We start from the raw sequence: 57671 nt of genomic DNA, 5'->3' as shown, positions 1-57671 counted from the left end.
CTCCCGGGTCGTCCACGCCGACCTGCCGATCGCCGTCGCGGACAGCTACGCCGAGCTGGCCAAGACGTACGCGTTCGAGGAGCGGATCGCCAACTCCACGGTGCTGCGTGAGCCGGTGGGCGTCGTCGGCGCCATCACGCCCTGGAACTACCCGCTGCACCAGATCGTCGCCAAGGTCGCCCCCGCGCTCGCCGCCGGCTGCACCGTGGTCGTCAAGCCCGCCGAGAACACCCCGCTGGTGGCCCGGCTCCTGGCCGAGGTGGTGGCCGCCGCGCGGCTGCCCGCCGGAGTCTTCAACCTGGTCACCGGCGTGGGCGCGGTCGCCGGGCAGGCGCTGGCCGAGCACCCGGGCGTGGACCTGGTCTCCTTCACCGGCTCCACCGCCGTCGGCCGGCGGATCGGCGCGAGCGCCGGCGCCGCCGTCAAGCGCGTCGCCCTCGAACTGGGCGGCAAATCGGCCAACGTCATCCTGCCCGGCGCCGATCTGACGCGCGCGGTGAAGGTCGGCGTGGGCAACGTGATCGCCAACGCGGGCCAGACCTGTAGCGCCTGGACGCGCATGCTGGTCCACACCGACCAGTACGAGGAGGCGGTGGCGCTGGCCGCTGCCGCCGCCGCGAGGTACGAACCGGCCGACCCGCGTCACCCGGACACCCGACTCGGGCCGGTGGTCAGCGCCCGGCAGCGGGACCGGGTGCGCGGCTACATCGACCAGGGCGTCGCCGAGGGCGCCCGCCTGGTGGCCGGCGGAACGGAGGCACCGGAGGGGCGGGAGCGGGGCTACTACGTGCGCCCCACCGTCTTCGCCGACGTCACGCCCGAGATGACGATCGCCCAGGAGGAGATCTTCGGCCCGGTGCTCACGATCCTGCGGTACGCCGACGTGGACGACGCCGTGCGGATCGCCAACGACTCGGCCTACGGGCTGGCCGGCGCCGTCTGGGCCGCCGACGAGGCCACGGCGGTCGCCGTCGCGCGCCGCCTGGACACCGGACAGGTGGACATCAACGGCGGCCGGTTCAACCCGCTCGCCCCCTTCGGCGGCTACAAGCACTCCGGCGTCGGCCGCGAACTCGGCGTCCACGGACTGACCGAGTACCTGCAGACGAAGTCGCTGCAACTCTGAGACGCGCCGACACCCCGACGCGCCGGCCCCCACACCTCGATCGCGGCCCCCCGGACACGGCCGCCCGCGCGCGCCGGCGCCCGACGCTGTGTTCGAGCGACCCGGCCCCCGCCCCCGCCGCACCGCACCGCGTCATCCCCCGGGCCCGGACCGGCCCGGGCCGACCGGCCCGCCCCGGCCGGGAGCCGCCCCGGACGCCGCGCGCCCGGGGGCCGGAAGCCGCCCGCCGGGTACGGCCGAGCGCACGCTGTGCTCGGCCGCCGCACCGCCGTACGATCCGCACCGTCGTGTTGCTCGAACCGGCGTACGTACCCGCGTACGCCGGGGCACTCCGCCCGTCCGCCCGCCCCGACGGCGCCGGCCACCGGCCCGGCGGCGACGAGGCCGGGCCAACCCCCCCCACCCCCACACCGTGTCTGTGCCCCTAGGAGAAGCCGTGGTTCGCGCCGCTGTACTGACCGCAGTCAACGCTCCGCTGGAGATCGCCGAGATCGACCTCCCCAAGCCCGGCCCCGGACAGGTCCGGGTCAAGCTCACCGCCGCCGGGGTGTGCCACTCCGACCTGTCGCTGTCCAACGGCACGCTGCGCCAGATCGCGCCGGCGGTACTCGGACACGAGGGGGCCGGTGTCGTCAGCGCCGTGGGCGAGGGCGTGACGGAGGTCGCCACCGGCGACCGCGTCGTGCTGAACTGGGCGCCCTCCTGCGGCAACTGCCACTTCTGCGCGCTGGACGAGCCCTGGCTGTGTGTGCACGCGGGCGCCGCCGCCGAGACCCCGTACGCCACTCTGGCGGCCGACTCCACCGCCCTGTACCCGGGCCTGGGCACCGCCGCCTTCGCCGAGGAGACCGTGGTGCCCGCGCACGCGGTGCTGCCGCTGCCGGACGGCGTGCCGCTCGCGGACGCCGCGCTGCTGGGCTGCGCCGTGCTGACCGGGTATGGCGCGATCTTCCACGCGGCCCGGGTCGTGGAGGGCGAGTCGGTCGTGGTCTACGGCGTCGGCGGGGTGGGCCTGGCGGTGCTCCAGTGCGCGCGGATCGCCGGCGCGGGGCCGCTGATCGCCGTGGATGTCTCGCCGGAGAAGGAGAAGCTGGCCAGAGCCGCCGGCGCCACCGACTTCCTGATAGCGGGCGAGGACACGGCCAAGCGGGTGCGCGCGCTCACCGAGGGGTACGGCGCCGACGTGGCCATCGAGTGCGTGGGCCGCGCGGACACCATCCGCGCCGCCTGGACGAGCACCCGGCGCGGCGGTCGCACCACCGTCGTGGGCATCGGCGGCACGGACCAGCAGGTGACGTTCTCCGCGCTGGAGTTGTTCTACTTCGGCCGCACCCTCTCCGGCTGCGTCTTCGGCAACAGCGACCCGGTGCGCGACCTGCCGGTCATCGCCGAACACGTACGCGCGGGGCGCCTCGACCTGTCGGCCCTGGTCACCGACCGGATCGGGCTGGAGGACATCCCCGCGGCCTTCGAGGCCATGATGGCGGGCCGGGGCGGCCGGGCGCTCATCGTCTTCTGATCCCACACCGTGCCGGGCCCGCGCACGGGTGCTGTCCCCCGCTCCAAGGTGGGGGACAGCACCAGTGAGCGGGCACCGACCCACGGCCTAGCGTGCTGGCATGTACGCGATCATGAAGCCGGTGGCGGCGACTCTGGCGCTCGCCGCCTGTCTGGCCACCGCGCCCCTGTCGGCCCCGTCGGCCGTGGCCCACGAGAGCCCGCCCGCCGCGCTGTCCGGCGCCCCCTCCCAGACGCTCGCCCGCTACTACGACCAGCACCCGCGGTGGAAGAGCTGCGTGCTCGGCCCGGACGACGAGGACGGCAGGGAGTTGGCCAAGGCCGGCGCCCGGTGCGCCGACCTCACCGTCCCGCTGGACTACGCGCGCCCCACCGGCCGCACCATCACCATCGCCATCTCCCGGATCAAGGCCACCGACACCGCCCACCGCGTCGGCCCCATCCTCCTCAACGACGGCGGCCCAGGCGGCCCCTCGCTGACCAGCCCGCTGTACGCCCGGACGTCGATGGCGGACAACGCCGCACGGTACGACCTCGTCGGCCTCGACCCCCGCTTCGTCGGCCGCAGCACCCCGCTGGACTGCGGCTGGCCCGTGGGCTCGGCGCTGGTCTCGGCCGGCATGACCCGGGCCTCCTTCGACCGGCAGGTCACCCACCAGAAGGACCTGGCCACGCGCTGTGTCACGCGCCACGGTGACGTCCTGGCACACGTCACCACCCGCGACACGGCCCGCGACATGGACGTCGTACGCGGCGCGCTGCGCGAGCGGAAGATCTCCTACCTGGGCTACTCGTACGGCACCTACCTGGGCACCGCCTACACCCAGATGTTCCCCGGCCGCTACGACCGGGTGGTGTTCGACGGAGCCATCAACCCGCCCGCGTACCAGCCCCGCATCCTCAAGGGGCAGGAGGAGACCGGCGACCGGGTCCTGCGGGCCTGGGCGGCGTGGACCGCGCGGCACCACGCCACCTACGGCCTGGGCACCAGCGAGCGGCAGGTGATGCGCACCGTCGAGGACACCGCGCGCGCCGCGGCCGTGCGCCCGCTGGTGGTCGGCTCGGGCGCCGACGCCTACCGGGTGGACGACGCGACGGTGCCGATGGTCGCCTTCGCCGGCGCCGTCGACGACCGCGACCCGGCCCGCCACGCGCTGGCCGGTCAGCTCTCGGTGCTCGCCCGCGCGGCGCGCGGCGAACGCGTCGAACCGACACCGGAGCTGGCCCACATGCTGGACTTCGCCCTGACCGGGAAGATGTCGCCGTACGGCAGTGCCCAGGTGGCCATCCTGTGCGGGGACGCGGCGGCGCCGCGCGACCCCGAGGTGTACTGGCGTGACGTGCTGCGCAGCCGCGACCGGTATCCGCTGATGGGGCCGATGGCCAACAACGTCAACCCCTGCGCGTTCTGGCCAGAGATACCGCGCGAGGCCCCGGTCCGGGTCGAGCGCGACGTGCCCGCCCTCATCGTCGCCGCCACCGGCGACTCCCGTACCCCGTACCCGGGTAGCCAGGCCCTGCGCGCCTCGCTGCCCAGCTCCCGGTTGCTGACCCTGGAAGGCGTCAACCACCACGGGGTGTTCGGCCAGTACGGCAACGCCTGCGTGGACGCCCAGGTCAACGCCTACCTCCGCACCGGCACCCTGCCCCGCGCGGACGTCACCTGTCAGAAGTAGTCCCGGCCCGAGGCGGGTCGGGCGGCCCCACGGCCGGCCCGCCAGCACGGTGCCACGGACGGGCACCCGCGCCCCGCCCCGCGTCCGCCGCGAGGCCACCGGGCGCAAAGGCTCAGCCCAGCCGTTGGAACCGCAGCTCCAGCCCGTCGAGCAGGGCGTCCAGGCCCGTCTCGAACGCGCCCCCGTCCACCTGCCGCTGCCGCTCGGCCAGCAGGTGCGCCTGGCCGAGGTGCGGATAGGCCGCCGGGTCGTACGCCTGGGGATCGTCCACGAAGCCACGGGCGAAGGAACCGAGCGCCGAGCCGGTGACGAAGTAGCGCATCAGCGCGCCCACCCGCGTCGCCTGGGCCGGCGGCCAGCCCGCGCGCACCATCGCGCCGAACACCGCGTCCGCCATCCGCAGTCCCGTCGGCCGCCGCCCGGGGCCCCTGGCCAGCAGCGGCACGATGTGCGGGTGCGCGGTCAGCGCCGCCCGGTAGGAGCGGGCCCAGGCGCCCAGCGCCGGCCGCCAGTGGTTGGGGCCCTCGCGGCCCGTGTCGAACATCGACAGGTCGACCCCGGCGACCACGCTGTCCGCGACCGCGTCCAGGATCGCGTCCTTGGTCGGGAAGTGGTGGTACAACGACGGCCCGCTGACCCCGAGTTCGGCGGCCAGCCGGCGGGTCGAGACGGCCTCCAGCCCCTCCGCGTCGACCAGCGCGAGAGCGGCCGTGACGATTCTCTCGCGGCTGAGCAGGGGTTCGCGGGGGCGGGCCATGCGCCCCATAGTAGGGTCGCCGGCAAAAAACTAGCGCTGCTCGTTTCGTGGGGAACTCCCGAGGTGGGGACGCGGATCCGGAGCTGACGGACGAGCGGCGCGCGGCCCGCCGACCGGCCACCCACGCGTCCGGGAACCGCTGGCGGACATCGCCGTGGCCGCGGCCCGGCCGCTGACCCGACGGGCGGCCGACCGCGTCGAGCACGGGCCGCCGTTCCCGACCGGGGCGTCGGTGGACCCGGCTCCACGCCGGCGAGGGCGGCCCCACGGTGCGCTGACGACGCGCTCCAGGTCTTCGGCGGCTACGGCTTCGTGGACGCGTGCCCGGTCGGCGGGCTGCCGCGAGACACGCGGGTGACGACCCCGCCCGAGGGCACCGGCCGGACCCAGCGGCTCCTGGTCGGCCGCGCCCTGCCGGGGGTCGTGCCGTTCTGAGCGCCCCCGTCTGCCACCCGTCGGGCGCCGTCTCCGCCCCGTCGGGCGGCGTCCGCCGCGCGGCCTCCGATGCGCCACCGCGACACCTAAGCGACCGCTCACCCGCGCGGTAGGGTGAGCCCTCCGACGCGGAGGGTCCGCGGCGAGCCGGCAGAGCGGGGCCTTCCATGAGCGCGCACGCGCAGCAGCCCACCCAGGAGTGGGCCGACATCGCCCCGGACGCCGCCCGACGGCTGGTCGTCGCCGCGGTGGAGGCGTTCGCCGAGCGCGGCTACCACGCCACCACCACCCGCGACATCGCCGGCCGCGCCGGCATGAGCCCGGCCGCGCTCTACATCCACTACAAGACCAAGGAAGAACTCCTCTACCAGATCAGCCTGGTCGGTCACCGACTCGCGCTCGACATCCTGGAGCGCCCCGCGCTGGCCGACGGCAGCCCGGCCGAGCGACTCGCCGACGCCGTACGCTCCTTCGTCCGCTGGCACGCCGAGCACCACACCACGGCGCGGGTGGTGCAGTACGAACTGGACGCGCTGGGCCCCGAACACCGGGCCGAGATCGTCGGCATGCGCCGGGCCATCGACGCCGCGGTGCGCGGCATCATCGAGGACGGCGTGCGCTCGGGCGACTTCGACGTGGCCGACGTGCCGGGCACCACCCTGGCCGTGCTGTCCCTGTGTATCGACGTGGCCCGCTGGTTCAGCACCGAGGGCCGGCGCGGCCCGGACGAGGTGGCCCGGTCGTACGCGGCCCTGGCCCTGCGCATGGTGGGGGCCGCGAACCCGACGGCGTGAGCGGGGTGACCCGCGCCGCACGGACCACGACGGGCCCGGCCTGCCCGTACCCGAGACGCCGGCGCGAGTGCTCAGGTCCTGGGGCGCGTGCGGCCCCTCGTCTCAGGAGTGACGCTGGTCGGCGAGCTGGTTGTTGCGGTCGATCTCCGGCATGTGCGTCTCGGCCCAGTCCCGCAGGGCGGCGAGCGGGCGCTCCAGGGACAGGCCGAGGTCGGTGAGCCGGTAGTGGACGGCGGGCGGCACGGTGGGTTCCACGCGGCGTGCGACCAGGCCATCGCGGGTCAGGGTCCGCAGGGTGACGGACAGCATCTTCTGCGAGACGCCCGGGACGCGGCGCCGGAGTTCCGCGAACCGGAGCTCGGCCGGAGCCTCCTCGGCCAGCACCTTGACCACCATCGACGTCCACTTGGTGCCGATCCGGTCGAGCAACTGGCGGGTCGGGCAGCACGGATCCAGCAGGTCGCCGCGCTCACCGGGGCGCCGCTCACGTCCGCCGGACCTCGACGTGGTCACCTGGGGCTCACCACCTGAAGGGAAAGTGCCGTCTTGGGCGGGACCAGCCTAGTTCCCTAGCGTGACCTGGTCACCAACCCTCACCCCACACCTGGAGCTCCCCCATGCCCGAGCTGCGACGCGTCCTCGCGGGCGGTGTCGAACTGAACGTCGCCCTCGACGGATCGGGCCCGGCCGTCCTGCTGCTCCACGGCTTCCCGCACACCTGGGAGCTGTGGACGGACGTCATGGCCGATCTGTCCGACCGCTACCACGTCATCGCGCCGGACCTGCGCGGGTTCGGCGCGAGCGGCCGGGCCGCCGCCGGGTACGACGCGGGCACCCTGGCCGAGGACGCCGCGGCGCTGCTCACCGCGCTCGGCGTGTCCTCGGCCGCGGTGGTGGGCATCGACGCGGGCGCCGCGCCGGCCTTCCTCCTCGCCCTGCGCCGCCCCCCGCTCGTCCGACGCCTGGTCGTCATGGAGTCCCTGCTGGGGAGGCTGCCCGGCGCCGGCGCGTTCCTCGCCGACGGGCCGCCGTGGTGGTTCGGCTTCCACGCGGCCGCGCCCGGCCTCGCCGAGACCGTGCTGGAGGGCCACGAGGCCGCCTACGTCGACTGGTTCCTGAACGCCGGGACGCTCGGCGAGGGGGTACGCCCCGCCCTCCGGGACGCCTTCGTCCGCGCGTACACCGGCCGCCAGGCGTTGCGCCGCGCGTTCTCGTACTACCGGGCCCTGCCCGAGAGCGCGCTCCAGATCGAGCGGGCGGTCGCCACCGCCCGCCTGACGGTGCCGACGATGGCGCTGGGCGCCCGCCCCGTGGGAGCCGCGCTGGAACGTCAACTCCGCCCGGTCACCGACGATCTCACCGGGCACGTCATCGAGGACTGCGGCCACATCATCCCGCTGCACCGGCCGCGTGCCCTCCTCGCGCTGCTGCGCCCGTTCCTGGCCGGCGAGGCGGCGAAGGCGGCGTGACCGGGGAGCGAGGCATGACCGGGGAGGGAACCGACAGCCGATGCGGGACCCGGCTCGATCCGCAACGCCTCGGCGTCACGCCGCCGCTCGCCGTACGCCACGCCACGGCGTCACGCGGTTCGTGCGGCGGACACCGCGAACCGGCGGCGGAAGGCGCCCCTCGTGCGGGCGGGTCGGGGGCCGCGCTAGTGGGAGAAGCGACTGACCGACTCGGCGACGCACACCGGCCGCTCACCGCCGCCCTCGCGTTCGATCGTGACGACCGTGGTGAGCTGGACGCCGCCGGTGACCTCGACGACCTCCGCGATCCGGGCGGTGGCGCGCAGGCGCGAGCCGACCGGCACCGGGGCGGGGAAGCGCACCTTGTTCACGCCGTAGTTGACGCCCATGCGGACGCCCTCGACACGTAGGAGTCGCGGCACGAAGGCGGGCAGCAGCGACAGCGTCAGATAGCCGTGCGCGATGGTCGTGCCGAACGGCCCGGACGCGGCCCGCTCCGGGTCCACGTGAATCCACTGGTGGTCGCCGGTCGCCTCGGCGAACAGGTCGATCCGCCGCTGGTCGACCTCCAGCCAGTCACTCGGCCCGATCTCGACGCCGATCGCGGACCGTAGTTCGTCCAGCGAGGTGAAGATCCGGGGCTGGGTCATCGCGGTGCCTCCCGTGCTGCCGTGCCGTGGTGGGGGCGCGCGTACCGGCACGGCGCACGCCCGCGACCCGTACGCCGTCGTCCGAGCGGCTGCTCAGCATGCTGCCCGGGGGAGGGGCTGTCAACGGGCGGCCCGGCGAGCGGCGGGACGCCGGCGCGCGCCGGCTCAGCCGTGCCTTTGGGGGCGCCGACGGGGGAGCGGTCAGCGTCGCCCGGTCGGTAGCGGCGGGCCGGCGGCGCCTGGTCGGGCCGCCGGCCAGTGCCGCGCCGTCGGGGGCGCGGCCCGGCCGGGGGCCGATCAGCGCGCGCACGCCAGCGCGGGCGCGCGGGGGGCGGTGGTCGGGCGCGGCACCACGATGCCGCAGCTCGCGCAGACGGGGCCCGGCTCCCAGGCACGGCCCGCGATGCCGTGCCAGAGCATGCGGTCCTGCCCGCACACGGGGCAGCCGGCGGCCGGCCCCTCCGATGTCTCCATGGCCGCGATGACCTGGCGCAGGACCTGCGGCAGCGGGGCGGCGGGGTGGGTCTCGGGGTCGGCGCAGCGGACGACCTCGCAGCCACCCCAGGTCAGTCGGTGCCAGTCGTCGACGGCGCCCGGTTGGCGCACGCCGTCGTGCTTCTCGCGTCGGCGCCGGGCGGCGAACTCCGCCTCGTAGGCGAGCCACACCTCCCGCGCCTCCTCCAGCTCCGTCAGCGCGGCCACCAGACGCGCGGGGTCGGGATCGCGGTCCGCGGGCCGCATCCCGGTGCGCACGCACAGATGGTGCCAGGTGGCACGGTGCCCGTACGGGGCGAAGCGCTCCAGGCACTTACGGAGCGAGGTGCGTCGCAGCGCGACACTGTTCCGTGGATCGCGAACTTCTCGTGCCAGTGCTCTGAAACCAGCCAAAGCATCCCACCTCCGACATGCGGACCAGACCCGATGCCCCATGGACGTGGCCCGCCACGATTTGGCTCCATCTTTTCCGCTCGGTCATCCACCGCGTGTCGCTCGTGGCCCCGCCCCGAACCCCGGAGCGCGGGTCGGTGGCCCTCGCCACGGACGTCACGTACACCGCCCGTGCGGCCGTGCCGTGCGCCGGAGTTCGGTGCGCGGCGCCCCGCTGGCGCGACGGCGACCCGGCCCGGCCGCTACGGCGACCTCGTCGGCGGCTACCCGCGCGCATCCCGGGCAAACCGCGCTGGTCCGGTGTGGGCGGTGGGAATCGGGCACCGGTTCGAGCCGCGACGGCGCGGGCGGTACGGGGCGGTGCCCTCGGCCGGGGCGGGCGCGGCGGCCCGTACGGCGACGCGGCGCGACGGGGTGGCGCGGGCGGGCCAGGGGTGAGCGGGGCGGCCCGAGGCGGGCGGGGGGTGAGGGTCGGCGGCGGCGGTGGGCGGGTGTGGCTCCGCCGTGCCGGCACGGTTTCGTGTGGCGGGCGGTGGGCGGCACTGGCGCGGGGTGGCGCGGGCCCGCGCGGTGCGGGCTGGTGGCGTGGCGCCGCCCGGGTGGTGGGGCCGCTTCGTCGGGTGGCGCGGTGACGCGCGTCCACGGCGGTGCGTGTCCTGTGGCGGGCGTGTCCTGTGGCGGTGCGGGCGCCACCACGTGGGTGACGCCCGCGCCGCCGGGTCCGAGCTCCGCTGGCCTGGCCGTGCGTCCCCCCGCGCGGCCGGAACGGTTCCTCCCTCGTGGACAACGCGCCCCGGGGGCCGACCGGTCGGGGCCGCCGCCCCGGCCGGTCGGATCAGCCGCGGGCCTTTACCGCCCGGCCGTACCGGCCGACCGGAGGCAGCCAGCACAAAATCACCGCGGCGAAACTCGCGACAATGGCGATAAAGCTGAGCGTGGTCACGGAATCGGGCTCGTAGTCACCGACGATCAGGAAATGCGGAATGACCGACACGAGGGCCGTGATGGTGATGAGTACGCGGGACCAGGTGGCGGCCTTTCGGGCCAGCAGTGTGACGAGCAGCGCGCAGGCGGCGAAGAACGCCACCATGCCGGCGCGGGCCACCAGCGTGTCCTGACGGTCGCTGATCAGCTCTTCCCACAGGGGGCCGGTCAGGCTCTTGAAGTCGGCCGACGAGAAGTCGGAGCCGAGCCCGAGCGTGTCCGGGTGCTCGTCGATGACGTCCTTGACGTTGGTCTCCGCCATGTCCTTGCCGCCGGTGAAGACCAGGACGGAGCCGAACAGCCCGCTCAGGGCCGCCAGCGCGGACGTCAGGAGCAGCGCGAGCAGCAGGGCCGGGCGCCGGGCCGAAACGGGGGGGCGTCGGGGATCACCGAGGGGAGGGGCGACCTGGGAATGACTCACGGACGTACGTCTCCTTGTGCTGTCGAATAACAAAAGGGAACCCTGCTGAATAGGGAAGTGGATTCCCGGCAGGGCATGGGGAGTGCGACAGCGCAAAAGCCTTCCACGGGCCGCACGGGGATAGCCACGATTCGCGGAACAAATCTGCGGAACATTACCGGTGTTCCGGTGGACAGTTTCCCGTGCGCGCTGTCGCGTCGTGGATATGTCGCCGTCGTGGGCAGGAGTCATGACGAGGCGTGAGCGATGTCCGCCGCGTCCGGTGGCGCTGTGACTCGCGCCTCCGCCGGATCGGTGCCGCGCCCTGGTCGCGGGATCGGCCGCACGCCGGGCACCGCCCGCGCTCCGCCCGAGGGCGGCCCGGCGGGTGCGAGCGACGGGCCGCGCGCGCCGCGCCCCCGCCGCGTGCGCGGGAGGTGCGCCCCGGCGAACCACCCTCCCCGTCGCGTGCGGTGGGACCCGACAGGGCCTGGCGGGCCGCGCCCTTTCGCACGACATACCGACCGGTTAGTCTGCGCTGGGCGTACGGCGGACGCGGCCGGCGGGCGAGGTACGGCACGTCGCGTACACGGCGGTCGGCTCGCGTCGGGGCCTGTGGGCGTGCCGGGCGTCCGCCATCGGTGACCGGACCGGGGAGGGGCACATCGTGGACACCATGCGGGGCGCGCGCGTGGTCGTGACCGGTGCGGGCGGCGGCATCGGCGCCGCGCTCGCCAGGGGCTTCGCCGCCCGGGGCGCCGAGGTCGCGGTCAACGACCTCGACGCGGGCAAGGCGCGGGCGGTGGCCGCCGAGGTGGGCGGGGTGGCGGTGCCCGGCGACGCCTCCGAGGTGCTGCCGGCGGCACGCGCGGCGCTCGGCGGCGACATCGACGTCTTCTGCGCCAACGCCGGCGTGGCGCCCACCGGAGGCCCGGAGGCGGACGAGGCGCTGTGGGCGGCGGCCTGGGACGTCAACGTGATGGCCCACGTCCGCGCGGCCCGCGAGCTGCTCCCCGCCTGGCTGGAGCGCGGCCACGGCCGCTTCGTCTCCACGGTCTCCGCCGCCGGCCTGCTCACCATGGTCGGCTCGGCGCCCTACAGCGTCTCCAAGCACGCCGCGTACGCCTTCGCCGAGTGGCTCTCGGCCACCTACCGGCACCGGGGCGTGCGGGTGCACGCGATCTGCCCGCAGGGCGTGCGCACCGACATGCTGGCCGGCACGGGGCCCGTCGGTGAACTCCTCCTCGCGCCCACGGCGATCGCACCGGACGCGGTCGCCGAGGCGCTCTTCGAGGGCATCGCCGAGGAGCGGTTCCTGATCCTGCCGCACCCGGAGGTCGCCGACTACTACGCCGCCCGCGCCACGACGCCCGACCGCTGGCTGGCGGGCGTCAACCACCTCCAGCGCAAGGTCGAGCGGCTGCCCGACGGGGCCGGGCGCTGACGGCACCCGCCGCCCAGTGGTGGGCGGCGGGAGACACCGCCGCGATGGTCGAAGGTGAGGAATGGGAGGATTCTCCGGCGAGGGTCGCGCGGCGGCGCAAACGAGGGCGGGTGGTGGCGATGGCCAGGGCGAACGAGGACGGCGCGCGGGCGGTACCGGTGCCGCGACGGCTCCTTGAGGCCGCCACCAGGCTGTTCGCCGAGCGCGGCTACGACCGCACCTCGGTCCAGGAGATCGTGGCGGCGGCCGGCGTCACCAAGGGCGCCCTCTACCACTACTTCGGCTCCAAGGACGACCTGCTGCACGAGGTCTACGCGCGGGTGCTGCGCCTGCAACAGGAGCGGCTGGACGCGTTCGCGGACGCCGACGCGCCCGTGGAGCGCCGGCTGCGGGACGCGGCTGCGGACGTCGTGGTGACCACCATCGAGAACCTCGACGACACGAAGATCTTCTTCCGGTCGATGCACCAACTCAGCGCCGAGAAACACCAGCAGGTACGTGCCGAGCGCCGCCGCTACCACGAGCGCTTCCGGGCGCTGGTCGAGGAGGGGCAGCGCATGGGCGTCTTCAGCGACGCCACCCCCGCCGACCTGGTGGTGGACTACCACTTCGGCTCCGTGCACCACCTGGGTACCTGGTACCGCCCCGACGGCCCCCTGACCCCGCGCCAGGTCGCCGACCACCTCGCGGACCTGCTGCTGCGCGCCCTGCGTCCCTGACCCCGTCCCGCGCCCCGGAGCCAGGGACCCGCGAGCGACCCGCCCGCGCCGGCGCGTCCGGCCCGGGCGGTGGTGTGTCGGGCCCGGATATTTCCCGTGCGGCCCGGTGGCCCCACGTGATACTCCTCCCGGCTATGGGCGAACTTGTGACAGCGCGGCTCGAACTGTGTCTGATGACCGTTGACGAGGCCGAGCGGGTGGTGGCGGGCGAACCGGGCGGCGACCCCCGATGGGCGCCCGACTACCCCACCGACGGAGACGTCTTCGCCGCCCGCCGCTTCCTGGGCGCCTGCGCGGGCGGCGGTGACCCCCGGCCGTTCGGCAACTTCGAGATCCGCCGCCGCGCGGACGGTCAGGCGATCGGCGGCGTGGGGTTCCACGGCCCTCCGGACGAGAGCGGCGGCGTCACGATCGGCTACGGCCTCGTCCCGTCGGTGCGGGGCAAGGGGTACGCCTCCGAAGCCCTGCGCGGGCTGCTGATCTTCGCGCGCGAACACGGCGCCACCCACGTCAAGGGCGACGCCGACCACGACAACGTCGCGTCTCAGCACGTCATGACGGCGGCCGGCATGCGACCTACCGGACAGGACGCGCGCGTCAGGTACTACGAGATCGCCTGGACCCGCCCCACGCCGACCACCGACCCCCGCCCCTAGGTCGCCGCGCGCGCGGCGCTTCAGCCCTCTGCCGCGTACCGCCGCAACTCCCGCCGCGCCAGCGAGCGTTGGTGTACCTCGTCGGGGCCGTCGGCCAGCCGGAGCGTGCGGGCGGCGGCCCACAGCTCGGCCAGCGGGAAGTCCTGGCCCACGCCACCCCCGCCGTGCACCTGCACCGCCCGGTCGATGATGTCGGCCACGGTGCGCGGCGTGGCGATCTTGATGGCCTGGATCTCGGTGTGCGCGCCCCGGTTGCCCACGGTGTCCATCAGCCAGGCGGTCTTGAGCACCAGCAGCCGAAGCTGCTCCACGCTCACCCGGGCGTCCGCGATCCACGCCCCCACCTGCCCCTGGGCGGCCAGCGGCTGGCCGAAGGCCGTACGGGACAGGGCACGGCGGCACATCAGCTCGATGGCGCGTTCGGCCATGCCGATCAGCCGCATGCAGTGGTGGATACGGCCGGGGCCGAGCCGGGCCTGGGCGATGGCGAAGCCGCCACCCTCCTCGCCGACCAGGTGGTCCACCGGCACCCGCACGTGGTCGAGGACGACCTCCGCGTGCCCGCCGTGGTGGTGGTCGGCGTAGCCGTAGACGTGCAGGGCCCGGCGGACCTCGACGCCGGGTGCCTCGCGCGGCACCAGCACCATGGACTGCTGGCGGCGTACGTCGCTCGCCGCGGGGTCGGTCTTGCCCATCACGACCAGAACCCGGCAGTCGGGGTGCAGGGCACCGGAGATGTACCACTTGCGGCCGGTGATGACGTACGTGTCGCCGTCGCGCTCGATCCGGGTCTCGATGTTGGTGGCGTCCGAGGACGCCACATCCGGTTCGGTCATCGCGAACGCCGATCGGATCTCGCCCGCCAGCAGCGGCTCCAGCCAGCGCGCCCGCTGCTTCGGGGTGCCGAACTCGGCGAGCAGCTCCATGTTCCCGGTGTCCGGCGCGGCGCAGTTCAGCGCGGTGGGGGCCAGGTGCGGGCTGCGGCCGGTGATCTCCGCGAGCGGCGCGTACTGCGCGTTGGTCAGCCCGGCGCCGTGCTCGGTGCCCGGCAGGAACAGGTTCCACAGGCCCCGTCGGCGGGCCTCGCGGCGGAGTTCGGACACCACCGGCGGCTGCGCCCACGGGTCGGCCTGCGCGGCGCGCTGCTCGCGCGCGAGCGCCTCGGCCGGGTAGACGTGCTCGTCCATGAAGGCCAGCAGCCTGTCGCGGAGTTCCTCGGTGCGGGCGTCGTACCCGAAGTCCATCTCAGCCCTCCTCAAGGGTGCGCAGGCCGCTGTCCAGGAGCAGCGGGACCAGCGCGCCGATCCGGTCGAAGCCGGCGCCCACGGTCTGCCCGAGCGTGTACCGGTAGTGGATGCCCTCCGCGATCACGGCGAGCTTGAAGAACGCGAACGCCGTGTACCAGGAGACGCGGCCCACGTCGCGGCCCGAACGCGCCGCGTACCGCTCGATCAGCTCGGCGCCCGACGGGTGCCCCGGCGCGCCGCGCGTGGTGCTCAGCGGGGAGTGCGCCACCTCGGGCTGCTCGGTGTACATCGCCAGCAGCCCCAGGTCCGTCAGCGGGTCGCCGAGGGTGGACATCTCCCAGTCCAGGACGGCGCTGATGGTGCGGTCGGCGCCGACCAGCACGTTGTCCAGCCGGTAGTCGCCGTGCAGCACGGTCGGCGCGGGCGAGGCGGGCAGCCAGCGGTTCAGCCGGCCCAGCAACTCCCCGACGCCGGCCACCTCACGGCTGGTGGACTGCTCCCACTGCCGCGACCAGCGCCGCAGTTGACGTTCCAGATAGCCGTCGGGCCGGCCGAAGTCGGCCAGGCCCACCGCCGCCGGGTCCACCGCGTGCAGCTCCACCAACGTGTCCACCAGATCGAACAGCAGGTCCCGGGTGGCGCGCGGGCCCAGCGCGGCGAGCTGGGCGGCATCGCGGTACGGCGTGCCCGCGACGTGCTCCATGACGTAGAAGGGCGCGCCCGTCACCGCCGCGTCCGAGCACAGCGCCAGCGGCTCGGGCACCGGTACCGCCGTCGGGTGCAGGGCGCTGATCACGCGGTACTCGCGGCCCATGTCGTGCGCGGTGGCCAGCACGTGCCCCAGCGGCGGGCGGCGCAGCACCCAACGCCCGACGCCGTCACCCACGACGTACGTCAGGTTGGACCGGCCGCCCTCGATCAGCTCCGCGTGCAGCGGCCCGCCCGCCAGGCCGGGTCGCGCGCGATCCAGGAAGGCCCGCACCCGCGCCAGGTCGAGGCCCAGGGGAGTGGCGGCCCCGGGGCCGGTGGCGGTCGAGCTGCCGGGGGGCGGGCTGCCTGCGCTCATCGAGGGGTCCTCCGACGGGTCGGGCTCCGTGGCGGGCGCCGACGGATCCGCTCATCATGCCGACCAGTCGGTATGGCGTCCAGGGCTTCCCCGCCCGACCCCCGCCGCGCGGGCGCGCGGACCGGGCGCGGGCGGGGCGGTGGCTCAGGCGTGACAGGCGACCGGGCGACCGCCGTTGAGCTCCGTCATCTCCGCGAAGATCGTGGGCACGTCCAGCGGGGCGCCCGGCGGCAGCCCGTCGAGCTCGGCGTAGGCCCGGTGCAGGTTGGCGACCAGGCGTTCGCTCTCGCGCAGCCGCGCGAACGCGCCCAGGTCGGCCGCGCGCGCGACCTCCAGGGGCGTACGACCCGCCGCGTGGCCGTCCTCGGCGAGCTCGGCCACCAGCCGCAGATAGCCCTCGACGGTGTCGTACACCTCGGGACCGGTGACCGTCCCGTGCCCGGGGACGACCGTCTCCGCGTCCAGCGCCCGCAGCCGCTCGACGGCGCGCAGCGAGCCGGCGAGCGAGCCCATCAGGACGAACGGGGTGCCGCCGTGGAAGACCAGGTCACCGGTGTAGACGACGCGCTGCTCCGGCAGCCATACGAGGGTGTCGCCCGTGGTGTGCGCGACGCCCGGATGACACAGCCGCACCTCGATCTCGCCGACGTGCAGCGACAGCGACTCGGTGTAGGTGAGCGTCGGCGGGGCGATCTCGACGGTCCCGAAGTCCACCTCGGGCCAGATCGCGTGCAACTGGTGCCCGCTGGCCACCGTCTCCCGCCGACACGCCTCGTGCCCCACCACGGTGGACTGCGGCAGGAAGACCCAGTTGCCGTACGTGTGGTCCCCGTGGTGGTGCGTGTTGACCAGCACCTGCGGCAGCGGCGCCCCGCTGGCGAGGATCGTCTCGCGCAGCGCGCGCGCCCGCCGCTCGGTGGCCGCCGTGTCGATCACCAGCGTCGTGCGCCCGTCGCTGACGTACCCCGCGTTGTTCAGGCACCAGCCGCCGTCCGGCTGGACGTACGCGTGGACTCCCGTGGCGAGTTGGACGGAGTACGGCTCGGTGGCCGCCGCCCAGGCGACGGCGTTGGCGCTGATGTGGGACACGGTGTTCCTTCCGGAATCCAGTGGGTGGGCGCGCACAGCGTCCCAGTCCCGCCCGCCCCCCGAAACCCCGCGTTCCGCCCGGCCGGGGGCGACCACGACGCGCCCCTGACCGACCGCGCGCCCGCCCCCACGCGGCGAACGCCGCGACCGCGTACGCCCCCGCCCCGGCCTCCGGGAGGCCGGCTACCGCAGTAGCACCGCGCCCAGCGCGGCCAGCAGCGCGGCACAGCAGGTCGCGGCCAGCGCCGCGCGGGGGGACAGGGTGGGCGGCTGGGGCGTGGCCAGGGCGCGGATGCGGCGCTGGCTCACGAGCAGCAGCGCCAGCCACACCAGCGCGGCCACCGCCACCGCGAGGGCCGCCAGCGCGGGCGGCCCCGCGATCAGCGCCTGCCGGCCGGCCAGTACGCCCACCACGGCACCCGCGAGGGTCGTACGCCGCCACGCCATCCGGGTCCGCTCCGGCTGGAGGCCGGGATCGCGCGCCGCGTCGAGCACTAGCCCGCCCACCCCAGGGCGACCACCAACACCATCACCACCGACATCACACCCACCGCGAGCGCGAGCACGGTGGGGAAGCGGGAGAGGGGCAGGTCCTCGCCACGGCGCATCGCCCGCTCGCAGCGCACCCAGTGGCTGACCGCCCGCAGCGCGCACAGCGCCCCGCCCACCAGCAGCGCGATGGCCAGCACGGTACGCAGCGGCCGGCCCTGGTCCGGCAGGAACTGGTCGACCGCGAAGCCGCCGCCGACCAGCGCGAGCGCCGTGCGCAGCCAGGCGAGGAACGTGCGCTCGTTGGCGAGCGAGAACCGGTAGTCGGGTGTGCGGCCCTCAGCCCGTACCCGGGCGGGCGCCCACCACAGCCGCACCTCGGCCCACCCGCCGCGCCAGCGCCCCCGCCGGCCGGTCGGCGCGCGCCGGGCCCCGCTACCGGAGCGGCGGGCGGCGTCGGCCGGCCCGTCGCCGTCGGGACACTCGGGCTCGTCGCCGCGCTCGGCCTCGCCGGGCCCCTCCGAGGGCGCGGCCTCGCCCGCCGGGGCGGCCCCGGGGCGGTGGCCGGCCCCGTCGGTGGCCCCGTCGGCGGGCGGACGCGCGTCACGCGAGGTCATGAGTGCCGTGGATAAACGTTCATGCCGTCGAGCCTAGTGCCGCCCGAGACGGTCGGCCCCGCGAGGCCACCGGCGTTCACGACGCCGGCCCGACCGCATCCCCACCCGGCCACCTCCCCGTCACCACCCGCGCACGAGACCGGCCCCGGCGCCCACGGCTCGCCCCCACCCGCCGACCGCGCCCGACACCCCGCCGCCACCCACCGCCCCGCGAAGCCCCTCGCCCCGCCGCACAGGCCCCCTGCCGCGCGGGCACCGGCCACGGGGCCGCCCGCCCCGGTCACCCGACGCGTGGGCCGTCCCGACGCGTGGGCCCGGGCTCAGGCTTCGCCGCCCCGCCAGGCGACCAACCGCTCGTACGCCTCGGCCCCGTCCGGCACCCACTCCCACTCGGTCAGCCTGGCCGCCAGCTCCTCCTCGGTGAGGAAGGCGTGCCAGGCGACCTCCTCGACCTGGGGCCGGACCGGCAGGTCGCAGCGCACCTGGTAGACGTGGCACCACCAGGACTGGCCGGGGCGCTCGAAGAGGAAGGCGAACAGCGGCTGTGGCGCGGGCAGTCCGCTGACGCCCAACTCCTCCTCGGCCTCGCGCAGCGCGGCCTCCGCGTAGGACTCGCCCGCCCCGACGACGCCGCCCACGAACATGTCGTACAACGAGGGGAAGACCAGTTTGCTCTCCGTACGCCGGTGGACGAAGACGCGTCCGGCGGCGTCCCTGGCCAGGATGAACACGCAGCGGTGCCGCAGCCCCCGCGCGTAGACCTCGCCCCGGGGCGCCTGGCCCACCACCCGGTCGTGCTCGTCCACGACGTCCAGTACCTCGTCCGCCGCCCGGGGCGTCTCCGCAGCCATGCCGCCATCCAACCAGCCCCGTGGCGGGACGAAGAGTCCCGCCCGCGCGGTTGACGCCCATACCCATGGGTAACGAGGATCGGGCGGGCGACGGGCGCCCGGCCCGGCGCGGGTCACCGGGCCAGGCACGGCAGTCGCGGCCCCGACGAGGACGGAAACCATGGCGTACGACGCGGATGTCATCGTGGTCGGGGCGGGGCTCGCGGGGCTCGCCGCCACCGCCGAACTGGTCGACGCGGGCCGCACGGTCATCCTGCTCGACCAGGAGCCCGAAGCCTCCGTCGGCGGTCAGGCGCACTGGTCCTTCGGCGGCCTCTTCCTCGTCGACTCGCCCGAGCAGCGCCGCCTGCGCATTCGCGACAGCCACGCGCTGGCCTGGCAGGACTGGCAGGGCACGGCCGGCTTCGACCGCCCCGAGGACCGCTGGCCGCGCCGCTGGGCCAAGGCGTACGTGGACTTCGCGGCCGGCGAGAAGCGGGCCTGGCTGCGCGCGCTGGGCGTGCGGTTCTTCCCCGTCGTGGGCTGGGCCGAGCGCGGTGGCTACGACGCCACCGGGCACGGCAACTCGGTGCCCCGCTTCCACATCACCTGGGGCACCGGCCCCGGCCTGGTCGCGCCCTTCGAGCGCCGGGTGCGCGCCGGCGTGGAGCGCGGCCTGGTCCGACTCCGCTTCCGGCACCGCGTCACCGGACTCACGCGCACCGCCGGGGCCGTGGACACCGTCAGCGGCGAGATCCTCGCCCCCTCCCACGCCGAGCGCGGCGCCCCCAGCAGCCGGGAGGTCACCGGCGCCTTCGAACTGCGCGCGCAGGCGGTCATCGTGACCTCGGGCGGCATCGGCGGCAACCACGAACTGGTCCGCCGCAACTGGCCGCGCCGCCTGGGCATGCCGCCCGGCCACCTGATCTCCGGAGTGCCCGCGTACGTGGACGGGGCCATGCTGGGCGTGGCCGAGCGCGCCGGCGCGCGCCTGATCAACCGCGACCGGATGTGGCACTACACCGAGGGCATCGCCAACTGGGACCCGATCTGGCCCCAGCACGGCATCCGCATCCTGTCCGGCCCCTCGCCGCTGTGGGTGGACGCCCTCGGCAAGCGGCTGCCGGTGCCGCTCTTCCCGGGCTTCGACACCCTCGGCACGCTCGAACACATCATGCGCACCGGCTACGACTACACGTGGTTCGTGCTCACCAGGAAGATCATCGAGAAGGAGTTCACGCTCTCGGGCTCCGAGCAGAACCCCGATCTGACGGGCAAGCACCTCCGTGGTGTGCTCGGCCGGGTCGGCGGCGGCGTGCCCGGCCCCGTACAGGCGTTCCTGGACCGTGGCGAGGACTTCGTCGTCGAGGCCCACCTGACCGACCTGGTACGCCGGATGAACGAGCTCACCGAGGCCGACCCACGACGCAGGTCCGGGCGGATCGACGAGGGCGAACTCCGCCACGAACTCGCCGCCCGCGACCGCGAACTGGGCAACAGGTTCACCAAGGACCTCCAGCTCACCGCCCTGCGCGGGGCCCGTGGCTACCTCGGCGACCGGCTCATCCGCACCGCCACCCCGCACCCCCTGCTCGACCCCAAGGCCGGCCCGCTGATCGCCGTGCGCCTGAACATCCTCACCCGCAAGACCCTCGGTGGCCTGGAGACCGACCTCTCCTCGCGGGTGCTGACCGACGACGGCACGCCGCTGCCGGGCCTGTACGCGGCGGGGGAGGCGGCCGGGTTCGGCGGCGGGGGCGTCCACGGCTACCGCTCGCTGGAGGGCACCTTCCTCGGCGGCTGTCTCTTCTCCGGCCGCACGGCGGGCCGCGCGGCGGCCCAGGCGGTCGACTAGCGGCCACGTGCGCCTCCTGGCCGACCCCTGGTTGTCCGTAACACGCCCCCCGAAACACCGCGCCACGCCACCCGTGATCGATAGGGCCCACCGCGTCGCACCGCGCCCACCGCCCGCCCGACATCCGCCCCATGGCGCCCGTCCGTGCGCCGCGCGCCACCCGGCGCCGCCGCCGGGCGCGGCCCCGCCGCCCGGTCCGCCCGCCCGTCTCCCGCCCCCTCGGCACGCCTCTCAGCAGCCAGGAAGTCGCCTGCGCACGGTCATGGTTGACGTACCGTCGGTGAAAGGCGGCGCTGGAGGGGGAACCCGTGGCCGGCCCGACTCGTTCGCCTTGCGAGCGCTTCGTGGTGGGCGGAGCACGGGGGCGCTCCGCAAGGCAAGGGTCGTCTTCCGGCCTTGACGCAGAGCAGTGACTACCGGTTTGCTGTCCGTGATCATTCGCCGTCGGCGGCACTGGCCCCCCAAGCCACCGATGGGCCGGGCGCGCCCCCGCGCGAGCTGACGCCGCCGCGGGGCTGGAGGTGACAGCGTTGTGGAGGAGTTTCCCGAATGACACCTCCCCCGCGTTCCTTCGGACGCCCCTGGCGCCGCGACCGGTTGGCCTTCGACCCCGCCCTGGACGACGCGCCGCTGGCCGCCGCCCGTAACGCGCTCGCCCAGGGGCGTTGGAGCGCCGCGCGGGCGCTGCTCGCCGAGACCGGTGACGACTGGGACCGTCGCGGCCACCGGCTGGTCGTGCTCGCCGAGGTCAGCGCGTGCACCTCCTGGGCGCGTGACTGGCAGCGCGCCGAGCCCGACAGCGCCACCGCCGCGACCCTGCTGGCCTGCGCGACCGCGCTGCGCGCCGTGCGCGGCAAGGCGACGTACACCACGGCCCGCGAACAGGCCCGCGCCGCCGCCCGGATGGCGCCCGCCGACCCCTCGCCCTGGCTCGCGCAGCTCATCCTGGCCCGCACGCTGGGCACCGGCGACGACTGCGCGCGCGCCTTCGACCAGGTGCGCGCCCGCCACCGGGACCACCACCACGCGCACCACCTGATGGCCACCCACCTCGCGGAGCGCGGCCAGGGCGGCGGCGACCCGCTGCACGAGGTGTACGACTTCGCCGACTGGGCCGCCGAACAGGCGCCGGCCGACTCGCCGCTGGCCGTTCTGCCCGTGGTGGCCCACACCGAGCGCTTCCGCGTGCTGGCCGCCTCCGGGACCCTCTCCGGCGACCCGCACGGCTCCGACCACTGGTCCACGCGCAAGGCCCGCCAGGTGATGAAGGCCGCCTTCGACTGGTGGCTGGAATGGGAGGGCGAGGGCCACCCCCGGCAGCAGATCGACCTCAACTACCTGGCCCACGCCAAGTACCACGAGGGCCGGTTGGCCGAGGCCGCCGCCCTCTTCCACCGCATCGGCGCACACGCCACGCGTTCCCCGTGGTCGTACGCCGAACGCGACCCCAAGCAGGAATTCCGGGCCGCCCGCGCCGCGGCGCTCGGCTCACCCTGACCCACCCCGGCGCTCCCCGTGGAAAGGAAAGCCCCGCCATGACGACGGGTAGCCCGCGCGGGCGGGAGATCAGCACGTTCAAGGGCCAGGACCGGGCGCTGCGCGCGGGCCGCGTCGGCACCACCGGGCTGTTGCTGTCGGTGGCCGCCGCCAGCGCGCCGATGATGGTCGTGGCCGGCGCCATGCCCACCGCCTACGCGGTGATGGGCATCGTCGGACAGCCGCTGCTGTTCGTGATCCTGGGGGCCGTGCTGATGCTGTTCAGCGTCGGCTACGCGGAGATGGGCCGGCACGTGCAGAACGCCGGCGCCTTCTACGCCTACATCGCCCGTGGCCTGGGCGGCACCGTCGGCACCGCCGCCTCCGTGGTCGCCCTGGTCGCGTACAGCACCCTCCAGGTCGGCCTCTACGGCATCTTCGGGTTCGAGGTCGCCGGGCTCCTGGACGAGCACCTGGGTGTGCGCCTGAACTGGTGGGTCCCCGCGCTGGCCGGTGTGCTGGTCGTCGGCGTCCTGGGTCGGCTGAAGATCGACCTCCATGTGACGGTGCTCGGCGTCCTGCTGCTGGTCGAGGTGGCGTTGGTGGCCGTCTTCGCGGTCGCCGGCGTCGGCGACCCGGGGCCCGAGGGGGTCTCCTGGCACGCCTTCGACCCCGAGACCCTCACCGGCGCCGGTCTCGGCACGGCGCTGTGCTTCTGTATCGCCGCCTTCACCGGCTTCGAGCAGTCCCCGGTGTACGCCGAGGAGACCGCGCGCCCCCAGGTCGTCGTCGCCCGGGTGATGTTCCTCGCGGTGGGCTGCGCCGCCCTCCTCTTCGCCCTCGGCTCCTGGGCGTTCGGCGTGGCCGCCGGCCCCTCGAACGTGGTGGCGATGGCCCAGGCGCAGGGCCCGCACCTGCTCTTCACCCTGACCGAGGACCGTTTGGGCGCCGCGTTCGCGAACCTCATGCACGTTTTCTACGTGACGGGTATGTTTGCCGCGATGCTGACCTTCCACAATGTTGTGGCCCGATATGCCTTTGCCATGGGTCGTGAGGGCCTGCTGCCCGCCGCGTTCGGCCGCACCACCGAGACCGGCGGCGCCCCCGGCCACGGCTCCGTGCTCCAGACCCTGGTGTCCGTGGCCGTCGTCACCACCTTCACACTCAGCGACGACCGGGGGCCCGGCGACGCGACGACACCGGTGCTCCACCTGTTCACCTGGACGGGCAACATGGGGGCGCTCGGCATCATGGCCCTGATGGCCACCGCCAGCGTCGCCGTGATCGCCTTCTTCGTACGCCGGGGCGCCGTGCGCACCCAACTGCCCCGCATCGCCTGCTCGGGGCTGGCGGCGGCAGCCCTGATCGTGATCATCTGCTGCGCGGTCAAGGACTTCGACGTCCTGCTCGCGACCGATCCCCACCCCGCCCTGCGATGGATCCTGCCCGGCGTCGTGGGCGCCACGATCGCCGTCGGCGTCGGCTACGGACTGCTGCTGCGCGCGTTCCGGCCACGGGTGCACGCCGGGATAGGCAAGGGCAACGAGGCGTTCCAACTGGAGAAGGTCGCGACCGCGCGCGACGGGGCGTCCACGCCCCCGACCGCCGCGTGACCCGGCCGTAGGCCACCGACCGAGAGCCCCCCGCCGCGCCGGCCACGACCCGCGCCCGCGGACTTCCCCCGACCGCCCCTGGCCGGCGCCGATCACCGGCCTCGCCGTGCGGCACGGCACGCCGATCACCGGCCGCGTCGTGCCGTGCGAGAGCGGCACCGCCACACGCTCGACACACCGTGAAGGAGCACCCGTATGACCTGCTGCGATTCCCCGGTCTCGGATGCGAAAGGACTGACGCACCCGCTCGATCCGCTGACCGCGGCGGAGATCGCCGCCGCCCGACGGGTCCTGGTCGAGGCGGGGAAGGTCACCGCCGACACCCGCTTCCCCCTGGTCCTGCCGCAGGAGCCGGACCGGCACGCCGCCGCCTCGCACCGCCCCGGCGACCCGGTCGTGCGGCGCGTGCGCGTCACCCTCCTCGACCGGGCCACCGGCGTCGCCGCCGAGGCCCTGGTGGACGTGAGCGCCGCCGCGCTGCTCTCCTACCGCCACCTGGACACCACGACGGAGGGCCAACCGCCCATCCTGTTCGAGGAGTTCGACCTGTGCGACGAGATCGTCAAGAGCGACCCGGGCTGGCGGCGCGCGATGGCCGACCGTGGCATCACCGACACCAGCCTGGCCATCGTCGCCCCGCTGGCCGCCGCCGACCTCGTCATCGACGAGGAGAGCGGACGCCGCCTGCTGCGCTCGCCCACCTATCTGCGCTGCTCGCACTCCGACAACCCGTGGGCCCACCCGGTCGCCGGCCTGCTCGCCGACGTGGACGTCATCCAGCGCCGCGTCGTGCGGCTGATCGACACCGGCGCCGTGCCCGTACCCACCGAATGCGCCCGCTACGAACCGGAGTTCACCGGACCGCCGCGTACCGACGTACGCCCGCTGCGCGTCGTCCAGCCCGAGGGCCCCTCGTTCACCCTCACCGGGCACCGCATCGACTGGATGGGGTGGAACCTGCGGATCGACTTCAACGGCCGCGAGGGCCTGGTCCTCCACCAGATCGCCTACCGCGACGGGGACCGCGAACGCCCCGTGCTGCGCCGGGCCTCGCTGGCCGAGATGGCCGTGGCCTACGGCGACGCCCAGGAGACCCGCAACTGGATCGCCTTCCTCGACGGCGGCGAGTACCTGCTCGGACGCAACGCCAACACGCTCCGGCTCGGGTGCGACTGCCTCGGCGAGATCCGCTACCTGGACGCCGTGGTCGCCGACGACCACGGCAACCCCCAGACGCTCACCAACGCCATCTGCGTCCACGAGGAGGACACCGGCCTGCTCTGGAAGCACACCGACATCTTCAACGACATGGCCGCCCACAGCCGTCGCGCCCGCCGCCTGGTCATCTCCTTCATCGCGACCGTCGGCAACTACGACTACGGCTTCTACTGGTACCTCCACCAGGACGGCTCCATCGCCTTCGAGGTCAAGTCCACCGGCATCGTGCAGACCGTCGCGGTCGAGCCCGGCACCGGCTCACCGCACGGCACGGAGATCGCCCCCGGCCTCGTCGCGCCCTACCACCAGCACCTGTTCTGCGCCCGGCTCGACGTCGCCGTGGACGGTCACCGCAACACCGTGCACGAGGTGGACGCGGTGCCCGTGCCGGCCGGAGAGGCCAACCCCAACGGCAACGCCTTCACCCTGCGCACCACGCCCCTGATCGAGAGCGCCGACGGCGCCCGGCTGGCCGACCCGTCCACGGGCCGGCACTGGCGGATCACCAACCCGTCCGTACGCAACCGGGTGGGCCAGCCCGTGGCGTACGCGCTGATCCCGCAGCCGAGCCCGGTGCTGCTGGCCCAGCCCGAGGCGTCGGCCGCCCACCGGATCGCCTACGCCACGAAGCACCTGTGGGTGACCCGGCACGCCGAGGACCGGCGCTACCCGGCCGGCGACTACCCCAACCAGCACCCCGGCGACGCGGGAGTGGCGAGTTGGACGCGGGACGGCCAGTCGCTGGAGGACACCGAGCTGACCGTGTGGCACACCTTCGGCCCCACCCACCTGCCGCGCTCGGAGGAGTGGCCCGTGATGCCCGCCGACCACAGCGGGTTCACGCTGCGCCCCACCGGCTTCTTCGACCGCAACCCGACGCTGAACCTGCCGCCCGAGCAGAAGGAGTAGCGCGCCGCGCCGGCCGCCGTGGGAGCGCTCCCTCGGTGACGGGGGAAGCGGCGGGGCGGTGGCGCCGCTGGGGACGGCGCGCGCGGCCCCGCTCCGTGCGGCGGGGCGGGCGCGACGGAGCGGAGTGGGGCGGGGCGATGGGTGGGCCCGCCGCACTCCGTCAGCCTTCCAGGGCCTCGCGCACCCGACGGGAGACCGTGAACGCGTAGAGGTCGAGTACGCCGGGCGGCTCGGCCAGGCCCGGGCCGCCCTCGCGTATCCAGGTGGCGATGTCGGCCAGCGCGTCGTCGTCGTTGACCAGGCCGAGCCACACCGGCCGCCCGCCCGCCGCCCGCCCCCTCGGCGACGGCTGGACGACCATCACGTTGGCCTGGTCGCACACGTCGAGGCAGTCCGAGGCCCGCACCGCCGCCGCGCCCCCCACCGCCTCCCGCAGCCGCGCGATCTGCCCGGCGTGGTCGACGCCCGGCACCTTGCGCGCGTCGCCGCAGCAGCACCCGCGACAGACGGTGACCTTGCAGGCCGTGGCCGTGTTCCGAGGGGCCGGGGAGGTGGCGCGGCGGGCCTGGGAGGCGCGGCGGCCGGCGTTGGAGATCATCCGACCGATGGTACGGGGCCCGGGCGGCCAGCGGGGTGAGACGGGCGCCACGTCCGCCCGTGCGGGGTGCGGCGTAGCCGGCTCGGGTGGCGCGCCGGAGGCGAACCGGGGCGGGCGGCGCGGACGGTGTCGGGGGAGGGACGGGGCGGATGGCACCTCGGCTCGGGTGGCTCGCTCGGTTCGGGTGGCCTGGGCGACGCGGCCGGCTCGGGTGGTGCGGCGCGTTCCGGTCGGGGCGTGCGGTTGGCGCGGGGTTGGGGCGTGCGCTGGGCGCACGGCAGTGGTTCGTGTACGGCCGTGCCTGGCCGACGGCCGTGCCTGGCGGGCGCGGCACGGGGCGGGCGGCGCGGGGCCGTGCGTCCGGGCGGGTGCCGTCGGTCGCGCGTCAGCCCTTTGGCGGGCAACCGGAGTGCCATCGGCCGCTTGCCGGGTAACTCTTGATGTTCCGTCATGCCGTGCGGAACCGGCCGCGCTTGGCGGCGTGGCCGCCCCCGTACGCGAACAAGGGAGTCCCAGGTGAGACAGGTAGCCCGACCCCGGTCACCGGTATGGCGTAGCGCGTCGGCGACCGGCGGGATCGCCGCGCTGGCCCTCGCGCTCGGCGGTTGCCTGCCGCTCGACGGATCGGCCGCGGCGCCCCCGCGCACCGCCCCGCCGCAGCCGGCCGCGGCCGCCGCCCCGTACCCCGCCCCGTCCGCCGCCGAACGACCCGCAGCCCCCGGACCCCGGGCCGCGCGGCGCGCGACCCCCGGCACGTCGGGCGACGAGGTCCCCGCCGGCCGGGCCCGGGGCCTGTGGCACGACCCGGGGAGCGCCGCGGCCCGGCAGGTGCGCACCTGGCGGGCCGAGGGCCGCACCGCCGAGGCGCGGCTGCTGCGGGGCCTGGCCTACCAGCCGACCGCCGAGTGGATCGGCGACCAGCCACGGCAACAGGCCCAGCGGATCACCGAGTCGGCCCGGGTGACCGGCCGCGTTCCGGTACTCGTCGGCTACCACATCCCCTACCGGGACTGCGGCCACCACTCTGCGGGCGGCGCGGGGGACGGCGCCGCCTACCGGCGGTGGGCCAACGAGTTGGCGGCCGGGATCGGCCACCGCGAGGCGCTGGTGGTCCTGGAGCCGGACGCGGTGGCGCAGGTGGTCGACGGCTGCGTACCGACCCAGCTGCGCGGCGAACGGCTCGACCTGCTGCGGCACGCGGTGGTCACCCTCTCCGGCCTGCCGCGCACCCGCGTCTACCTCGACGCGGGCAACGCCGGCTGGGTCAGCGACCCCGCCCGCCTGGTGCCCTCGCTGGAGCGGGCGGGCATCGCCTACGCGGACGGCTTCGCGCTCAACGTGGCCAACTTCCACACCACGCGGGCCAGCACCGAGTACGGGCGGCGCCTGTCCCGGCGGTTGCACGGCGCCCACTTCGTCATCGACACCTCCCGCAACGGCCGAGGCCCCACGGACCAGGACGGCTCCGAGGGCGCCTGGTGCAACCCGCCCGGCCGGGCCATCGGCCACCCACCCACCCTCGACACCGGAGCGCCGAACGTGGACGCCTACCTCTGGGTCAAACGCCCCGGCGAATCCGACGGCACCTGCCGCGGCGGCCCCCCGGCCGGCCAGTGGTGGCCCTCCTACGCCCTGGAACTGGCCCGCAACGGGTTGGACTGACCCCCACGCCGTCGGGCCCCGCCGCGCGCCCCCGCCCCGTCCGGGGGCGGGGGCGCCAGACGTGCCGGTGCCGGCGGCGGTGTCACGCGGGGCGGTGGTCTCCGCTCCGCCCCAAGGCCGGGTATGCCACGGCGCCCCGGGGGAGGTCCGGGGCGCCGGTGGGGGAGTGGGGTGGGGGCGTTACGGGAGGTGGACCCACTTGGCTACCGAGGGGGTGCCCTTGGCTGTGGTGACGAAGAGCATGTACCAGCCGGGTGGGGTCAGGGTGCGGTCATGGGGGACGGCGAGGGTGACCGAGTCGCGGTTGCGGGTGACGCCGAGTTCGATGGAGCGCTGTTCGACGTCGGTGGTGTGGGTGACGGCGCTGGGGCGCATGAGTTTGGCGTGGGCGATGCGCTGGGGGTGGCGGGTCGAGAAGGTGGCCTCGCCGCCGCGCCGGAGCTTCTTGGGGCCGTCGCCGAGCACGGGCCGGTCCTTGGCGTACAGGTAGGGCGGGCTGTAGATCTCCACCCGGCGTTCGAAGGTGCCGGGCTGGGTGTTGGCGTGGTCGGCGTAGAGCGGGTCGGAGCCGAAGGTGGCGACTCGGCCGTCGGGCAGCAGCAGCGCGGAGGAGTGGTAGTTGCGCCCCACCGTCGGGTCGGCCGCCTTGTGGAAGGCGTTGGTCCGCGGCGAGTAGACCTGGGCCTTGTGGAGGTCGCTGTCGCCCTTGCCCCGGTAGTCGCTGGAGCCGCCGGTGGTGAACACGGTGTCGTCGGGGAGGATCACGCTCGACAGGTAGCGGGTGCCCTGGGGCAGGTCGGGGCCCTTGACGTAGCGCTGCGGGCGTTTGTTGAGGTCCACCACGGCGGTGCGGGGCGTGGACTTGCTGGACTCGCCGACGCCGCCGCCACCCAGGATCATCACCTTCTGGTCCTGGGCCGGCGGGAGCAGTACCGAGGTGGAGGTCTCGGTCTGGTCGGCGTCGGTGAGCCCGGGGACCCGTTGGAAGGTGTTGTGGCGCAGGTCCCACAGGCCGGGCACGCGGCCCTTGTTCGCCGGGCCGTAGCCCGCGTTGGAGCCGGAGTAGAAGAGCTTGCCGCCCTTGGTGAGGAAGAGCGCCGGGTAGGTGGGGAAGTAGTGGCGCGGGGCCTTGGACCACTTCCTGGTCTTCGGGTCGTAGATCTCGTTGATGCCGTTGATGATCTGGCCCACGTCGTCCAGGCCGGAGACGGACAGCACGCGCCCGTCGTCGAGGGTGACCAGCGTCGGGTACCAGCGGCTCTCCTCCATCGGGTCGACCGGCATGTAGCGCTCGGACTCCGGGTCGAACTCGTAGGCCGCGTTGATGCCCTGGTAGTCCTGCTTCTCCAGGGTCATGGCCTGCGCCAGGCCGTAGATGTCCTGGGCGTCCTGGCCGGTCAGGCCCTTGATGGCGTACTGGGCCGGCTTGCTGCGCAGCCCGCCCTCGCCCTTCTTGACCGATTCGACGAAGACCCGTGTCTCGCTGGCGACGACCCGGACCTTCCCGGCCCCGCGCTTGCCCTTGGGGATGGTCCGTTTCTCGGCGGGCTCGACGCGGAAGGCGCGGGTGGCGCGGTAGCGCTTGCCGTCGGGGGCGCGGAAGACGGTGCCCTTGGCGAAGCGGCGGGCCCGGTCCGGGTTCTCGTTCTTGACCAGCATCGGGCCCGCCGCCCGCTCGACCTCGCCGTCCAGGACCTCGTAGCGCGCCGTGCCGCCGGCCACCAGCATGTTCCCGCCGGGCAGTTGGGAGTGGCCGCCGCAGAACAGGTCCTCGGGCGTGGGGATCAGCTTGAACGTGTCGTTGGCCGGATCCCACAGCAGGGTGTCGAAGGTGCCGGCGTCGAACCGCTTCTGGTCATTGCCCGAGCCGGCGATCAGCAGGACCTTCCCCGATCGCAGCAGGGCCGCGTGGATGGCCCGCACCCGGTACTTCTCGGGCACGGAGAGCAGGTCCCAGTGCCCGTAGCGAGCCTTGTAACCTGGCTGATTGATCTTGTACGCGTGGTACGTCCGCTCCGCGTAGCTGACGGCGGCCGGGGCGTTGAGTCCGGCCAGGACGACCATGGCCGTGACGCCGAGGGCGGTGGTCCGGGCCCGTGGGGTGATCATGTAGCGCACAGCGAGTCCTTGTCTGCCGTCGTGGCGTCTGCCGTGGTGGTCGTCGTGGTCGGGGGTGCCTCCGATGTCGCCGTGGCGTGCGGCGGCTGGGGTGACGTGGGTGCCGGTGACGTCTTCGGCGTCCGGGGTGCCCGTGGCGCCTTCGTCATCGACAGCCGGCGCCCGCTCGGCCGGGCCGCCGGGGACGGCTGCCGCGCGGGGTCACCCTCCGGCGCGTCGGCGGGCCCGGTCGCGGCCGGCGGGGCGGCGGCCGGGGAGGGCGCGGGGTGCTCGGCGCGCGCGGCGGGCAGGGTGGCCGCACCGGCCCGTGGGGCGCGCCGCTCGCGCACCAGCCCGACGTACCACAGCAGTGGCGTCGACAGGCACAGCAGCACGGCGAAGAAGGCCCAGGTGCACATGGCGACGTGGGTGTGGCCGAGGAAGGGCGAGGCGAGGAGCGAGCCGCCGAAGACCAGGGCCCACAGCAGGTGGATGCGGAAGGTGGCCAGCCGGTCGGGGCTGGACGAGTCGCCCTTGGGCGTCACCACGAACCGGCTCTTGCGCCGCAGCACCGCGTCGCACAGCGACTTGGCGTAGATCGGCGCGGAGATGGCGGACAGCGCCATGCCGGCCGTGCCGGAGGAGCCACTGGGCTCGTGCGGGCTCACGTTGTGTTTGCGGTTCCAGATGTAGAGGCCGATCTGGAGGGCCGCCGCGTCGCTGTAGAGCATCAGCCAGATTTCGGAGGAGATCTGGATTCCGGACGCGCCCAGGCCCAGGAACAGCACACACGAAAGGGCCGACAGCATCCAGTTGAGCGCCGACATGGGATAGAAGGTGACCAGCAGCGAGTAGTTGAGCAGCTTGCCAGGCGGCAGGGTGGGAATTCCCCGCCAGTACTGCCTCAGCACCGTCTCGTAGGTCCCCCGGCTCCACCGCAGTTGCTGGGTGAAGAAGTCGGTCCACGCGGTCGGGCCCTCACCGACGGCCAGCACGTCCGGGGTGTAGACCGAACGCCACTTGTTCCCGGTCGCGGGATTGCGCGTGCGGTGGAGTTCGAACCCGGTGGCCATGTCCTCGGTGATGGAGTCGTACAGCCCGCCGATTCCCTTGAGCGCGGATACCCGCACCGCGTTGTTGGTGCCGACGAACATCGCCCCGTCATACGCGTTTCCGGCGCGCTGAATGAGCGCGTGGAAGAGGAACTGCTGGCTTTCCGCTGCCTTGGTGACGGCCGTGTCGTAGTTCCCGTAGACCTGGGGCCCGACGACGAAGGCGACGTCCGGGTCGCGGAAGTAGCCGAGCATGCGCTCCAGGAAGTTGGGCAGCGGCACGTGGTCGGTGTCGACACAGGCCATGAACTCGTACGCGTCGCCGTGCGCGTCCAGCCAGGCGTTGTAGTTGCCGTGCTTGGTCCTGGCCCGGAAGGCGCCCGTGGGCTGGTTCCACCGCGCCACGCCCTTGCGGGAGAAGTGCCGTACGCCGAGCGCCGCGCACAGCTCCCTGATCTCCGCGTCGTCGCCCTCGTCGAGCAGCCACACGTCCACCACGCCCGGGTGCCGCAGCCGCGTCGCGGCCTCCAGCGTGGCCCGGACCATCTCCACCGGCTCCTTGCCGGGCACGAAGCTGGTCAGGAACGCCACCCGGGTCCCGGTAGCGGCGGGTACCGGGATCGGGTCCCGGGCCACGAGCGTGGCGTGGGCGTTGGAGACGACCGTGAACAGCCGGAACACCTCGATCAGCCCGATCGACACGAGCATCGTGGTGTCCGCCGCCGTCTCCCAGCCGGAGACGTAGCTCCGGTGCACCCAGTGCTCCGGGCGCAGCAGCCAGAACAGCAGGATCGCCGAGACGGTGGGCGCCGCCGCCAGCAGCAGCGCGGCCCGCACCCGGTGCGGCTCCTGGGCGAGCAGGCCGCGGTAGCGCACCCGGTACGGGAGGTCGGCCGGCGGCTCCTCCAGCGGGCCGGCCAACTGGCTGTAGCGGTCGTAGTCGTAGCGCCGCGCGGGGGCCTCGTCGGGAGCCCCACCTCCGTCGGGCTCCGCCGGGGCGGGCGCCTCCCGGGCCGGGTCGGGCGTCTCTTGGGCCGGGGCGGGCGGGGACGGCGAGCGCTCCGCCGGATCGGCCGGGGCGGCCTCGTCACCGCCCGCGCCGCCGGCGCGGGTGTCCTCGCCGTGTGGGTCCTCGCCACCGGGACGACCGGCGTGGCCGGAACCGCGCGCGCCGCGCGCCTTCCGGGCAGCGTGGGAGTTCCCGGTGGCACCGGACGGGTCGGCGCCGCGCGGGGTGCCGTCGCCGGGATCGTTGGACGCTCCGGGCGCCGGGGAGCCGCCGGATTCGCCTGATTCGGTGGAATCGCTGGAATCGGGGGAATCGGCGGGCGCCACAGGGGCGCCGGTCTCGGCGGGTTGACCGGTCGCCGGGGGCGCCGTACCGCCTGCCGCGCGCGAAACGGCGCCGGCAGTCTTGGATTTCGCGGAGCGAACGGATTCGCCGGTGTTCCGAGGACGATCCCCGTTCTCCGACTTTTTGGGTTCGGGGACGTCGCCGACTTTCTCGGCGCTTTTCGCTGACGCACTGACACGGCTGTACGCAGCCAACGCGGCCTCCCGCAGAAACGGGCCACGAACTACCTCGCGGCGGCAATAGCCCATTTGGTCTACTCGTCGTCTCATCCGACAGAAAGGGACCGTAACAACGAAGCGGTCGGTATCGGCATATATCGGATGATCGGCGCGCCGTGCTCGGTCGCGCTAAATGCGTGAGAAGCCGAAAGTCACACTGTCGGCCTATCTGCGCGCGTCTCGCGTGAATTGGTTATGGCTTTCTGCCATCGTGTGGCCCCCTCAGCTCCGTGCATTTCCGGAGCCCACGCCACCGCTGAGAACCGCAGTTGGGGAGCCGTGCGTGCCGCAAGACAACCGCTCGCCACGAGACCCGTGCTCGCCGTGCGAGGACCACATGCCGAACCGGGGCGCCGCGCCGGGCCGGCGCGAACTCCCGGGTGTGGGCCACGGGTCCGGGCCGTGTGCCGGGGCGCCGCTGACGGTGCTGCACGTCGCCCAGCCGGTGACCGGCGGGGTGGCCCAGGTGGTCGCCGACCTGGTCCGTGGCCAACGCGCCGACGGCCTGCGCCCGGTGGTCGCCTGCCCGCCCGAGGGGCCGCTGGCCGGCGCGGTGGTGGCGGCCGGCGCCGAGGTGCTGCCCTGGCCGGCACGCCGTGAGCCCGGGCCGGGGCTGGCCGCCGAGACCGCGCGGCTGGCCCGCCTCGTCCGCCGCCTCGGCCCCGATCTGGTGCACACCCACAGCGCCAAGGCCGGCCTGGCGGGGCGGCTGGCGCTGCGCGGGCGGGTGCCGACCCTGCACCAGCCGCACGCCTGGTCCTTCGACGCCGCCGAGGGCGCGTTGCGCGCGGCGGCCGTGCGCTGGGAGCGGTACGCGGCGCGGTGGGCCGCGCGGCTGGTGTGCGTGAGCGAGGCCGAGCGGCGGCGCGGGGTGGCCGAGGGGATCGCGGCGCGCTGGGCGGTGGTGCCCAACGGGGTGGACACCGACCGCTTCCCGCCGGCGGACGCCGCCGCGCGGCGCGCGGCCCGCGCCGCCCTGCCGGCCCTGCGCGATGTCCCCGCGAACGCGCCCCTGGTGGTGTGCGTGGGGCGGCTGTGCCGACAGAAGGGGCAGGACGTGTTGCTGGCTGCCTGGCCCCACATCGCGGCCCGGGTGCCCGACGCGCACCTGGTGTTGGTCGGCGACGGCCCGGCCCGCGCCGCCCTGGAGGGCGCGGCGCCGCCCGGCGTACGCTTCGCCGGCGCCACGCGCGAGAGCGCGCGCTGGTACGCGGCGGCCGATCTGGTGGTGCTGCCCTCCCGTTGGGAGGGGATGGCGTTGGCCCCGCTGGAGGCGATGGCCTGCGGCCGGCCGGTCGTCCTGACGGACGTGACCGGGGCCCGGGAGAGCCTGGCGCCCGGCCACGCGCCGTCCTGTCTGGCCCCGCCCGCCGACCCCGGCGCGCTCGCTCTCCTGGTCAGCGCCCTGCTGGCCGACCCGGCCCGGCGCGCGCGACTCGGCGCCCAGGCCCGGCGGCACACACGCGAACGGCACGACGTACGGAGCACCGTGGCGCGGATGGCGCGACTGTACGAAGCGGTGCTGAGCCACCGCCCTCAGCCCCGCCCCCAGCCTCAGCCCCAGCCCCGGTCCCAGTCCTGGCTCCAGCCGCAGCCCTGGCCGCGGCCCCGGTCCCGGCCGTCGCCGGACGCCCGACCCGGAGCCCGCCTCGCCACCCGGCCACGGACGCGCCCCGACCTCTGTCCCGACACCGGACCCGGCGCCCGCTCCGACACCGGACCCGACGCGAGCCCCGGCACCCGGCCCGACCCGGGACCCACCATCCGCGCGAAGGCCCAGACCGGTAGGGGGGCCACTGGAGTGGGAGAGGTCCAGACCGGTACCGGGTCCGCCGGGGTGGAAGAGGTTCAGACCGGTGAGCGGTCCGCCGGGGTGGAAGAGGTTCAGACCGGCGCAAGGGTCCAGACCGGTACGGGGGCCGTCGGGGTGGGGCCGGCCGCCGGTGCCGCCCGGCCGGGGGGCGAGGCGACGCCCCGTGGCGCGACCGTGGGCCAGCGGCCGGGGAGCGGGGCTGACGGAGTGGGAGAGGTCCAGACCGGTACGGAGTCCGCCGGGGCCGGGGAGGTCCAGACCGGTGCCGAGGTCCAGACCGGTACGGGGGCCGCCCGGGTGCGGCCGGACGCCGGTGCCCCCGGGCCGGAGGTCGACTCCGTACCCCGTGCCGCGACCGAGGGCCGCGCGGCGGCGAGCCCGGCCGGCGCTCCGGCGAGCCCGGCCAGCGTGCCGCCCAGCCCGGCCGGTCGACCGGCGGCCGAGGGCGGCGCGGTGGGCGCGGTCGGAGTGGAGGTCGGCGGATCGGGTGTGGGCCGGTCACCTGTGGACCGGTCGGATGTGGGCGGGTCATGACCACGGAGAACGTAGGGCTGTCCGAATCGGGTGGCGCGCTTGGCCGGTTGACGCCCGACCGGCAGCCCAGAGCGGCGGTGTACGCGCCGCGCAACGGCCAGGTCGAGCCCCCGCCACCGAGGCGGCGCACCCTGACGCGGCACGACCTGGCGCCGCTGGTCCTGCTCGCCGCCGACTGCGCGGCCACCACCGGCGCGCTGTTCCTCGCCGACGCGGGGCAGGCCCTGCGCGTCCTGGTCCCCGCGCTGGCCGTACTCCTGGCGCTCAACGCGCACGCCGGGCTCTACCGTCCGGGCCTGTCCACCGCGGCCCTGGACGAACTGCCGACCCTGTTGTGGCACAGCGTGCTCACCTGGTGCGTGGTGACCACCGGGCTCGTCGTCCTGGAGCACCCGGGCGCCACCCGGTGGGCCCACCTGCTCACCCTCCTGGTCGTCCACGCGCCGCTGATGTGCGTGGCCCGGGCGGCGGCGCACCTGGTGCGGCGCCGGGTGCGTCGGCGCGCGCCGAGCGCCACGCTCGTCATCGGCTCGGGCCCGGTCGGTGAACGCGTGCTGGCCACGCTGCTCGCGGCGCCCGCCTACGGGCTGCGCCCGGTCGGTCTCGTGCGGGTCGGCTCCGAGACGCCACCGGCGCCGGCCCTGCCCGAGGGGACGCTGCCCGAGCCCGGTGCGGGCAGGCGCGCCGGCGTGGAGTCGGCCCCGGGCACGGAGCCGTCGCCCGGCCGCGCGCTCGGCGAGCCCGGACCGGCGCCGGTGTTGGCGGTGCCGGTGCTCGCGGGGTACGAGGACATCGGCCGGGCCATCGCGCAGCACGACGTACGCGCCGCCGTCCTGACCCGCACCCCGTGGGAGGACCCGCACGTCGCCACGCTGCTCGGGCTGCTGCGCGCGGGCCGGTGCACCGTGTGGCTGGTGACCGCGGCCCCCGGCCCGGCGCTGACCCCGCCGCGCGACGCGGTCCCCGACCACCTGTGGGGCTTCACCTGTCAGCGTCTGGCCGCCCCGCCGCGACGTCGCATCGCCTCGGTCGGCAAGCGGGCGCTGGACGTGGGCGCCGCGACGCTGGGGCTGGTGGCCGTCGCCCCGCTGCTCGCGGCGTGCGCGTTGGCGGTGCGCTGCTCGGACGGGCCGGGGGTGCTCTTCCGGCAGGAGCGGGTGGGCCGCGACGGCCGCCCGTTCGTCGTGCTCAAGTTCCGTACGCTGCGCAGCGACGCCTACGAGTCGGCGACGCGCTGGAGCGTGGCCGACGACCGCCGGATGAGCGCCGTGGGCCGCTGGCTGCGGCGTACCTCCCTGGACGAACTGCCCCAGTTGTGGAACGTGCTGCGCGGCGACATGAGCCTGGTCGGCCCGCGCCCCGAACGCCCTTATTTCGTGCGGGAGTTCAGTCAGCGCTATCCCACCTACCGGGCCCGGCACCGGATGCCCGTGGGCATCACCGGCCTGGCCCAGGTGCACGGCTTGCGCGGGGACACCTCCATCGAGGACCGGGTGCGGTTCGACAACCACTACATCGAGACCTGGTCCCTGTGGCAGGACGTACGCATCCTGCTGCGCACGGCGGGCGCGCTCTTCCGTTGCGGAGGGAGCTGACCATGACCCCGCCCCCGGGCCCACCGGCAAGGGGGCCCGCCACGACACCACCCGCCGCCCTGCCCAGCGCCCGTACGGTGGGGCCCACGCCCCAGGCCCCCGCGACGGGCCTGCCCGCCGCCGTGGCCGCTCCGGCGGGCCCGGCCGCGCCCGCCACCGGCGGAGCCGCGCCCGGCGCCGCCCCGGGGCCGCTGGCCGCCGCGCCGCCCGCCGCTCGCCGTTGGCCCTGGCCCGGCCGGCACACGGTGCCGTGGTCGGTACTGCCCGCCGTCGCCACCGTTCTGCTGCTGTGTCTGCCCGACCGGCGCGGCGACATCGGTGGCGGCCCGCACGTCACCCCCGCCGACATCGCCTCGGCCGTGCTCGTCGGTTACTGCGCCCTGCGCGTCCTGCGCGAGCGCGCCCGGCCGTTGACCCGGACGGCGGCGCTGGTGCTCGGCGCGCCCGCGCTCGCCGTGGCCCTGGCGACCGTGGCGGCCGACGACCCGTCGGCGGCGCTGGCCGGCTGCGCGCGCTGCCTCCAGATCTTCGTCCTGGTGCCGGCCTCGGTGGTCCTGCTGTTGCGCTCCCGCCGTGAGTTCCACTGGCTGGCCGGGGCGGTGGTGCTGCTGGCGGTGGTGCAGGGCGCGGTGGGCGTGCGGCAGTACGTCACCGGAACCGGGGCCTCCTACGCCGGGCGCGACGTGCGGGCCGTGGGTACCTTCGGGCCGCTGGACGTGATGGCGATGGCGACCACCGTCGGCTACGGCGTGGTCGTCGCCCTCGGCATCGGGCTCGCGCTGCCGCCCACCCGGACCGGCGCCCACTGGCCCCGGCGCGCGGCGCTGTGCTGTGCCGCCCTGCTGCTGGTGCCGCTCGCGCTCTCGTTCAGCCGTGGCGCCTGGATCGCGACGGCCTGCGCGGGGACCGTGGTGCTCTTCCTGCACGGGGCGCGCCGAGCACTCCGCGTCCTGGCGGCTCTGGCGGCGGCGACCGTCGTGCTGGTCTGTGGCGTGGGAGTGGGCTCGGGGCTGATGGCCGAACGGTTCGACAGCATCACCCGGGTCTCCGCCGCGCCCGACCGCTCCGTCACCGACCGGTACGGCCTCTGGGCGGCGGCCACCGACATCTGGCGCGACCACCCGCTGACCGGCGTCGGCCCCCGGGGCTTCGCCGCCCACCGCGACGGACACGCCTCGATCGGCCTGTCGGCGGCCAGCGACACGGCCGGCGCCGGCCACGCCTTCCAACGCGAACCGCTGCTCTCCCCGCACAACATGTACCTGCTGATCCTCAGCGAACAGGGCCTCGTCGGCGTCGTCGCCCTCGTCGGCTGCTGGTCCGCGCTGCTGGCCCGGGGTCTGGTCCGGGTGGCGGGCCGCCGCGCCGCGAACGGTTGCGGCGCGACGGCCGTCGGCCTCCTGGTGTGGCAGGCCGTGGACTTCCTGTACGCGGACATCGGCGGCCCCACGACCGTACTGACCTCGGTGGCCCTGGGACTCGCGGCCTGGTGGGCGCTGTCCCCGTGCGCACCACACCCGTCACCACCGACCCACGACACTCCGCGGCCCGAGGTGGGCGGGGTGCCGGGAGCGGGCGGGGTGCCGGTGTCGGGTGGGGGACTCGCGTCGAACGGGGTGCCCGAGGTGGGCGGGGTGCTGGTGTTGGGCGCGGTGTCCGAGGCGAACGGGGTGCCCGCGTCGGGTCGGGTGCCGGTGTCGGGTGGAGCACCCGAGGCGGATGAGGCGCCCGCTTCGGCCGCGCCGTGCGGGACGGCTCCGGCCCCCGGGGCGGACCCACGGGCGCAGCTGGCCGGGCCACCACCCCCCGTGGCCGGGCCGCCCCCGGCCGGCCAGACTCCCGCGACGGGTGGGGGGCGGGCCGCGACCAGGACGTACCCGAGGGGGCGACGACAGGGAGCGGACACACCCCCCGCTCCGACCCATCCGCCTGGCACGGGCCAGACGCCGACAGCCGCCCCACCCGCCGTGACCGGGCCGCCCCCGGCCGGCCACCTACCCGGGGCGAACGTCACCCGCGCGGCGACCCCGGCCCCCGCGCCTCCCGCGACCGCCGACGTCACCGCGCCCGGCGAGGCCCGTGGCCGCCCCGTCGTCCCTCCGGCCGCGCTACCGTCCGCCCCGCGACCGCCCACGCGACAGGTGCCCGCCGTACGCGACGGCCACGGCGCCGGCGCCGAGGAGACGCCCCGATGACCGACCAGCGACCCAAGCCGGCCCCACCCTCCGCGACCGCTCCGGCCGGGCCCGCCCCGTGGGTCGCCCCCGTCACGCGGCGGGCGACGACCGGCGTCACGGGGCCCGACCTGGGTACGGCCCCGCACCCCCCGTACGATCCCGACGCCGCGACCGCCGACACCCCGCCCCCCGTCCTCCTCACCGCACCACCCCCCGCGAGCTTCAGCGTCACCGCCCCGCACCCGGCACTGCCGACCGCCCCCACGAGACCGGCCACCTCCCGCCCCCCGGTGGACCTCGACGCGCCCCGAACGGCTGCGGAACCGTGCGCCTCCCACCCGTGCCCGGGGCCAGCCACCCGCCACGAGCCCGTGGGCCAGACCACGCCCGGTACGCCGGCGGAGTTGGACGTGCCGTGTGCCGTCGCGGGGGCGGGTGGTCTCTGTTCGTGTGTGGAGCCGGGTGTCGGTCGTGCGGACGTGGCGCCGGCCGCCTCGCGTACGGCGTCGCCTCCGGCGACCTCGGCCGGGTCGGGCGCCCCGCGTACGCCGGTGGCTCCGGACACCCGCCGTGCCGCCGCGAGGGCGGGCGCCGCCAGCGTCCCGGTGGGGGCCGACACCCCCCGTCTCGCGACGGAGCCGCACACCCCCGGTCCGCGCGGGGTGGCAACCGCCTCCCCTGTACCCGTGGGCGAGGCCGGCCCGCCTACGCCCCCGGCCGCCTCCGCCGGGCCGGCCCCTTCCGTCGCACCGGCGGCGCCCGGCACCCGGGACACCTTCGGGAGTCCGGCCGCTTCCGGCTCGACAGGACAGCCGGCTACCTCCCCCACGTCGCCTCGCCCGCGCGCGCCCCAGGCCGTGTCGAGGGCACCGGGCGGTGCGCCCGCGGGCCCCTCCTCGCGTACCGCTTCCAGGGGCGCGCACGTCGCCAACTCGGCCGCCGCGCCGGGCTCGCGCGCCGTGCCCGTGCCCGAGTCCGTCGCCGGAGCCCGAGTCGGCGCCGGGGGTGGGGCCGGATCGGGAGTCAGGGGCGAAACCGGGGCCGGGGCCGGGAGCGAGGGCGCGCTCGCTTCCGGCGTGGCGTCGGGGGCGAAGGGCGAAGCGGTCGCCGCCGACGGCCGGGCCTCGCGCGGGGCCGAGCGGTTCGTGGCCCGGGCGGCGGCGGTGACGGCGATTCTGACCGCGTGTGGCGCGGTGCTCGGGCTGGTCCGGGACCAGACGATCGCCCGCCTCTTCGGCGCCACCGGCGCCACCGACGCCTTCCTGGTCGCCTGGACGGTGCCCGAGGTCGCCGCGACGCTGCTCATCGAGGACGCCATGGCCCTCGTCCTCATCCCGGCGTTCAGCCTGGCCCTGTCCCGACGGCAGCCCACGCCCGAACCCGCCCCGCACTCCGACCCCGTAACGGCGGCCCCCACCCACGACCCGTACCCCGCGCCCGCCCCGCACACCGAGCGCACCGTAGCCACCGACCCCGCGCACCCCGCGCCCGCCCCGATCGTGGGACCCGACGCGGACCCCACCCACGGGCCGAGCCCGACCCACGCCCCACCCTCGGTCGACAACCCGCCCCCCACGCACAACCCACCTCCTGCTCAAGAGCCACCTCCCGCGCAAGAGCCGCACCCCGTCGAGCGCGCGGGCGAGCGCCCGCCCACCTCCCCCCGGGAGCCCACCCCGTCAGGTGAACCCCCGCCACGCCCGGCGGGCACCCGCCCCGCCGCCGGACACGGCGCGGCCGACCCGGTGCGCGCGCTGGTCGCGGCCACCGTGCCCCGACTGTGTGCCGCGTTGGCCTGCGCGGCCGTGGCGCTCGCGTGCGCCGCCCCGTGGTGCGTGGACCTCCTCGCGCCGGGGCTCGCGAACCCGGGGCTCGCCGTGGACTGCACCCGGCTCACGGCCCTGACCGTGCTCACCTTCGGTATCGCGGGCTACCTCAGCGCGGCCCTGCGCGCGCACCGCAGCTTCGTGCCGCCGGCGGCGATCTACGTCGCGTACAACCTGGCCATCATCGCCACCGTGCTGGCCGTCGGCGAGCGGTGGGGCGTGCGCGCCGCCGCGCTCGGCGTCGCGGTCGGGAGCGTACTGATGGTCCTCGTCCAACTCCCGGCCTTCTCCCGCGAGGTGCCCGGATGGACGCGAGCGCGCATCCGCGTCTCCCGCCGCGCGCCCGGCGTGCCGCCCGCGGCCGTGCCTCTCGGGGTGGCCGTGCTGGCCCCCGTCGCGCTGTTCACCCTGGCGCGGCAGTCGCAGGTCCTGGTGGAACGGTTCGTCGCGTCCTCGCTCGCGCCCGGCGCCATCTCCCACCTCAACTACGCCCAGAAGGTCGCCCAGGTCCCGATGGTGCTGTCACTGATGATCTGCACGGTCACCTTCCCGCTCGTGGCCCGCGCGATGGCCGACGGCGAGCGGGAGCGGGCCCGGCGCCGGGTGGAGCGTGACCTGTACCTGGCCGGCCTCGTCGTCCTCGCGGGCGCGGCCTACGTCGTCGGCTACGCCCCGCAGCTCGTGGAACTCCTCTTCCAGCGCGGCGCGTTCGACGCCCACGACGCCCACGTCACCGCGTCGGTGATGCGTGTGTACGCCGTCGGCCTGCTCGGCCACAGCCTCACCGGCGCCCTGGTCAGGCCGTTCTTCTCGGTGGCGCGGCCGATGTGGTACCCGGCGCTCGCCATGTTCGCCGGTCTGCTGCTCACCACGGCCCTCGGGGCGGCCACGGCCGGCCCCTGGGGCGTGTACGGCATCGCCCTGGCCAACGCGGCGGGCATCACCCTCACCGCCGCGCTGCTGCTGCGCGGGCTGAGCCGGCGCATGATCCCGCTCGACGTGCGGCGGATGGGCGAGGGCCTGGGCCGGCTCGCGGCGGCGGCCACCGTCGCGGGCGCCGCCGGGGTACTCGCCGCCCGGCTCACCCCTGGCCCGCTGACCGCCGCCGCGTACGGACTGCTGCTGGTGCCCGCCGTGTTCGCCGTGGCGGCACTGGCCCTGCGGGCGCCGGAGGTGGCCCACCTGTTCGGCACGGCCGGTGCCGCGCTCCGACGGGCCGCCGGGAGCGTGCTCCGCCGGGCCCCCGACCACGCCGGCCGGGCAGCCGCGCGCCCGACCCCGCCCGACACCCGGCCCGCCGCGCCCACCGCCCCCGCGCCCACCGCTTCCGGGCCCGTCGACCCCGCGCCCCCCGCCGCTCCCGGGCCCGCCTCCCGCCGCGCCGCCGCCTCCCGCCCCGGTGACACCCGCCCCGCGCCCCGTGCCCGCCCCGTACGAGACGACGCCCCCCGCCCGCCCCGCCGAAGGGACCCCCATGGCCACTGACCCCCACCCCCGCGCCCCCGACCCCCGCGCCGGCCACGTCCGGGGGCCGGGCGGCCCCGCCACCGGCGACAGCGCCACCAGCCGCCCCCGCCGGGCCGGGCGCGCCCCGTGGCTGCTGATGTACCACTCCGTGGCCCCGAGCGCCGACGACCCGTACCGGGTGACCGTCACGCCCGGCCGGCTGCGCCGGCAACTGCACTGGCTGCGGGCCCGTGGACTACGCGGGGTGGCCGTGACGGAGCTGCTGCGCGCGCACGCCGCCGGCCAGGGGGCCGGCCTGGTGGGCCTGACCTTCGACGACGGCTACGCCGACTTCGTGGAGCACGCGCTGCCAGCGCTGCGCGAACACGGCTGCACCGCCACCGTCTTCGCCCTGCCCGGGCGCGTCGGCCAGGACAACTCCTGGGACCCGCTCGGGCCCCGCAAGCCCCTGCTGACCGAGTCCGGGTTGCGCGCGGTGGCCGAGGCCGGCATGGAGATCGGTTCGCATGGCCTGGTGCACCAGCGGCTGCCCGGCGCGGACGCGGCCACGCTGCGCCGCGAGACGGCGCACAGCCGCACGGCCCTCCAGCGCGTCACCGGCCACCACGTGAGCGGCTTCTGCTACCCGTACGGCGCCGTCGACGAGCGCTCCGTCGAAGCGGTCCGCGCGGCCGGTTACGCCTACGCCTGCGCCATCGACCCGGGCCCGCTGACCGGCCCGTACGCCCTGCCGCGGGTACACGTCGGGCAGGGGGACGGGGCGTGGCGGCTGGCGGCCAAACGGCTGCTGCACCCGCTGCGCCGGCGCCACCCCTTCCCCGGTGAGCCTCCCGCCCCGGGGCGCGGACTCGTCGACACGCTCCCCGGGACAGCGTCGCGATGAGAACGCTGCACGTCATCACCGGCCTGCGCGCCGGCGGGGCCGAGCAACAGCTGCGCCTGCTGCTGCGCCACCTGCCCGTCCACAGCGACGTCGTCGCCCTCACGCACGCGCACGCGGTCGCGCGTGGCCTGCGCGCGGACGGCGTCCGCGTCCTGGAGCTCGGGATGCGCGGCAACCGCGACCTGGCCGCGCTGCCCCGCCTGGCCCGGATCATCCGGGCTGGCCGCTACGACCTGGTCCACACCCACCTCTACCGCGCGTGCGTCTACGGGCGGATCGCCGCCCGACTCGCCGGCGTACGCACCGTGCTGGCCACCGAACACTCCCTGGGCCACGCCCATATCGAGGGCCGCCCCCTCACCCCCGGCACCCGCGCCCTCTACCTGGCCACCGAACGCCTGGGCAGCTCGACCGTCGCGGTCTCCGGCACCATCGCGGACCGGCTACGGGACTGGGGCGTACCGCGCGAGCGGGTGCACGTCGTCCCCAACGGCATCGACGCCGCGCGCTTTCGCCACGACCCCGCCGCGCGGCTCGCGGCCCGCGCCCGCCTCGGCATCCCACAGGACGCGTACGTGGTCGGGGGAGTGGGGCGCCTGGTGCCGGGCAAGCGGTTCGACACGGCGGTACGCGCGGTCGCCGCGCTGCCAGACGTCCACCTGCTGCTCGTCGGCGACGGCCCCGAACGCGCCGCGCTCCGCCGCCTGTCGCACGCGCTCGGCGCCGCCGACCGGGTCCACCTGGTCGGCGAACGCGAGGGCGCGGTCGCCCCGGCGGCGGGCCCACCGGGCGTGAACACGACGCACCCGGCCGGACCGGACGGCATCGCGCCCGCCGGCGCCGCGCCCGGTCCGGAGCCGGGCGGGCGCACGCCGGGCGCCGCCCCCTGGGAGTGGAGGCCGGGTACGCCGGGCGGCGTCGCCCCGGGCCCGGGTGACGGCGCGCCAGGAGGCGGTGCCCCCGGAGCGGCCCGCGACGCGTACGGCCCCGCTGAGGCGCTCTCCCACGACGACCTCGGCGCCGGCCCGGCCACGGAGATCCCGGCGCTGCTGGCCGCCATGGACGTGAGCGTCTCACCCTCGATGGAAGAGGCGTTCGGCCTCTCCGTCCTGGAGGCCCTCGCCGCCGGCCTGCCCGTACTCCACGTCACCTGCCCGGCCATCGACGAACTGCCGCTGGCCGAGGCGCCGGGCGCCAGGCGCGTCGGCCCCGGCGCCCGTGAACTCACCGCCGCACTACGCGCGCACGTCGCCCAGGGCCCCCAACGCCTCCCCGTCCCGGCGGCCGTACACCGCTACGCCATCACCCGCACCGCCGCCCAACTCATGTCCCTCTACACCCACCTGCACGCCTCCACCACTCGCCTCGGACGGGCCTCCGTCACGCTCTCTACCCACACGGTGAAGGCGGCGGGCGCCCCGGACCACGCCCGGCCCCCGTACGCCCCGAGCTCCGCCCCAGGGGCGAGCTCCGCCCCGGCGGCGGACCCCACCCGGGCCGCCGCTTCCGTACGACCCGCGACCGAAACCCCACCACCCCACCCCGCCGCGCCCGAGCACACGACACGACGCACACCCACCGACGAGCCCGACCACGCCGGGGGCGGAGACCACTCCCGCGAGCCCCACCATGCCCCGAGTACGGGCGACTCCCGCGAGGCCGACCACGCCCAGGGCTCGGGTCACCCCCGCGAGACCGACCCCGCGCGGAGTCTGGGCCACCGCGCGGGCCCCGCGCAGGAACCCGACCACGCCCAGGGTGAGGGCCGCCCTCCTGAGCCCGCCCCCGTCCAAGGCGCGAGCCCCACGCACGAGACCCACCACACCCAGGGCGCCAGCCCCACGCACGAGCCCGCCCCCGTCCAAGGCGCCAGCCCCACCCGCGAGACCCACCACACCCAGGGCGCCAGCCCCACCCACGCCCCGAGCGCGGCCCACCCCCGCGAAGTCGACCGCGAGGGCGCGGCCCACTTCCGCGAGGCCAGCGACTCCCACGCGCCCCGGCCGCACCGCGAGGCAGCCGCACGGCACGGGGCCCCCGAGGGGCGCGTCGCATCCGAGCAGTGCCCGACCGCCAAGAACCGCCCGACCGCCACGAGGTGAGCAGCTCCATGTCCAAGTCACCCGCCACCACGGCCAAGCGGGCGGCGGCTCGCGTCGGCGTCTCGGACGGCTCGTCCCGCGCCGTTCCCGACGCGACCCGCGCCACGCGCCCACCAACCGACACCGCCCCCGCGACCGCCACCGGCCGTACGGACACGCCCGCCGTCACCACCCCACGGCCCTCCGAAGCCACCGAGCCCGCCACCCCCCGTACGCCGGCCGCCACCCGGCCCGCCGCCACACCCGAAGCGAGCCCCGGCGCCCCCGAGCCGACCCCGGACCCGGTGGGCGTACCCCCGACGGTCACGCCCACGACACGCGCCCCCGCGCCGACCCCCGCCACACCCGGCGCCGCCACGCCGCTCACCCCCGCACCAGGCGCGCCCGCGACCGACAGCCCGACGGCCGGCGCCGCCACGCCCTTCGCCACCACACCTGGTACGCACCCCACGGCGAGCCACCGCCCGTCGGCCACGGCGGCTCCCGCCAGCACGCCCGGCTCCGGGCCCGCGCCGGTGGCGCCCCCGACGCCCCCCGGCGGCGGGGCCTCGCCCAGCGCCCCCCGTCGCAAGCGCGACTCCGGCAGGTCCAGGGGCAGATCGCGCCCGGACGCGTCGCCCGGCGCGGGAGCCCGGGGCGACCGGGCCCCCGCCACGCGCGGCGCGGCCACCGCGACCCCGCCCGCCACCGACGCCCCGGCCCCGCCCCCCGCAGGCACCGCCGGCCCCGCGCCCGTACGCACGAAGCCCCCTCACACCCCCACGCCACCCGCCGATGGGCCCCCGTACACCGACGCACCGCGACGCGCCAGCGAGCCCCCGCGCGGAGCCGCGCCCCAGCGGGGCCCCGAACCCCCGCGTCCCACCGGCCTCACCACATCCGCCACCCCCACCACGCCGACGGACCTCACCACCCCCACCACGCCGACGGACACCGCCGCCCCCACCGAGCTGACAGACGCCACCACCCCCACCATGTCGACCCGCCCCGCCACGCCCTCCGCGCCGACGGACGTGACCACCCCCACCACGCCGACGGACACCGCCGCCCCCACCGCGTCCATCGCCCCCACCGCGCCGGCCGCCCCCGCCGACCCGGCATCCGAGTCCGTCGAGGGCGACGCCCGTGTCGCACACCGGGTCGAGGAGGGTTCGCGTGGCCGCCGCCGGCGGCCCTGGCGCGGGGCGCGGTCGCGACTGCCGGGGTGGTGGCCGGTGGCGCTGGGGGCCGCGTTGGGGCTGGCCGGGGGCGCCGCGTACGGGGTGTTCACCGCGCCCGAGTACACCGCGACCAGTTACGTCGTCGCCGTCGCCAGAGACGGCACCGACCCGGCGACGGCGCTCGGCTTCGCCCAGGCATACGGCCGCATCACCACCGGCGGTGCCGTGTTGAGCGCCGCGCAGCGCGCCACCGGAACACCGGTGGACGCACTCCGCGCCAGCGTCCGCACGGCCACGTCCCCCGACGCGCCGATGATCGAGGTCACCGGGGCCGACGCCCGCGCGGGGCGCGCCGCGACCACCGCCAACGCCGTGGCCCGCGCCCTGACCGAGCACGCCAACCGTTCCACGCCGAGCACGGGAGTGCGCCTCACCGTCTTCGCCCAGGCCGTGCCACCGACCGCGCCCACCTCGCCCTCGCTGCCGATCTCCCTGGCCGTCGGCGGCTGCGCCGGCGGGCTGCTCGGCTCCCTGGCCCTCCTCGTACGCCCCCGCCCCGCCCCCGGACCGCACCGGACACCCGGCGTCGGCGACCCGCCGTGCGCCCCCAAGGACGCGTGATGACCCTCGATCAACCGCCTTTCCCCACCCACCCCCGGTGCGTGCCCGTCGCCGGTGCCCCCGCCCCGCGTGCCGCGCCATCCGTCGAGCCCGGGCGGCTCACCGTCACCCTCTGCCGCGACCCGCGCGAGTTCGCGGCGTTGGCCACCGCGTGGGAGGGCCTGTACCGGCGCTGCGGCGCCGCCACCCCGTTCCAGAGTCACGCCTGGCTGTACTCGTGGTGGCTCTCCTACGGCGTGCGCGGCCGGCTGCGCCTGGTACTCGTCCACCGCGAACCTCCACCCCCACCGCGCCAGCCACCCCCGTCGCCCGCGACCATCGACGTACCCGCCCCCGCCCCGCCCCCGCGACTGGTCGCCGTGGCGCCCCTGACGCTCCACTACCGGCCGTTGCCCACCCTCCTCCCGCTCGGCCTGGACATCTCCGACTTCTGCGATGTCCTCCTCGACGACGACTGCCCCGAGGCCGCCGACGCGCTGGCCGGCGGGCTGCGCCGGCTGGCCCGTACCGCACTGGTCGAGCTCCGTGAGGTGCGCCCCGGGGCCGCCGCCGAACGCGTCGTCGAGCGCTGGCGCGGCCCCGTTCACCGGCGCGCCGACTCGGTGTGCCTGGAACTGCCCGCCGTCCCCATGGACGACCTGCTCCGCAGGCTCTCCGGCGCCAGCGCGCGCAACGCCCGCCGCAAACTGCGCCGCGTGGACGAACTCGGCGTAACCCACCGCGTCGTGCCCGAGCACGAGGTGCCCACCGCCGTGGCCACCATGCTCGCCCTGCACGGCCAGCAGTGGCGGGGCCGTGGCGTCACCCCCGAGCACCTGCGCCCCCGCTTCGCCGCCCACCTGGCCCGCGCCACCCGCCACCTGGTACGCACCGGCGACGCGGCGCTGACCGAGTACCGGCTCGGCGACGACGTCCTGGTCAGCGAGGTCTCGCTGCTCTCCGGCCAGCTGGCCGGCGGCTATCTGTACGGGGCCCACCCGGCCGCCCGGGGCAAGGTCGACATCGCCACCATGCTGCTACGCCAGGACGCCGCGCGGGCCACCGCCACCGGCCGCCGCGTGCTGAGCCTGCTGCGCGGGGACGAGCCGTACAAGCGACACTGGCGACCGGAGACCGTCGTCAACCAGCGCCTGCTGCTGGCCCGCCGCCACCTGGCCCCCGCGCTGTGGTGGCGCGCCGGCCACCTCGCCGCCCGCGCCGCGCTCGCGGACACCGCCCGCACCAGACTGCCGGTCCTGCTCGCCTGGCGTTCCCGACTCCGCGCGCGCCGTGGCGGCCCCCCGCGCGGCTGAACCGGCCGGCGACTACGACCCCGGCGCCGTTCCCGAGGCCGGGCGCGGCGCCGGAGCGGACCGGGCGGCGGACCCACCCGACGCGGCCGGCGTGGCGGGCCTGGCGGGGACGGTGGGAGCGGCCGGCGCGGCGGACGGTCGGGGCGCCGGCGAGGACGCGGCGGGGCCGGGCGTCGGGCCGTCGTCGGGCGGAGCGGCCAGCGCGTCCCGGAACGCCTCCGCCGACCGGGGGCTGCGGCCACACTCCCAGACCCCGTGCGGGCAGTAGTCGGTGATGGTCTGGTAGACGGGCGGATGTTCGGCCATCCACTCCAGCATGCCGCGCACGAAGTCCGGGTTGTCGCCGTTGCGGAAGAGCCCCCACTCCGGATACGAGACCGGCTTGCCGTGCGCCGAGGCGAACTCGACCTGGTGACGCAGCCCGTACGGCTGGTCCACGTAGTCCGCGAAGTCCTCACCGGGCGGCTGGTCGTAGGTGTCCATCCCGAGGATGTCCACCACGTCGTCGCCCGGGTAGCACGCGGTCCAGCCGATGGCGTCCTCACCACGACTGGGCGCGAAGTCGAACCGCAGCCGCTGCCCCGGCACCGAGCGCATCGCGCCCACCACCCGCCGCCAGTACTCCCGCCACGCCGTGGGGTCCGGCGCGCACCGGCCGGTGTACGTCACGCCGTTCATCTCCCAGCCGAGGACGATGACCGTGTCCGGCGCCCCGAGCCGCACCAGGCGCCGCGCCAACGTGCGGAAGTGGTGGTCGAACTCCCCGTCGGCCCCCCGCCGCAACAGCGCCCGCACCTCGTCGTCGGGCACGTTCGCCTCGTTGCGCTCCAGCAGCGGGACGTTGAGCACCAGCAGCCGCGCGGGATCGGCCCGCCGCCAGTTGGTCCAGGCCCGCAGGAACTCCGGGCGGCCCTCGATGTTGACCCACAGGTCGCCCGGCAGATAGGTGTGCCCGACGCGCAGCGTGGGCCCGTCCAGCCACTTCTGGAATTCAGTCATCCGCCCCAGCGCCTCGGGCCCGGAGCCGAGGAAGGCGCCCATCGGGGCCGCGCCCCCGGAGGCGACCTCGGGGACGCGCGGCGCGGGACTCGGTGTCGGTGCGGGCGGCGCCGGGCCCGGCACGGTCGCCTCGTGACGGTGCGCCGCGGTGGCGGGGGAGGGGGAGGGGGCACCCGGCGCCCGGCCGCCCTCCCGGGCGCCCACGGCCAGTCCGACCAGCACCAGGGCGGCGCTGACGGCGGTGACCCCGAGAGCGCCCGCCGCCCTCCGACGTCGCATGACCATGACGCTCCCTCCGCGCCCCACCGCACGGAGCGCCCAACCGACCGACCTGCGATGAGGCTGAGGTATTCCACCCCCGCCCAACCCCCGAAACCTCCCCCACCCCGAGCGCCGGCCCCCCCCGAGCGCCGCCCGCGGCCCCCACGACCCGGGCGCGGGGCCGCCGCCCCCCCCCGCACCCGCCCCCGCACCCGCCGCCCGCGCCTACCGCTCCAACGCCAGGTGCCGCAGGTACTCCGCGCGGTCCAGGGGGTTGCCGTCCGTACGGGCGCGGCGGGGCACCGCGCCGGTGACCGCCCGGTCGCCCGACGGGCGCGACCACCAGGCCGCCTCACCCCCCGTCAGACCCGGCAGCCGCCGCTGGACCGCGTTCACCGTCCGGGCGGGCACCGCACCCCGCACCCGCCACAACTCGCCGGCCCCCGCGCCTCCCGTACCGCTCCCGCCGCCCCCGGCCAGGGGCGCCGACTCCGCGACCTCCGCCCCCACCGTGGCCATCAGGGCCAGCGCGGCGTGCAGGTCCGCCTGCGGCAACTCCAACTCGAAGGCGTGGTAGGGCTCGTGGACCCGGGTGCCCGCGTCGGCGAGGGCGCCCATCAGCACCAGCGGCGTGAGCCCACGGAAGTCACCGGCCGTACTCATCACACTGTTGAAGCCACAGCGGTACAGCGTCACGACACAGTCGGTCACCGGCCACCCGGACAGCCCCTGCTCCAGCGACTCCCGGACACGGGTCTCGATCGCCCGGTGGAAGGCCAGCGGCAGCGAGCCCAGCTCCACACCGAGCCGGTAGGTCACACCCGACCCGGGCTCCCCGGGCGCCACCCGCAGCCCGACGGACGCCCAGAACAGCGTCTCGGCGCGGTCGTCCATCCCCTCGTACGCCTCGCCCTCGCCCACCGGCCGCTCCAGACAGCGCACCCGACTCGGCTCGAACGCGGCCTCGATACCGAAGTCGCGGCTGAGGGTCGCCGCGATGACCTCCTTCTGGACCTCCCCGTACAGCAGCACGGCCGTGCCCCGCCCGGGTACGGTGCGCGCGCCGATCAGCGGGTCCTGGTCGGCGAGCGCGGTCAGCGCGGCGTGCAGCCGGGGGCCGTGGCCGGGCTCGCGCGGCACGACCACCGACTCCAGGCCGGGTGGCGGGAACCGGAACGCCGGCACCGGCGGCGCGCCCGCCGCCCCGGCGGGCTCCCCGAGCAGGTCACCCACCCGCGCCTCGGCCAGCCCCCACACCCGCGCGATGTCGCCACCGCCCAGCCCACGCGCGCCGGCACCCTGACCCCGGTCTCCGCCCGCACCCCCGGGCCCGGCCGACCCCGGCCGGGCCGAAGCCGGCCTGACCACCTCCAACGCGCTGATCCGGCCCGGCCGTTCGGTGACCGCCGCCCCCGGCCCGCCCCGGTACAGACCCACCCGCTGGCCACGCCGCAGCGTCCCGGCGCGCAGGCGTACGTAACACACCTTCGCTCCGCCCCCGCCGCGCTCGATGGCGAAGACGGTGCCCCGCGTCGCCTCCCCGGCCGCCGCCGGCACGGGGCTGGGCAGGAGTCGTACGACGCCGTCCACCAGCGCCGCCACTCCCTGCCCGGTGACCGCCGAGCCGAAGTACAGCGGGTACGCCAGGCCAGCGGCCGTCTGCGCCGCCAGCGCCGCACCCAGCTCCTGTAGCGAGGGCGTGCCACCGTCCACGAGCCGGGCCAACAGGCCCTCGTCGTGCTCGGCCAGCACCTCGGCCACTTCGGCGGCGACGCCGGGTGCCTCCAGCGCCCGTGGCCGGGTACGGGCCCGCCGGCTCCCCGCGTCGCGCACCTCGTTGAGCGGCACGACCCACGGCGACAGCTTGCGCCGGAGATCGGCGAGCAGCTCCGCCTGGCGCGCGCCGGCACGGTCGATCTTGTTGACGAACAGCAGCGTCGGCAGCCGCAGCGCGCGCAACGTCCGCATCAGGACGCGGGTCTGTGGCTGGACGCCCTCCACGGCGGAGAGCACGAGCACCGCCCCGTCGAGCACCGCCAGCGCCCGCTCGACCTCGGCGATGAAGTCCGGGTGCCCCGGGGTGTCGATCACGTTGACCTGCCGGTCGCCGACCAGGAAGGGGGCGACGGCGGTACGCACGGTGATGCCGCGCTGACGCTCGATGGCACCGGTGTCGGTCTGGGTGTCGCCGGCGTCCACGCTGCCGAGCCGGTCGATGCTGCCGGCGTCGAACAGCAGCCGCTCGGTCAGGCTGGTCTTGCCCGCGTCAACATGCGCCAGGATGCCGATGTTCAAGGTGGTCATGGGTAGCGAAGTCCTCGGAAACACTCGTCAGATAGGGGACCTGGGAGATTCCGAAAGCTCGCCGCATCTGCCGTTCCTTCGCTCTGTGAGGACCGCGCCCACCGGCCGGATGGCGCGGCGGCATTCTGACACCACCACCCCCCGCCCGGCACCCGATTTACGCCCCGCCGCCAGGCAGCCCCGCCCTCGACCACCCCGGCCACCCGGCCCGCTCACTCCGCCGCCCCCGCGCCGCCCCGCCCGTCCCACGCCGTCGCGTCCCGCCCGACCACGCGAAACAGGGGCCTTCGTGACCGAAGACCCCTGCTCGCTGTTCCGTGGCTCCGCCCCGCGGGAGCCCCTGTCCGCTACCGGCCGGACTCGGCGTCCAGCAGCCCGTCCGGACACGCCGTGCCGCGCGGGAACTTGTAGCGCCCGCCGATGTGGTAGGTGCCGGCCGAGGGTGCGTGCAGCACCGTCCACTCGTCCTCCGGCTCGCCTTCGGCGGCCTGCTGGACCTCGGCGGTCAGACAGCCCTGGGAGTTGACCGCGGGCGTGCCGGCCGGGCCGGAGCGCGGCGCCTCCACGTTCTCACCCTTGCCGTCTATCAGGCCGAGCCAGGGCGAGTACGGCACGCGCAGCAGGACCGGGCCCGGCTTGGCCACCTCGATGGTCAGCTCCTCGGCCGCCGCCCGCCTGACCGTGGCCGGCCCGTCCGCCAGCGGCGTGGGCCGCTCGACGCGGTACAGCTTCCAGTTCTCGTCGGACCACACCTTCTCCAGGTACGGCAGCCCCTTGACCACCAGCTTGGCCTCCGCCTCGCCGGCCCCGTCCAGCCGGTCCTTGGGCAGGACGACGAAGTGCACGGCCCAGCGGTCCAGCCAGGCGCGGTAGCTGGTGGGGGTCAGCCGGCCCTCCTCGTAGAAGACCGGGTTGCGCCCCTTGTCCGCCTGCCGGTTCCAGCCACGGGCCAGGTTGAAGTACGGGGCGATCGCCGAGGACTCGCGGTGGCTGCGGGTGGGGACCACCTCGACCCGGCCCCGCTCCGCGCCCGCCGTGTCGAGCTGGTCGAGCAGCGGCTGGAGCTCGCGCGCCCAGGACTCCGAGGGCGTGGTCTTGATGACGTCGGCGGTCGACTGGGACGCCTGGCCGATCGCCACCACGGCGATGGCCACCGTCAGCGCCGCCCACTTGCGGCTCAGCGCCCGCGACAGGCTCAGTCGCGGCACCTTGAACGGCGGCACCACGGCCAGCAGCACCACGCCGCCGAAGATCATGCCGAACCGGGTGATGTTGGAGCCGATCTGCGAGGGAATCGCCCAGACCAGCATCACGGCCAGCCCGTACAGCAGCGCCGCCACCCGCACCGTGCGCCACTGCTTGGGCGCGAAGAAGTACGCCGCCACGGCGCTGAGGAACGGCATGAACGTCGAGGTGAAGTTCATCGGCATCGTCCCCGAGAAGGGGAACAGCCACGCGGAGAGCGCCACCACCAGCGACGGCGTGACGCCGAGCGCGTACGCGGCCGACCGTCGCTTGGTCAGCCACAGCGCGGCGGCCACGATGCCCACGTACAGGCCGGCCACCGGGCTCGACAGGGTGGCCAGCGCGGACAGCAGCGCCGCCGTCCCGCCCCGCGCGAGCCGGTGCGACCACTGCTGCGAGCGCCACCTGCGCGGCCAGGCGAAGATCACCGCGACCGCGCCGAGCCCGAACATCAGGCCCAGCCCGAACGTCACCCGCCCCGAGGCGGCGTTGAAGCTCAGCGCCACCGCGCCGTACAGCGCGGGCAGCATCGGCCGGCGCACCGCCCGGCTGCGCACCAGCAGCAACGCGATCAGCCCGGCCGACAACGTGCCGGCGATCACCATCGTGGTGCGCACGCCGATCTCGGCCATGAGGTAGGGCGAGATGACGCTGTAGGAGACCGGGTGCATCCCGCCGAACCAGGCGAAGTTGTACGCGGACTCCGGGTGCTCCGTGGCGAACGTCGCCCACGCGTCTTGCGCGGCGAGGTCACCACCGCTGTTGGCGACCAGCAGCACCCACAGCAGGTGCAGTACGGCGGCCAGCACCAGCGAGGCACCCACCGGGTGCGTCAGCAGCCGCGTCGTGGCGGGTCTCACGCGCGCGAGCGCGCCCCGGACGCCGGCCGGGATGGCGGCGCGGGGGTCCGTGGGGTGGTCGTCCCTCGTGGTCGTACGGGCGGCTTCGCCATCGCTGGCATCGGCCCGAGTCGGGCCGTCGGTCGTCACTGCGGTTCTCTCCCCAGTCTTGCCCGAGGTCTTCCCTTGTCATCGACCCGGTCCCCCCGGGACCCACCGAAGCCGGTACCGGCTTCAAGGCGGCCTTCGACGCTAGCACAGCGCCGAGCACCCCCCACTCGCTGACCGAACGCCCCGAAGCCCCCGCGCCAGCGCGGCCCGGCCGCCGCGGACCAACCGGCCCGCTGGCCACGCCACGGGTCACGCACGTCCCCGAACATGCAAAAAACCCCACGTGAAGTGGGGTCTGTGCTGGTGTCCGAGGGGGGACTTGAACCCCCACGCCCGATAAAGGGCACTAGCACCTCAAGCTAGCGCGTCTGCCATTCCGCCACCCGGACCAGGTGTCTGTCGGCTGGGCGGTGCCCGTTCCGACGTGGAAAACCATAGCAAACATCGGAGGGTGCTCGATCACACGGCCGGTTGCGCCCCGGGGGGCGGTGTGACGGGGACGTGTCAGCGATATTTCCGCCTTGGGCTGCGCGGGCCGGCGCGGGAGTATGGGCGGCGGACCACGCCGTGGGCGGCTCCGCCCGGGGGCGGGCGCGCGCGGCGCATACGAACGACGAGGAGGCAGCGTGAGCGAGTCGAACCCGGCCGGGACCGGTTCCACCACCGTCACCGGCGAGAGCGAGGTCGTCGACCTGTGCCGGGACCTGATCCGCATCGACACCAGCAACTACGGTGACCACTCCGGGCCGGGCGAGCGTGCCGCCGCCGAGTACGTCGCGGAGAAGCTCGCCGAGGTCGGCCTTGAGCCGCAGATCTTCGAGTCCCACCCGGGGCGGGCCTCGACCGTCGCGCGCATCGCGGGCGAGGACCCCTCGCGCCCCGCGCTGCTGATTCACGGCCACACCGACGTCGTCCCGGCCAACGCCGCCGACTGGACGCACGACCCCTTCTCCGGGGAGATCGCCGACGGCTGCGTCTGGGGTCGGGGCGCCGTGGACATGAAGGACATGGACGCGATGACGCTGGCGGTCGTACGCGACCGGCTGCGTACCGGGCGCAAGCCCCCGCGCGACATCGTGCTGGCCTTCCTCGCGGACGAGGAGGCGGGCGGCACGTACGGCGCGCGCTACCTGGTGGACCGGCACCCCGGCCTCTTCGAGGGGGTCAACGAGGCGATCAGCGAGGTCGGCGGCTTCTCGCTGACGGTCAACGAGAACCTGCGGCTCTACCTGGTGGAGACCGCCCAGAAGGGCATGCACTGGATGAAGCTCACCGTGGACGGCACGGCGGGCCACGGATCGATGATCCACAAGGACAACGCGATCACCGAGCTCAGCGAGGCGGTCGCGCGGCTGGGCCGGCACCAGTTCCCGGTGCGGGTCACCAAGACCGTCCGGTCCTTCCTGGACGAGCTCTCCGACGCCCTGGGCGTCCCGCTCGACCCCGAGGACATGGACACGACGCTGGAGAAGCTGGGCAGCCTCGCCAAGATCATCGGGGCCACCCTGCGGAACACCGCCAACCCGACCATGCTCGACTCCGGGTACAAGGTCAACGTGATCCCCGGGCAGGCCACCGCGCACGTGGACGGCCGGTTCCTGCCGGGGTTCGAGGAGGAGTTCCTCGCTGACCTGGACCGCATCCTGGGCCCACGCGTGCGGCGCGAGGACGTCCACGCCGACAAGGCCCTGGAGACCACCTTCGACGGCGCGCTGGTCGACGCCATGCAGACCGCGCTGCGCGCCGAGGACCCCATCGCGCGGGCCGTGCCGTACTGCCTCTCCGCCGGCACCGACGCCAAGTCCTTCGACGACCTGGGCATCCGTGGCTTCGGCTTCGCGCCGCTCAAGCTGCCGCCGGAGCTGGACTTCGCCGGCATGTTCCACGGCGTGGACGAGCGGGTGCCGGTGGACGGCCTCCAGTTCGGCGTCCGGGTCCTGGACCGGTTCATCGACGCCTGCTGAACGGGGGGACGCCCGCGAGCGCGCGGCGCCGATGAGTCCGGCATCGGCGTGTTCCGCAAGTGACGCTCGGGGCGTTAGCTGAGAAGAGTGAACGCCCTGTTTGACGCGTTGCTCGAATACCTCCTCTTCGTTACAGGGTGTGCGGTCCGCGGCTGGGGCCGCATTGCCAACAAGGAGGAAGAATGATCAAGAAGGTCGTCGCCGCTGCGGCTGCCACTGGTGGCCTGCTGCTCGCCGGCGCGGGCGTTGCCGCCGCCGACTCGGGCGCCCAGGGTGCCGCCGTGGGCTCCCCCGGCGTGCTGTCGGGCAACAACATTCAGGTGCCCGTCCACGTGCCGGTGAATGTGTGCGGCAACACCATCTCCGTGATCGGGCTGCTGAACCCGGCCCTGGGCAACACCTGCATCAACAAGTGACGTTGTGCCTCGCTCCCGTAAGGGGGTGAGACCCGGGCGGCCCCGGAGTGCGCGCCATGCACTCCGGGGCCGCTGGGCATTGGCGCGAGCGCTCTCGGCACTCGCGTATTCCGGACGGCAAGAATCAGGGGAACCAAACCTATGCGACAGGTCGCGAAGAAGGGCCTGATCACCATGGCCGCAGCCGGCGGCGTGTTCGCCGTGGCAGGCGGCTACGCGCACGCGGACTCGGCCGCCACCGGCGCCAGTACGAGCTCGCCAGGCGTCTTGTCAGGCAACAACGTACAAGTCCCGCTGCACGTGCCGATCAACGCGTGCGGCAACACCGTCGACGTCATCGGCGCGCTCAACCCGGCTGCGGGCAACAGATGCGCCAACATCGACGGCCACGGCGGCAAGAGCGGCAAGGCCACCACCGACGCCGGCAAGGCCAAGGGAAGCGGCCAGCAGTCCCGCCCCGTGGGGCAGGGCACGACGGGGCAGCGGCAGGAGACCATCCGCTCCGGCGGCGGCGCCCAGGCGGTCGGCGGTGCCCACGGTTCGCCCGGCGTCGGCTCGGGCAACAACGCGCAGATCCCGGTGCACGTGCCGGTCAACGCCTGTGGCAACACCATCAACGTCGTCGGGCTGCTCAACCCGGCCCTCGGCAACAAGTGCGCCAACCTCACCGGACCGGTGACCCAGGAGAAGCCGCCCGTGCGGGAGGTGACGCCGCCGAGCCCCAAGCCCGAGCCGCGCCCGGAGAAGCCGCGCCCCGAGCCCGAGACCAAGCCCAAGCCCCCGGAGCGGCCGAACCCCGAGCAGCCGCCGGGCCCCCGGGTCGAGACGCCGCGGACCGAGACCCACATGGAGCGCAAGGAGGAGCTGCCCGCCTCCCGCTCCGAGCGGGGCCCTGTCGAGCGGGCCTCGCAGGCCGCCGCTGAGACGGCCGAGCAGCTCGCCTCGACCGGCGCCGGGTCGCTGGCCATCGTCCTGCCCGCCAGTGCCGGCATGCTCCTCGCCGGCACGGTGCTCTACCGCAGGGCCCGCGCGGCCTAGCGGTCGTGGCGCGGGCCGTCCCCGACCGGTCGCGTCGGCCGGGCGCCTGGGTGGCCCGCGCGCCCCTCGTTTCAGCAGGCAGGTCCGTGAGCGGCGCGGGGGCCCCCCCCCCCGGGGC

The 57671-nt window shown here is 75.5% G+C and carries 40 protein-coding genes, 1 tRNA gene and 2 pseudogenes (1 of these 43 running past the window's edge); 25 read left to right on the top strand and 18 right to left on the bottom strand.

The features are described from left to right. From ACFVFR_RS28250 to ACFVFR_RS28240, 3 genes are all read left to right on the top strand, one after another. Nucleotides 1-1126: the 3' portion of an aldehyde dehydrogenase family protein gene (locus ACFVFR_RS28250; RefSeq protein WP_383706740.1), read on the top strand. Its footprint begins 293 nt before the window's first position; only the last 1126 of its 1419 coding nucleotides appear in the window; its start codon lies off the left edge, out of view; it ends in the stop codon at nucleotides 1124-1126. Nucleotides 1127-1562: 436 nt separating this feature from the next. Beyond that, the gene (locus tag ACFVFR_RS28245; RefSeq protein WP_383706738.1) at nucleotides 1563-2645 is read left to right on the top strand and encodes a zinc-binding dehydrogenase; all 1083 of its coding nucleotides are present in this window, start codon (nucleotides 1563-1565) and stop codon (nucleotides 2643-2645) included. 100 nt (nucleotides 2646-2745) lie between these two features. Next, on the top strand, nucleotides 2746-4320 hold the full coding sequence (locus ACFVFR_RS28240; protein WP_383706736.1) for an alpha/beta hydrolase: 1575 nt from the start codon (nucleotides 2746-2748) through the stop codon (nucleotides 4318-4320). A 112-nt stretch (nucleotides 4321-4432) separates the two neighbouring features. Here ACFVFR_RS28240 and ACFVFR_RS28235 read toward each other — a convergent pair whose 3' ends face one another. Further along, a complete protein-coding gene (locus ACFVFR_RS28235) occupies nucleotides 4433-5077 on the bottom strand; it encodes a TetR/AcrR family transcriptional regulator (RefSeq protein ID WP_383706733.1) in 645 nt (214 codons plus the stop codon). A 312-nt stretch (nucleotides 5078-5389) separates the two neighbouring features. Between ACFVFR_RS28235 and ACFVFR_RS28230 the strand changes: the two genes are divergently transcribed. Together ACFVFR_RS28230 and ACFVFR_RS28225 are read left to right on the top strand one after the other, a co-directional pair. Further along, entirely contained in the window at nucleotides 5390-5512 is a 123-nt protein-coding gene (locus tag ACFVFR_RS28230) for a hypothetical protein (protein WP_383706731.1), read from the top strand. A gap of 167 nt (nucleotides 5513-5679) precedes the next feature. Further along, entirely contained in the window at nucleotides 5680-6306 is a 627-nt protein-coding gene (locus tag ACFVFR_RS28225) for a TetR/AcrR family transcriptional regulator (RefSeq protein WP_383706730.1), read from the top strand. 102 nt (nucleotides 6307-6408) lie between these two features. Here ACFVFR_RS28225 and ACFVFR_RS28220 read toward each other — a convergent pair whose 3' ends face one another. Further along, a complete protein-coding gene (locus ACFVFR_RS28220; protein WP_383706728.1) occupies nucleotides 6409-6819 on the bottom strand; it encodes a winged helix-turn-helix transcriptional regulator in 411 nt (136 codons plus the stop codon). 104 nt (nucleotides 6820-6923) lie between these two features. Between ACFVFR_RS28220 and ACFVFR_RS28215 the strand changes: the two genes are divergently transcribed. After that, nucleotides 6924-7775 (top strand): alpha/beta fold hydrolase, encoded by an 852-nt coding sequence (locus tag ACFVFR_RS28215; RefSeq protein ID WP_383706726.1) that lies wholly within the window; start codon nucleotides 6924-6926, stop codon nucleotides 7773-7775. Nucleotides 7776-7960: 185 nt separating this feature from the next. Here ACFVFR_RS28215 and ACFVFR_RS28210 read toward each other — a convergent pair whose 3' ends face one another. From ACFVFR_RS28210 to ACFVFR_RS28200, 3 genes are all read right to left on the bottom strand, one after another. Continuing rightward, nucleotides 7961-8425, bottom strand: a complete 465-nt coding sequence (locus ACFVFR_RS28210; RefSeq protein ID WP_383706724.1) for a MaoC family dehydratase — start codon at nucleotides 8423-8425, stop codon at nucleotides 7961-7963. Between the two features lie 297 nt (nucleotides 8426-8722). Continuing rightward, complete coding sequence (locus ACFVFR_RS28205) at nucleotides 8723-9313, bottom strand: hypothetical protein (RefSeq protein ID WP_383706722.1); 591 nt, start codon at nucleotides 9311-9313, stop codon at nucleotides 8723-8725. Nucleotides 9314-10148: 835 nt separating this feature from the next. Continuing rightward, nucleotides 10149-10718: a hypothetical protein gene (locus ACFVFR_RS28200; RefSeq protein ID WP_383706720.1), complete on the bottom strand. Its 570-nt coding sequence runs from the start codon at nucleotides 10716-10718 to the stop codon at nucleotides 10149-10151. A gap of 655 nt (nucleotides 10719-11373) precedes the next feature. On the opposite strand from ACFVFR_RS28200, the gene ACFVFR_RS28195 reads away from it, so the two are divergent. From ACFVFR_RS28195 to ACFVFR_RS28185, 3 genes are all read left to right on the top strand, one after another. Then, entirely contained in the window at nucleotides 11374-12141 is a 768-nt protein-coding gene (locus tag ACFVFR_RS28195; protein WP_383706750.1) for an SDR family oxidoreductase, read from the top strand. Nucleotides 12142-12260: 119 nt separating this feature from the next. Next, nucleotides 12261-12860 (top strand): TetR/AcrR family transcriptional regulator, encoded by a 600-nt coding sequence (locus ACFVFR_RS28190; RefSeq protein ID WP_383706718.1) that lies wholly within the window; start codon nucleotides 12261-12263, stop codon nucleotides 12858-12860. 134 nt (nucleotides 12861-12994) lie between these two features. Continuing rightward, the gene (locus tag ACFVFR_RS28185) at nucleotides 12995-13516 is read left to right on the top strand and encodes a GNAT family N-acetyltransferase (protein ID WP_383706716.1); all 522 of its coding nucleotides are present in this window, start codon (nucleotides 12995-12997) and stop codon (nucleotides 13514-13516) included. A gap of 20 nt (nucleotides 13517-13536) precedes the next feature. Here the strand turns inward: ACFVFR_RS28185 and ACFVFR_RS28180 are convergent, their stop codons facing one another. From ACFVFR_RS28180 to ACFVFR_RS28155, 6 genes are all read right to left on the bottom strand, one after another. Next, complete coding sequence (locus ACFVFR_RS28180; RefSeq protein ID WP_383706713.1) at nucleotides 13537-14760, bottom strand: acyl-CoA dehydrogenase family protein; 1224 nt, start codon at nucleotides 14758-14760, stop codon at nucleotides 13537-13539. A 1-nt stretch (nucleotide 14761) separates the two neighbouring features. Next, nucleotides 14762-15829: a phosphotransferase family protein gene (locus ACFVFR_RS28175; protein ID WP_383706711.1), complete on the bottom strand. Its 1068-nt coding sequence runs from the start codon at nucleotides 15827-15829 to the stop codon at nucleotides 14762-14764. 144 nt (nucleotides 15830-15973) lie between these two features. Continuing rightward, on the bottom strand, nucleotides 15974-16909 hold the full coding sequence (locus ACFVFR_RS28170; RefSeq protein ID WP_383706748.1) for an MBL fold metallo-hydrolase: 936 nt from the start codon (nucleotides 16907-16909) through the stop codon (nucleotides 15974-15976). A gap of 192 nt (nucleotides 16910-17101) precedes the next feature. Then, nucleotides 17102-17425 carry a DUF202 domain-containing protein gene (locus ACFVFR_RS28165; protein ID WP_383706709.1) on the bottom strand — a complete coding sequence of 108 codons (324 nt, stop codon included), beginning with the start codon at nucleotides 17423-17425 and terminating at the stop codon, nucleotides 17102-17104. Continuing rightward, nucleotides 17413-17784, bottom strand: coding sequence for a YidH family protein (locus tag ACFVFR_RS28160; protein WP_383706746.1), 372 nt, complete (start codon nucleotides 17782-17784; stop codon nucleotides 17413-17415). Before ACFVFR_RS28160 ends, ACFVFR_RS28165 begins: the two co-directional genes overlap by 13 nt. 560 nt (nucleotides 17785-18344) lie before the next feature. After that, nucleotides 18345-18875, bottom strand: a complete 531-nt coding sequence (locus tag ACFVFR_RS28155) for an NUDIX hydrolase (RefSeq protein WP_383706707.1) — start codon at nucleotides 18873-18875, stop codon at nucleotides 18345-18347. 160 nt (nucleotides 18876-19035) lie between these two features. Between ACFVFR_RS28155 and ACFVFR_RS28150 the strand changes: the two genes are divergently transcribed. From ACFVFR_RS28150 to ACFVFR_RS28135, 4 genes are all read left to right on the top strand, one after another. Beyond that, nucleotides 19036-20709: an FAD-binding dehydrogenase gene (locus ACFVFR_RS28150; RefSeq protein ID WP_383706705.1), complete on the top strand. Its 1674-nt coding sequence runs from the start codon at nucleotides 19036-19038 to the stop codon at nucleotides 20707-20709. 549 nt (nucleotides 20710-21258) lie between these two features. Next, nucleotides 21259-22206: a hypothetical protein gene (locus ACFVFR_RS28145; RefSeq protein ID WP_383706703.1), complete on the top strand. Its 948-nt coding sequence runs from the start codon at nucleotides 21259-21261 to the stop codon at nucleotides 22204-22206. Between the two features lie 38 nt (nucleotides 22207-22244). Next, nucleotides 22245-23798, top strand: coding sequence for an APC family permease (locus tag ACFVFR_RS28140; protein WP_383706701.1), 1554 nt, complete (start codon nucleotides 22245-22247; stop codon nucleotides 23796-23798). Between the two features lie 195 nt (nucleotides 23799-23993). After that, the gene (locus ACFVFR_RS28135) at nucleotides 23994-25925 is read left to right on the top strand and encodes a primary-amine oxidase (RefSeq protein ID WP_383706699.1); all 1932 of its coding nucleotides are present in this window, start codon (nucleotides 23994-23996) and stop codon (nucleotides 25923-25925) included. A gap of 160 nt (nucleotides 25926-26085) precedes the next feature. Here the strand turns inward: ACFVFR_RS28135 and ACFVFR_RS28130 are convergent, their stop codons facing one another. Next, nucleotides 26086-26523 (bottom strand): (2Fe-2S) ferredoxin domain-containing protein, encoded by a 438-nt coding sequence (locus ACFVFR_RS28130; RefSeq protein WP_383706697.1) that lies wholly within the window; start codon nucleotides 26521-26523, stop codon nucleotides 26086-26088. Nucleotides 26524-27132: 609 nt separating this feature from the next. On the opposite strand from ACFVFR_RS28130, the gene ACFVFR_RS28125 reads away from it, so the two are divergent. Continuing rightward, entirely contained in the window at nucleotides 27133-28185 is a 1053-nt protein-coding gene (locus ACFVFR_RS28125) for a glycoside hydrolase family 6 protein (RefSeq protein WP_383706744.1), read from the top strand. Nucleotides 28186-28365: 180 nt separating this feature from the next. On the opposite strand, the gene ACFVFR_RS28120 is transcribed toward ACFVFR_RS28125, so the two are convergent. After that, nucleotides 28366-30303: a galactose oxidase-like domain-containing protein gene (locus ACFVFR_RS28120; protein WP_383706695.1), complete on the bottom strand. Its 1938-nt coding sequence runs from the start codon at nucleotides 30301-30303 to the stop codon at nucleotides 28366-28368. Continuing rightward, on the bottom strand, nucleotides 30291-32669 hold the full coding sequence (locus ACFVFR_RS28115) for a glycosyltransferase family 2 protein (protein WP_383706693.1): 2379 nt from the start codon (nucleotides 32667-32669) through the stop codon (nucleotides 30291-30293). The genes ACFVFR_RS28120 and ACFVFR_RS28115 overlap by 13 nt, the downstream gene beginning before the upstream one ends. Before the next feature lie 520 nt (nucleotides 32670-33189). On the opposite strand from ACFVFR_RS28115, the gene ACFVFR_RS28110 reads away from it, so the two are divergent. The 8 genes and pseudogenes from ACFVFR_RS28110 (at nucleotide 33190) to ACFVFR_RS28075 (ending at nucleotide 48376) form a co-directional block, all read left to right on the top strand. Next, nucleotides 33190-35253 (top strand): glycosyltransferase, encoded by a 2064-nt coding sequence (locus ACFVFR_RS28110; protein WP_383706691.1) that lies wholly within the window; start codon nucleotides 33190-33192, stop codon nucleotides 35251-35253. Next, nucleotides 35250-36848, top strand: a complete 1599-nt coding sequence (locus tag ACFVFR_RS28105) for an exopolysaccharide biosynthesis polyprenyl glycosylphosphotransferase (protein ID WP_383706689.1) — start codon at nucleotides 35250-35252, stop codon at nucleotides 36846-36848. The genes ACFVFR_RS28110 and ACFVFR_RS28105 overlap by 4 nt, the downstream gene beginning before the upstream one ends. Before the next feature lie 191 nt (nucleotides 36849-37039). After that, nucleotides 37040-38350 (top strand): annotated as a pseudogene (locus ACFVFR_RS28100) (O-antigen ligase family protein); the annotation flags it as partial. Nucleotides 38351-40101: 1751 nt separating this feature from the next. After that, complete coding sequence (locus ACFVFR_RS28095) at nucleotides 40102-42336, top strand: lipid II flippase MurJ (RefSeq protein WP_383706687.1); 2235 nt, start codon at nucleotides 40102-40104, stop codon at nucleotides 42334-42336. Then, nucleotides 42326-43201 carry a polysaccharide deacetylase family protein gene (locus tag ACFVFR_RS28090; RefSeq protein ID WP_383706685.1) on the top strand — a complete coding sequence of 292 codons (876 nt, stop codon included), beginning with the start codon at nucleotides 42326-42328 and terminating at the stop codon, nucleotides 43199-43201. The genes ACFVFR_RS28095 and ACFVFR_RS28090 overlap by 11 nt, the downstream gene beginning before the upstream one ends. Continuing rightward, nucleotides 43198-44373, top strand: a pseudogene (locus tag ACFVFR_RS28085) (glycosyltransferase); the annotation flags it as partial. The gene ACFVFR_RS28090 and the pseudogene ACFVFR_RS28085, both read left to right, overlap by 4 nt. A 1904-nt stretch (nucleotides 44374-46277) precedes the next feature. After that, on the top strand, nucleotides 46278-47084 hold the full coding sequence (locus ACFVFR_RS28080) for a lipopolysaccharide biosynthesis protein (RefSeq protein ID WP_383706683.1): 807 nt from the start codon (nucleotides 46278-46280) through the stop codon (nucleotides 47082-47084). Then, on the top strand, nucleotides 47084-48376 hold the full coding sequence (locus ACFVFR_RS28075; protein WP_383706681.1) for a GNAT family N-acetyltransferase: 1293 nt from the start codon (nucleotides 47084-47086) through the stop codon (nucleotides 48374-48376). Before ACFVFR_RS28080 ends, ACFVFR_RS28075 begins: the two co-directional genes overlap by 1 nt. Before the next feature lie 12 nt (nucleotides 48377-48388). Here the strand turns inward: ACFVFR_RS28075 and ACFVFR_RS28070 are convergent, their stop codons facing one another. From ACFVFR_RS28070 to ACFVFR_RS28055, 4 genes are all read right to left on the bottom strand, one after another. Further along, a complete protein-coding gene (locus ACFVFR_RS28070; protein ID WP_383706679.1) occupies nucleotides 48389-49654 on the bottom strand; it encodes a glycoside hydrolase family 26 protein in 1266 nt (421 codons plus the stop codon). Nucleotides 49655-49861: 207 nt separating this feature from the next. Further along, nucleotides 49862-51940 carry a GTP-binding protein gene (locus ACFVFR_RS28065; RefSeq protein WP_383706677.1) on the bottom strand — a complete coding sequence of 693 codons (2079 nt, stop codon included), beginning with the start codon at nucleotides 51938-51940 and terminating at the stop codon, nucleotides 49862-49864. A gap of 347 nt (nucleotides 51941-52287) precedes the next feature. Next, nucleotides 52288-54045 carry an MFS transporter gene (locus tag ACFVFR_RS28060; RefSeq protein ID WP_383706675.1) on the bottom strand — a complete coding sequence of 586 codons (1758 nt, stop codon included), beginning with the start codon at nucleotides 54043-54045 and terminating at the stop codon, nucleotides 52288-52290. Between the two features lie 391 nt (nucleotides 54046-54436). Next, nucleotides 54437-54524: transfer RNA gene (locus ACFVFR_RS28055), tRNA-Leu, on the bottom strand. A gap of 237 nt (nucleotides 54525-54761) precedes the next feature. Between ACFVFR_RS28055 and ACFVFR_RS28050 the strand changes: the two genes are divergently transcribed. The 3 genes from ACFVFR_RS28050 to ACFVFR_RS28040 all read left to right on the top strand — a co-directional run bounded on the left by ACFVFR_RS28050 (nucleotide 54762) and on the right by ACFVFR_RS28040 (nucleotide 57553). After that, complete coding sequence (locus tag ACFVFR_RS28050; RefSeq protein ID WP_383706673.1) at nucleotides 54762-56099, top strand: M20/M25/M40 family metallo-hydrolase; 1338 nt, start codon at nucleotides 54762-54764, stop codon at nucleotides 56097-56099. Nucleotides 56100-56281: 182 nt separating this feature from the next. Then, nucleotides 56282-56515, top strand: a complete 234-nt coding sequence (gene chpH, locus ACFVFR_RS28045) for a chaplin ChpH (RefSeq protein ID WP_359324470.1) — start codon at nucleotides 56282-56284, stop codon at nucleotides 56513-56515. A gap of 141 nt (nucleotides 56516-56656) precedes the next feature. After that, nucleotides 56657-57553: a chaplin gene (locus ACFVFR_RS28040; RefSeq protein WP_383706670.1), complete on the top strand. Its 897-nt coding sequence runs from the start codon at nucleotides 56657-56659 to the stop codon at nucleotides 57551-57553. Nucleotides 57554-57671: the final 118 nt, after the last annotated feature.

Origin of the sequence: Streptomyces sp. NPDC057702, assembly GCF_042799315.1 — a bacterium.
Taxonomy (GTDB): Bacteria; Actinomycetota; Actinomycetes; order Streptomycetales; family Streptomycetaceae; genus Streptomyces.
Note: the sequence above shows the minus strand (reverse complement) of the source record. Positions and strands in the feature narration are given on the sequence as shown.

Coding starts and splice junctions, on each gene's coding strand:
- ACFVFR_RS28145 (WP_383706703.1), top strand. CDS start 21,259: ATGACACCTCCCCCGCGTTCCTTCGGACGCCCCTGGCGCCGCGACCGG.
- ACFVFR_RS28150 (WP_383706705.1), top strand. CDS start 19,036: ATGGCGTACGACGCGGATGTCATCGTGGTCGGGGCGGGGCTCGCGGGG.
- ACFVFR_RS28235 (WP_383706733.1), bottom strand. CDS start 5,077: ATGGCCCGCCCCCGCGAACCCCTGCTCAGCCGCGAGAGAATCGTCACG.
- ACFVFR_RS28130 (WP_383706697.1), bottom strand. CDS start 26,523: ATGATCTCCAACGCCGGCCGCCGCGCCTCCCAGGCCCGCCGCGCCACC.
- ACFVFR_RS28140 (WP_383706701.1), top strand. CDS start 22,245: ATGACGACGGGTAGCCCGCGCGGGCGGGAGATCAGCACGTTCAAGGGC.
- ACFVFR_RS28080 (WP_383706683.1), top strand. CDS start 46,278: ATGTCGACCCGCCCCGCCACGCCCTCCGCGCCGACGGACGTGACCACC.
- ACFVFR_RS28135 (WP_383706699.1), top strand. CDS start 23,994: ATGACCTGCTGCGATTCCCCGGTCTCGGATGCGAAAGGACTGACGCAC.
- ACFVFR_RS28040 (WP_383706670.1), top strand. CDS start 56,657: ATGCGACAGGTCGCGAAGAAGGGCCTGATCACCATGGCCGCAGCCGGC.
- ACFVFR_RS28105 (WP_383706689.1), top strand. CDS start 35,250: ATGACCACGGAGAACGTAGGGCTGTCCGAATCGGGTGGCGCGCTTGGC.
- ACFVFR_RS28225 (WP_383706730.1), top strand. CDS start 5,680: ATGAGCGCGCACGCGCAGCAGCCCACCCAGGAGTGGGCCGACATCGCC.
- ACFVFR_RS28215 (WP_383706726.1), top strand. CDS start 6,924: ATGCCCGAGCTGCGACGCGTCCTCGCGGGCGGTGTCGAACTGAACGTC.
- ACFVFR_RS28190 (WP_383706718.1), top strand. CDS start 12,261: ATGGCCAGGGCGAACGAGGACGGCGCGCGGGCGGTACCGGTGCCGCGA.
- ACFVFR_RS28175 (WP_383706711.1), bottom strand. CDS start 15,829: ATGAGCGCAGGCAGCCCGCCCCCCGGCAGCTCGACCGCCACCGGCCCC.
- ACFVFR_RS28240 (WP_383706736.1), top strand. CDS start 2,746: ATGTACGCGATCATGAAGCCGGTGGCGGCGACTCTGGCGCTCGCCGCC.
- ACFVFR_RS28210 (WP_383706724.1), bottom strand. CDS start 8,425: ATGACCCAGCCCCGGATCTTCACCTCGCTGGACGAACTACGGTCCGCG.
- chpH (WP_359324470.1), top strand. CDS start 56,282: ATGATCAAGAAGGTCGTCGCCGCTGCGGCTGCCACTGGTGGCCTGCTG.
- ACFVFR_RS28090 (WP_383706685.1), top strand. CDS start 42,326: ATGGCCACTGACCCCCACCCCCGCGCCCCCGACCCCCGCGCCGGCCAC.
- ACFVFR_RS28075 (WP_383706681.1), top strand. CDS start 47,084: ATGACCCTCGATCAACCGCCTTTCCCCACCCACCCCCGGTGCGTGCCC.
- ACFVFR_RS28065 (WP_383706677.1), bottom strand. CDS start 51,940: ATGACCACCTTGAACATCGGCATCCTGGCGCATGTTGACGCGGGCAAG.
- ACFVFR_RS28185 (WP_383706716.1), top strand. CDS start 12,995: ATGGGCGAACTTGTGACAGCGCGGCTCGAACTGTGTCTGATGACCGTT.
- ACFVFR_RS28070 (WP_383706679.1), bottom strand. CDS start 49,654: ATGCGACGTCGGAGGGCGGCGGGCGCTCTCGGGGTCACCGCCGTCAGC.
- ACFVFR_RS28195 (WP_383706750.1), top strand. CDS start 11,374: ATGCGGGGCGCGCGCGTGGTCGTGACCGGTGCGGGCGGCGGCATCGGC.
- ACFVFR_RS28155 (WP_383706707.1), bottom strand. CDS start 18,875: ATGGCTGCGGAGACGCCCCGGGCGGCGGACGAGGTACTGGACGTCGTG.
- ACFVFR_RS28180 (WP_383706713.1), bottom strand. CDS start 14,760: ATGGACTTCGGGTACGACGCCCGCACCGAGGAACTCCGCGACAGGCTG.